This is a genomic window from Streptomyces sp. NPDC049954, from assembly GCF_040656295.1.
GTDB lineage: Bacteria > Actinomycetota > Actinomycetes > Streptomycetales > Streptomycetaceae > Streptomyces.
In genome coordinates this window covers 377,323-433,896 of the sequence record NZ_JBFALS010000006.1, presented here as the reverse complement: position 1 = coordinate 433,896, position 56,574 = coordinate 377,323, and the positions used below count along the sequence as shown (strand labels likewise).

Sequence of the window (56,574 nt, the reverse complement as noted above, 5' to 3'; positions counted from 1 at the left end):
TATCCGCATTCCGTACGCCCTCGTATAACGAACACGTATACGGACACCATGCCCGGTTACGCCCCCGGCGACGCGTGTCACGGGTCACGACGTCGGGGACGGCCGGAAGACGGCGTACAACGATCTCGCGGGCGGCGAGCGGCCGGGGGGCGGCGCGGTCTCAGGGGCGGGGCACGTTGCGGAGGTTGGAGCGGGCCATCTGGAGCATGCGGCCGACCCCGCCGTCGAGGACGACCTTGCTCGCGGACAGGGCGAAGCCGGTGACCATGTCGGCGCTGATCTTCGGCGGGATGGACAGCGCGTTGGGGTCGGTGACGACGTCGACCAGGGCGGGCCCCTTGTGCTTGAAGGCGTCCTTGAGGGCGCTCTCCAGCTGTTTCGGCTTCTCGACCCGCACCCCGTAGGCGCCGGCCGCGCGGGCCACCGCCGCGAAGTCCGGGTTCTTGTTGGTGGTGCCGAAGGCGGGCAGTCCGCCGACCATCATCTCCAGTTCGACCATGCCGAGCGAGGAGTTGTTGAACAGGACCACCTTGATCGGCAGGTCGTACTGCACGAGGGTCAGGAAGTCGCCCATGAGCATGGAGAACCCGCCGTCCCCGGACATCGACACGACCTGCCGGCCGGGGTCGCTGAACTGGGCGCCGATCGCCTGCGGCAGCGCGTTGGCCATCGACCCGTGCCGGAAGGAACCGATGATCCGCCGACGGCCGTTGGGCGTGATGTAGCGCGCCGCCCACACGTTGCACATACCGGTGTCGACGGTGAAGACGGCGTCCTCGTCCGCGATCTCGTCCAGGACGGCGGCGACGTACTCGGGGTGGATCGGTACGTGTTTCTCAACCTTGCGGGTGTACGCCTTGACGACCCCTTCGAGCGCGTCGGCGTGCTTCTTGAGCATCTTGTCGAGGAACTTGCGGTTGGCCTTGGGCTTGACCCGGGGGATGAGGGCGCGCAGCGTCTCGCGCGCGTCGCCCCAGACGGCGAGGTCCAGCTTGCAGCGCCGGCCGAGGTGTTCGGGCCGGATGTCGACCTGCACGATCTTGGTGTCCCGGTCCGGGAGGAACGGGGTGTACGGGAAGTCGGTGCCCAGCAGGATCAGCAGATCGCACTCGTTGGTCGCCTCGTAGCAGGCGCCGTAGCCGAGCAGTCCGCTCATGCCGACGTCGTACGGGTTGTCGTACTGGATCCACTCCTTGCCGCGCAGCGCGTGGCCCACCGGCGACTTGATCTTCTCGGCCAGTTCCATGACCTCGGTGTGCGCGCCCGCCGTACCCGCTCCGCAGAACAGGGTGACGCGGCCCGACTCGTCGATGAGCTTCACGAGGCGCTCGATCTCGTCGTCACCGGGGCGCGCCGTGGGCCGCGAGGTGATCGTGGCCTGCTCGGTGGCCTGCTCCGGGGCGTCGAGCGCGGCCACGTCGCCGGGCAGGGTCACGACGCCCACGCCGCCCTGGCCCACGGCGTGCTGGATCGCGGACTGGAGCACCCGGGGCATCTGCTGGGGGTTGGAGATCATCTCGCTGTAGTGGCTGCACTCGGCGAAGAGCCGCTCGGGGTGCGTCTCCTGGAAGTAGCCGAGGCCGATCTCGCTGGACGGGATGTGCGAGGCGAGCGCGAGGACCGGGGCCATCGAGCGGTGCGCGTCGTACAGGCCGTTGATGAGGTGCAGGTTGCCCGGCCCGCAGGAGCCGGCGCACGCCGCGAGAGAGCCCGTGATCTGGGCCTCGGCCCCCGCCGCGAAGGCCGCGGTCTCCTCGTGCCGGACATGGATCCAGTCGATCGCGGAGTTCCGGCGGATCGCGTCCACGACCGGATTCAGGCTGTCCCCGACCACCCCGTAGAGACGTTTGACACCCGCGCGAACGAGGATGTCCACGAATTGTTCGGAGACGTTCTGCTTGGCCATGACTCACGCACCCCTTCTGTGCTCCGTGGGTCCATGAAGTCACAGTGACCGCGTACCCGCCTGCCAAACGGATCGCTCACCGTTCCCATACGGCGGCGAGGGTGCGGTCGTCCGCGTAGCCCTTGACGCGGGTCTGGCTGTCGGCCAGGAAGGCGGCGAGGCCCGGCGCCTCGGTCTCCGTCCAGCGGGTGGTGAGCCGCCGGGCGAGTTCGGGGCTGCCCCGCAGCGGCTCGGCGAGGCCCGCCGTGCACAGCAGCAGGACATCACCCGGCCGGGCGATCGAGGCCCGGAAGCGGAAGGTCTCGCGGCGCGGCGCGGGCGCCGGTTCGTAGGGGCTGGGCGGGGTCGCGATCCCCAGGTCCATCGTGAGCCGGTCGGGTGCCGGTCCGGGCGGCGCGGGACTGCCGTAGCTCATGAGCGGCTCGCCCGCCGTGTCGCCCGCCCGCGGTTCGAGGTCCTGGCACTCTCCCCCGCGCAGCCGGAAGAGCCCGCCCGGGCCGACGCCGAAGAACACGCGGGTGCGGCACAGCGGGTCGGCGGGCAGCAGGAGGCAGCGCAGGCTCGCGGTGTACTCCTCGGGTTCGACGCCCAGTTCCGCGGCCCGGGCGCGCAGCCTGCCCAGGCTGCGGTCGGTGAGGCGGTGCAGCCCCGACTTGAGGTCCCCGCGGCGGCCCGCCCGGATGTCCTCGCCGAGCCGGAGGTGGCTGCGGCCCACGGCGGAGCCGATCCAGCGGCAGGCCTCGGCCGCGGCCAGGTGCGCGCCCGCGCCGCCGCGCGCCCCGGTGGCCGTGGCGACCAGGAGGAGCGCGGACTCCCCGCCGCCGAAGCGCGCCACGAGCAGGGCGTCCCTGCGGGGTTCGCCCCGGTGGCGGGCGGAGTCCCCGCGCAGCGAGACGGCGCGCAGGGTGCCGCTGCCGTGCCGGGCGCCTTCGAGGACGGTGTCGGGGACGAGTTCGTCCAGCGCGTCGGCGTCCGCGTCGGGCAGCGCCGTGGGCTCCGCCTCGTAGGTGGGCGGCCGGTCGCCCACGTACGCGACGGTCGGCGGGCCGACGAGGGGAAGGTCGGCCGGGGTGCGTGGAGCGGGTGGAGCGGACTGACTCGGCACCGAGGGCTCGCGCGGTGCGGCGGGCTCGCGCGCCTCGGCGGGTTCCGGGCCTGTCGCGGCTTCGGCCGGGTCCTGTGCCCGGTCTTGCGGGAGGGGCGCGGGCGCCTCGTGGGCCTCCCCCGGCTCCTGAGGGCCCGCCGCGTGGCGGGGGCCGTGACCGCGCCGCCAGGGCCATGGACCACTCGCGCCGAAGCTGTCGGGGCGCGTGGCGTCGTGCGGGGCGTCGTGCGGGGCGGAGGGGCCGGTGACGGGGTCCGGAGGCTCCGGTGTGACGGGCGGGGGCGGGGTGGCTGTCGGCGGCGGTACGGCGGGGCCGGGCCGGAGAGCCTCCGGCTGCGCCTGGGCGCCCTCGGTGTCCGGCAGGGACGTGTCCCCGGGCGGCGCCGGATCGGTGCGCTCCGCTCGCGGCGGCCGGGGGTCCCGCGCCACGCCCGGCCACTCGCCGGCCCCCTGGCTCCCCGGGCGCGGCCCGAACCAGCCGGCGGACCCGGTGCCGTGCGTGGTCGGTCGCCGCGTCACGGACTGGTCGGGCACCGGGGGTTCCACGGGCGGCGGCGGGACGGGAGGCCCTGCGGACGAGGGCTCTGCGGCCGGCGGTTCGCCGGGCGGCGGCTCGGCCGGTGCGGGACCGGACAGCGGGCGGGCCCCGGTCACGTAGGGGCGGCCAAGCCGCTCACCGGTCGGCCAAGGGGCGGCGCTCCCCGGACGTACCGGAGCGGAGGGGGGAGGCGGTGCGGAGCCCTCGGGTGCGGAGCCCTCGGGTGCGGGAAAGGTCGTCGGGGAGGACGCCTTCGGGGCGGGGGCCCAGGGTGGTGGGGGCGCCCACCGGTCCGGCCGGTCGCCGGGCGGCACGGGCGGGTCCTCGCCGCTTTCGCGTGCCTCACGATCCGCGCGGGCGGGGAGGTCCGCGGGGGTGGGCGGGTCCGCGGGGGTGGGCGGTGCGTCGCGACCGGACAGTCGGCCGTCACGGGCCCATGGGTCGTCGGAGGCCGGTGTTTCGTCGCGGAGCGGTGCGTCGTCGCGGAACGGTGCCTCGCCACGCACGGGCGGCTCCTGACGGCCCAGCGGCTCCGGACGCTCCGGCGGCCCCTGACGATCCGCCGGCTCCTCACGCTCCAGCGGCCCCTGACGACCCGGTGGCTCCGCCCGGGTGGTCGGGCCAGGTTCCCCGCCGTCCGGGACGTCCGGCTCCGGACGGTCGGTGGCGCTCGGCTCCTCGCCGCCCCCGGGCTCGCCTTCGGTGCCGGGACCCGCCTCGCGGTCCGGGGCCTCGTCCTCGCCGACGGTCCGCACCGCCGAGTCGAAACGGTCGTCGAGGGTGTCGGCGGCCCGCACCGGTCCGGTGTCGGGCGCCGCTTCGTCGTACAACCGCCGCCACCAGTCGTCCTCGTGGCCGGTGCGCCTGTCCCCCTGCTGGCTCATGCCCTTATTGTCCACCGCGAGACCCCGCCGAAAACGGGCCGAGAGGAAGTTACCGACGGGTCCATGGCCTGAACCACGAACGCCGGACGGCCCCACCCCCCACGGGAGGACCGTCCGGCGACGTGAGGTGACCCGGTCCGAAGCCGTCCCCGGCGAGGCCGGCTGGGCGACTTGGTGAAGCGGAACAGGGTCACGCGGGATGTCCGGCCGGGTGGAACGACGGCGCGCACCCCCCACGGATGCCCACCGCCCCAACCTTTGGCCAAGACCTCACCCCACGATGGCAGATGAACCGCTGTGACGACGATGATAGAAAGTGGCGGGTTTACGCCGTGGCTCTTTTCCGCCAGCCCTTTCCGGGTGGTGGACGCGGACGGCCCGCCGGGGACGGGACTAGGGCCTGTCTTCAGACTGGCGTCGTTGCCCGAAGGGCGGCCGCGCGGCAGGCGGCAGTTTGAAGACAGGCCCGAGGGGGAGGGTGCTGGACATGCTGGCCGCGATCGGCCTCGACGAGGCGCACGAGACGGCGTACCGGACACTGGTCGCGGTGGGGGCCGCGGAAGTGGGTGATCTGGCCCGCAGGCTGTCGCTCGGCGAGGCGGACACCGAGCGGACCCTGCGCCTGCTGGAGAGACACGGGCTGGCCGCGCAGTCCTCGGCCGGTCCCGAACGCTGGGTCGCGGCTCCGCCGGGGGTCGCGCTGGGGGCCCTGCTGACGCAGCGCCGGCACGAGCTGGAGCAGGCGGAGCTGTCGGCCGCGCTGCTGGCCGAGGAGTACCGGGCGCAGGCCGGGCAGACCGCCGCGCACGACCTGGTCGAGGTCGTCACCGGGACGACGGCGGTGGCGCAGCGCTTCCTCCAGTTGCAGCTCGGGGCCACCGACACGGTGTGCGCCCTGGTGACGGGCGCGCCGATGGCGGTGTCCGGGACGGACAACGAGGCGGAGGAACAGGCGGTGGGACGCGGGGTCCGCTTCCGCGTGGTGGTCGAGCGCGAGGTGCTGACCCTGCCTTCCGGCCTGGTCGAACTGGGCGCGGCGATGGGCCGCGAGGAGCAGGTACGGGTGGTGGACCGGGTGCCGACGAAACTGGTGATCGCCGACGGCGCCACCGCGATGGTCCCGCTGACCTCGCGCATCCTGGAGCCCGCCGCCCTCGTCGTGCACGCGAGCGGACTGCTCGAATCGCTGACCGGCCTGTTCGAGGCGGTGTGGCGCGAGGCGCTGCCGCTGCGGCTGGGGGACGGCGGGGCCGTCGACGAGGTCGCGGCTCCCGCCCCGGACCGGATGGACCTGCAGATCCTGTCCCTGCTGCTCGTGGGCATGACGGACGCGAGCGTCGCGAAACAGCTGGACCTGGGGCTGCGCACCGTGCAGCGCCGGGTGAAGGGCCTCATGGAACTGACCGGCGTCACCACGCGCCTCCAGCTCGGCTGGCACGCCTACGAGCGGGGCTGGGTGGCGCGCTGAACCGGAAACCCGGCGGCGGTCGCGCGGTCGGGCACCACGACGGACGGGACCTGCCCCCGCCCTCCCTTCCCGTCCCCCATGGACCCCCTTGACCTGCGGGGCGGCCCGGCCTCCCGCAGGCTGGGTCCATGGGCGTGTGGGAACTCCTGCTGGTCGGGCTGGTACTACTGCTCGGCCTGTGCGGGGTGCTGGTCCCGGGCGTCCCCGGCTCGTGGTTCGTCTGGGCCGCGATCCTCTGGTGGGCCCTCCAGGACCCGGAGCCGCTGTCCTGGGCCGTCCTGGTCGGCGCGAGCATCGTCCTGCTGCTGAGCAACCTGGTGCGCTGGCAGTTGCCGGCCCGGCGGGTGCGGGGCTCGGGCGTGAACCGGCGGATGGTCGTGTGGGCGGGGGCGGGCGCGGTCCTCGGCTTCGTCGTGATCCCGGTCCTGGGCGCGATCCCCGGGTTCGTCGCCGGGATGTACCTGTCGGAACGCCGGCGACTGGGCCGCCACGGGGAGGCGGCGGCCTCGACCCGTACGGTGATGCGGACGATGGGCGAGAGCGTGCTGGTGGAGCTGTTCAGCTGCCTGCTGATCACGGGGGCGTGGGTGGGCGCGGAGATCTGGGGCTGAGCCTGCGGACGTACCGCCGTCTCCTCCCGCGGTCCTCGGCCGCAGGACCCGTGCGGGTGGGCCGGGCCCGTGGAAGGCTTGCGGACATGACGAAGTTCAGCGAGGCCGAACGCGCGTATCTCGCGTCCCAGCGGCTGGGCCGCATGGCGACGACCGACCCGCAGGGCATGCCGCAGGCCAATCCGGTGGGTTTCTTCCCGCAGGAGGACGGCACGATCCTGATCGGCGGCTACGCGATGGGCCGCTCCAAGAAGTGGCGCAATCTGCGGGCGAACCCGAAGATCGCGCTGGTCGTCGACGACATCCTGAGCGAGGTGCCCTGGCAGGTGCGGGGCGTGGAGATCCGGGGCCACGCGGAGCTGCTGACGGGCCCGCACGACCTGGGCGCGCACCTGAGCGAGGAACTGATCCGCGTCCACCCGGAGTGGGTGCACAGCTGGGGCCTGGAGGAGGAGAGCCCGTAGCCCGTAGTCCGACGTCGTGGGCGGGGAGAGCCGGTGGCGGGCAGGAGCGGGCGGAGGCGGGGCCCGCCGGGCCCGGCTCCCGCCCGTCCCCCGGCCCGGCCCGGCTCGCACGGCCGGGCCGGGGGACGGGCCGCGAGGCTACCGGCCGCGGCGGCGCGGTACGGGGGCCGCGCCGCGCTTGATCTCCTGCGCGGCCCGTCCTTCCGCGCCGCGCCGCTTCCACTCCTTGCGCATCTCGCCGCGCATCCGGGCGTCGGTCTTGGCGACGATGCGGTCGTTCTCGCGCAGCAGCTTGCGGTAGCTGTCCAGCCTGCGCGGTGCCAGGGCGCCCTCCTCGACGGCCCGCCGCACGGCGCAGCCCGGTTCACACTCGTGCGCGCAGTCGTGGAACCGGCAGTCCGCGGCGAGTTCCTCGATCTCGGCGAAGACCTGGCCGACACCGCGCCCCGCGTCCCACAGGCCGACACCGCGCAACCCCGGGGTGTCGATGAGGACGCCGCCCCCGGGCAGCGGGAGCAGGTTGCGGGTGGTCGTGGTGTGCCGGCCCTTTCCGTCCAGGTCGCGGATGGCCTGGACCTCCATGTGGTGCGTACCGGTCAGGGCGTTGGCGAGGGTGGACTTGCCGGCCCCCGACCGGCCGAGCAGCACGCTGGTGCCGTCGCGGACGACGGCGCCCAGTTCCTCGGTGCCCTCGCCGAGTTCGGCGCTGACGACGTGCACCGCGACGCCCGGCGCGCTCGCCGCGACGTCCGCCACGAGGTGGGAGCGGGTCGCCGGGTCGGGGACGAGGTCGGCCTTGGTGAGGACGACGAGGGGGCGCGCGCCCGACTCCCAGGCCAGCGCCAGGAAGCGTTCGATGCGGGCGAGTTCGAGCTCGTCCGCAAGGGAGACCGCCACCAGGACGTGGTCGACGTTGGCGGCGAGGATCTGCCCTTCGGAGCGTTTCGAGGAGGTGGACCGCAGGAAGGCCGTGCGGCGCGGCAGATACGCCTGGACGAACCGGAGGTCCGTACCCTCCGGGTCGAGGGCGGCCCAGTCACCGGTGCAGATCACCTTCATCGGATCGCGCGGCACGACGAAAGCGGTGTCGGCGCGCACGGTGCCCCGCGCGGTCACGACATCGCACTGACCGCGGTCGACGCGCACCACGCGCCCGGGGACCAGTCCCCGTTCGGCGTACGGGGCGAACTCGGCCGCCCAGCGCGCGTCCCAGCCGTAGGGGGCGAGCGCCCGCGCCCCGGCCCCGGAGGGGGCAGGGAGGGACGGGAACGGGGACGTGGCGGAAGTAGAGGGTGAAGAGGTGGACGGAGAGGACGGGAAAGACAAGGGGAACCCTTCGAGGGGCAGCCCCGGCAGGTGACTTACCGGCCGCCGAGCGGCCGGGGAGGGGCCGGTTTCCGGCCGGTCACCGGGGGACCGCGGGAGAGCACTGGACGAACGACTGAGTGCGGGCAACGCCCACCGCGAAGACGACAGCCATGGGGTACACCTCCCGGGTCCTTCCCTCGCGACGGCCACAGCGGGCCGTGCGGGTCCGCGCCGTGCGGAACCCGACGGACTGTAGCGCGCGGCCCCGGACGCGCACCACGGTTTTTCCGGGCCCCCGGCCCGGGACGGGGCCGCCTCGCCGGGCCTGCGTCCACGGGTGCCCCGGCCGGCTGCCCTCGGCCGGTGTCCGCGACGTCTCCGACCGGGTGTCTCCGACGTGCCCGTGCGTGCCGTTCGGCGCATGCTGGCCCCACACCCACTGCGGGCGGGGGACGGCGCCGTCCCCCGCCGGTGACGGAGGACCGACATGACACGACCCGCCGGTGCGGCCGAGGGCGCCGCCGGGACGGACGGCGTGGCCGCGGCCCTGCTGGACGGCCAGGGGCGGATCGTGTGGTGGTCGCGGGCGGCCACGGAGCTGCTGGGCTGGACGGGCGAGGAGGTGGCCGGGAAGCCCGCGCGCCACTACATCGCCGACGCCGCGCCGCCCGACCGGCGGCAGGGACCGCCGGGCGGGGGCAGGACGCTGCGGCTGCGGCACCGTTCGGGCCATGTCGTGGACGCGGAGATGCGCCTGGTGCGCCCGGACTCCGCCCCGGGGGTGCTGGTGCTCGCGATGGCCTCGGGCGGGAGCGGCGGCGGGCTCGACCAGGACCGGAACCTGGGGCGGGCGATGCTGACGCAGGAGGGTGTCGCCTTCGCCCAGTTCGGGATGGACCTGCGGCCGGTGCGCACCAACGAGCCCTTCGAGGAGCTGCGCCCGGAGTCGGCCGAGGACGAGTGGCTGAGCGACCTGGTGAACGTCCAGGACGGGACGAGCGCCCGCGACCTCCTCTCCCAGGTCGCCGAGACCGGCGCCATGGTGGTCGGCGCGGAGTACCGGCCGGTGTCCGACGACGCGCCGGTCACCCTGGCGCTGACCTGTTTCCGGGTGGAGGATCCCCTCGGCATGCCGGTGGCCCTCGCGGTCGTCGCGAGCGAGGTCACCGCACGGCGCCGCAGCCGCCGTCGGCTGACCGAGGCGTACCGCAGGGCCATCGACATCGGCGGTTCCCTCGACATGGCGCAGGTCGCGCAGGACCTGGTCGAGGTGCTCGTGCCCGCGCTCGGCGACATGGCCACCGTGGACTTCCCCGACGACGTCCTCCAGGGCCGCGATCCGCCGCTCGGCGAGGCCAGTACGCGCACTACGGCGGTCCGCAGGACCGCCGCGAAGTCCGCGCACGGCCCCTGGCCCCCGCAACTGCTCCAGCCCGGTGAGCTGCTGCCCCGGGTGGCCGAGTCCCGGGAGACCGCCCCGCGCACCGTCGGCGGCGTCGTCGTCTCGGACGGGGAGCTGTCCCGGGACATCCTCGGCCGCGACCCCGAGCTGATGACCCGGCTCGTGCCGGAGGGCCTGCGCCAGTCGCTGGGCTGTCCGCTGTACCGGCGCGGCCGCCTCTTCGGGTACGCGAACGTGTACCGCACCCAGGAGTCCACCCCGTACGACGAGGCGGACACGAAACTGATGCGGGACCTGTGCGCCCGCACCGCGCTGGCCATCGACAACGCGTTCCGCTTCAACCGGGAGCACCGCACCGCCGTCGTCCTGCAGCGCAGTCTGCTGCCGCCGGCCGCGACGGACAGCGCGGCGGCGGAGACGGCGGGCGCGTACGTGCCGGCCGGCGGCAGCGTCAGCGTGGGCGGCGACTGGTTCGACGCCGTGCCGATGTCCTCGCTGCGGATCGGCCTGGTGGTCGGCGACGTCGTGGGGCACGGTCTGCCCGCCTCCGCGAGCATGGCCCGCCTGCGTACGGCGGTGCAGACCCTCGCCGATCTCGACCTGCCGCCCGACGAACTCCTCACCCGCCTGGACGATCTGGTGCTGCGGATGAAGGGGGAGGCCGAGGACCCCGACGGGGTCGGCGCGTCCTGCCTGTTCGCCGTGTACGACCCGGTCACCCGGGTGTGCGAGATGGCCAGCGCGGGGCATCCGCCGCCCGCCGTGGTGTTCCCGGACGGTAGCGTGGAGTTCGCCCCGCTCGTCCCCGGACCGCCGCTCGGGGTCGGCGACAACCCCTTCGAGGTGTGCTCGCTCAGCCTGCCGCCGGGCAGCGTCCTCGCCCTGTACACGGACGGGCTCGTGGGCGAGCACCACGACCCGGAGCAGGGCATGGAGCTGCTGCGGGAGAACCTGCGCGAACTGTGCGGGAGCGACCGGTCCCTGGAGCGGATCGGCGCCGACCTGATCGCGCGCCGGCCCAGCGCGCAGAGCACGCCGGACGACGTCACGCTGCTGCTCGCGCGGACCCGGGCGGTGCCGGAGGGGAACATGGCGAGCTGGGAGTACCCGGCCGATCCGGCGGCGGTGCAGCGGGCGCGCGCGGACGCGGACGCGCAGCTCGCCGAGTGGGGCCTGGAGGACCTGCGGTTCTCCACCGAGCTGCTGGTGAGCGAACTGGTCACCAACGCGGTCCGCTACGCGGGCAGCGGCCCCCTGACGCTGCGGCTGATCCGCAACCGGGGCCTGGTGTGCGAGGTGTCCGACCCGAGCAACACCCAGCCGAGGCTGCGCCGCGCGCGCAGTACGGACGAGGGGGGCCGCGGTCTCTTCCTGGTCGCCCAGCTCAGCGAACGCTGGGGCTGCCGCTACCGGACCCGCGGGAAGACCATCTGGACGGAACAGGCCATCGACGACGCCGCCGGGGCGTGACCCGCGCCCACCTCGGCCGCCCTGCGCGGGCCGCCCCTCAGACCTCGCGCAGGCTGGGCCCGGGGCGTTCCCCGTCACGCGCCCCGGCGCCGAGCAGACCGGTCGCGGTGATCGGTGACTCCTGCGCGATACGGGGCAGTTCGCGCCGTGCGACGGCGAGGACGACGAGCGGCAGCGCCCCGCGCACCGCCTGGACCGACCGCAGCCAGCCCGGGACGTAGACCGCGCCCCGGCGGCGTTCGATCGTGCGCACCATGCGGTCGGCCACCTCGCTCGCGGGGAACACCTTGCGGGCGGGGGCCGGTTCGTGGGCGCGCAACTCCCGCAGGACCGCGAACTGTTCGCTGTCCTGCGTCATGTCGGTGTCCATCCAGTTGAGGTAGGCGATACCGACGCCGACCCCCTCGTGGGCGACCTCGGCGCGCAGGGAGTGCGCGAACGCCTCGACGCCCGCCTTGGAGGCGCAGTACGCGCTCATCATCGGGGAGGTGCCCATCGAGGCGAGCGAGGCGATCTGGAGGAAGTAGCCCCGCGAGGCCAGCAGGTCGGGCAGGAAGGCGCGGGCGGTGTTGGCGCTGCCCACGAGGTTCACGTCGATCACCCGGCGCCAGGTCACCGGGTCGGAGTGCAGGAAGGGGCCGCCCTCGGCGACCCCGGCGTTCGCGATCACGACGGAGGGCGGCCCGAACCGTTCCCGGATGTGCCGGGACACGTCCGCCAGGGCGGCGTGGTCGGTGACGTCCGCCTCCCAGCACTCGGCCTCGGCGGGCAGGGAGGCGGCGACCTCGCCGAGGGCGTCGGTGTTGCGCCCGACCAGGGCCAGGCGCGCCCCGCACCCGGCGAGGCGCTCCGCGAGCGCCCGGCCGAGGCCGCGGGCGGCTCCGGTCACCACGACGGTACGGCCCTGCAGGGGACTGGTGCCGGACTTCACGGGGCCTCCGGGGCTGACGGGACCGCCGTACCGCGCGCGGGGCCGGAGTGGGGCGGCGACTGCTCGGACTGCGGACAGGCTCACCGTAGGCCGGGACGCGGGGCGCGGCAGCCCGGGAGGGACCGGACCGGTCACGGGCGGCGGCCGTTCGGGCGGCGGGCTCACCCGGGCGGGCCCGCCGCCCTCACCGGCCTGGCCCCCGCACGGCCCGGCTGCCGTGTCGGTGCCCGCCCGCGCCTCGGGGTCTGGGGCACAGTGCGGGGAGCCGGTCCCCGCCGCCGGTGACAGGCGGTCTCCCCCAGGGTCCTCAAGGGCCCGTTTCCCCAAGGAGCGCGGAGTTGAGAACTCACGGAACCCCCGGTGCGCGCGGACTGCGGCGCACCGTGCTCGTGGGCGCGCAGGTGCTGCTGCTCGCCGGCTGCGCCGGTACCCGTGCCGCTCCCGAGCACGCCTCCCCCACGCCGGAGCGGCCCTCGTCGGCCGCGGCGTCCGGTGCGCGGGGCGCACCCGGCGCCCCCGGGGAGCGGGCGGTCCCGGCCGCGGGGCCGGAGGCGACGGCGGCGCGCATCCCGTCGCTAGGGCCCCGGACGCGTGCGCGGCTGCCGTCGGACACGCGGCAGGCGCTCGTGGTGACCGGCCGCTCCGTCGACTCCAACCGGGCGAGCGCGGTGCTGTACGAACGCGTCGCGGCGAAGGGCTGGCTGCCGGTCGCGGGCCCCTGGCCGGCGCGCAACGCCCTGCTCGGGTGGACGACACACCACCGCGCCGACGACCTGCGGTCCCCCTCGGGCGTCTACACCCTCACCGACGCGGGCGGCCGGGACCCCGACCCGGGCACCCGGCTGCCGTACGACCGCGACCCGGTGTACGGGGACTCGGGCACCGGCTTCGAGGGGGAGCCGCTGGACGGTTCCTTCGACCACGTCGTGGCGATCGACTACAACCGGGTACCGGGGAGCCCGCCGCAGGACCGGCGCAGGCCGATGGGCGCGGACCGGGGCGGCGGGATCTGGCTGCACGTGGACCACGGGGGCCCCACGCAGGGCTGTGTGGCCCTGCCGAAGCCCCGGCTGCGCACCCTGATGCGGCGGCTGAACCCGGCCCTGCACCCGGTCGTGGTGATGGGGGCCGGGCCGGTGCTCGCGAAGTGAGGGCGCCCGCCGGCACCCGCGGGGTCACGCGGCGCCTCGTCCGGCGGCGGGCGTGCGGCCGTCCGTGAAGCGCAGGGACTGACCGGGGCGGGCCTGGGCCGCGCGGTCGACGTCCTCACGGGTGACGACGGCGATCACCGGGTAGCCGCCGGTCACGGGGTGGTCGGCGAGGAACAGGGTGGGCTGTCCGGACGGCGGCACCTGGAGGGCGCCGGGCACCATGCCCTCACTGGGCAGCTCCTCGGTCCCAACGCGTGCGAGGGCCGGGCCGTCCTCCAGGCGCATGCCGACCCGGTCGCTGTCCGCGCTGACCCGCCAGGCGCCCGTCAGCAGCGCGGTGAGCGCGGCGTCGGTGAACCAGTCGGCGCGCGGCCCGCGCCGTACGCGCAGCGTCAGTTCGCCCTCGGCGGGCGCGGCGACGGGCGCGAGGTCGACGCACGGGAACGCGGCGGGCGCCGCCCCCACCGGCAGCCACGTCCCGGGGGCCAGCGGCGCGGGGCCGACCCCGGACAGGAGGTCGGTCGCGCGCGAGCCGAGGACGGGTGGCGGGGTCAGTCCGCCCCGGACGGCGAGGTAGGTGCGCAGCCCGGACGCCGGGAGCCCGAGCCGCAGTTCGGCGCCCGCCGGGAGCGGGAGCGGGCAGTTGAGGGCGGCGGGGCGCCCCTGGACGGTGACCGGGCAGGGGGCTCCGGTGAGCGCGACGAGGAGGTCGCGCCGGGCGCGTACGGCGAGGCCGCCGAGGGTGATCTCGACGCACGCGGCGTCCTGCGGGTTGGCGAGCAGCCGGTTGGCGAGCGTCAGGGAGCGGCGGTCGGCGGCGCCGGAGCGGCCGACGCCGATGTGGGCGAGGCCGGGCCTGCCGAGGTCCTGGAGCGTCGCGAGCGGGCCGGTCGCGAGGATCTCCAGAGCGCCCGCGCCCGCCTCGTGGGTCGCGGTCATCCGGCCTCCTCGAAGCGGACGCGGACGCCGGGGCGCAGGAGGGCGGGCGGGTCGCGGTCGACCTGCCACACGGGCAGGCCGGTGCGGCCGATGAGCTGCCAGCCGCCGGGCGAGGAGCGCGGGTAGATCCCGCTGAACTCCCCCGCGAGCCCGACCGATCCGGCGGGCACCCGGGTTCGGGACTCGGTGCGGCGCGGGACGGTCAGCTCGGGCGGTCCGCCCACGAGGTAGCCGAAGCCGGGCGCGAACCCGCCGAAGGCGACGGTCCATTCGGCCCCGGTGTGCAGCCGTACGACCTCGCGCGGGCCGATCCCGGCGAGTGCGGCGACCTCGGCGAGGTCGGCGCCGTCGTAGACGACCGGTACGCGGACGAGTTCTCCGGCTCCGCGCCCGCCCGCCTCGGGCCGTACGGCGCGCACCGCGCGTTCGACGGCGGCGACGTCCGCCCCGGGGGCGAGGTGCAGGAGCAGGGTGCGGGCGGCGGGCACGAGGTCGCTCACTCCCGCCGGCGGATCGGCCCGCAGCGCGGCGTACAGGGCCTGCACGGCGTCGAGGCCCGGCAGTTCGAGCAGCAGTGCGTGGTCCGCGCAGGGCAGGACACGCGGGACAGGGGCGGTGGACGCCGAGGGCGACGGCGGCACGGCGGGCATCGGGGGCATGGGGGCAGCGTCCTTTCCGGCGGGAGTTCGGGCGGCGCGCGGGTCCTTACGGCCGTGTGCGCCGGGTTCTTGCGGCAGGTGGTGCGTGGTGCGTGCCGGGCCTTACGGCAGGTTCGCGGGGGTCCGCTCGCGCGGCGGCCCGCCGGTGAAGGGGCGCAGCGCGATGCCCTCGGCGCGCAGCCGGTCCCGTACCGTCCCGGCGATCCGGACCGCGCCGGGGCTGTCCCCGTGCACGCACAGGGAGTCGGCCTCGACGAGGAGTGCGGAGCCGTCGACGGCGGTGACGGGCTCCCCGCGCGCGATACGTACGCAGCGCTCGGCGATCTCTTCCGGATCGTGCAGGACCGCTCCGGGCTCGCGCCGGGAGACGAGCGTGCCCTCGGGGGTGTAGGCGCGGTCGGCGAAGGCCTCGCGGTGCACGCGCAGTCCCGCCTCCCCGGCCCGGCGCAGCCACTGCGAGCCGGGCAGGCCGAGCACCGCGCAGTCCGGGTCCCAGGTGCGGACCGCCTCGACGACGGCGGCGGCCTGGGCCTCGTGGTGCACGATCGCGTTGTACAGCGCGCCGTGCGGTTTGACGTAGCGCACCCGGGTGCCGGAGATCCGGGCCAGTCCGTCGAGTGCCGCGATCTGGTAGAGGACGTCGTCGGTGAGTTCGGCGGGCGGTACGTCGATGAAGCGGCGGCCGAAGCCGGCGAGGTCGCGGTAGCCGACCTGCGCGCCGACCGTCACCCCGTGCCGGGCGGCGTCCGCGCAGGCCCGGCGGATCACCGTGGCGTCGCCCGCGTGGTAGCCGCACGCGATGTTGGCGCTCGTGACGATCGCGAGCAGCGCGGCGTCGTCGCCGAGCTCCCAGCGCCCGAAGCTCTCCGCGAGGTCCGAGTTGAGGTCCATGGCCGGCTCCGTCATAGGTGTCCTCCCGCGTCCGGTGCGGCCGTTCCGGTCCGCCGGCTCCAGGGGCCGGTGTACGGCGCTCGGTGGCCGCGGGGCCACGGTAGCCGCACGCCCGGTCGCGGCGGCGCCACCGGGCCCGCGCGGGGCGCCGGGGTCCCGTAGCGGCGTACGCCCCGGCCGGGCGGGTGCGGGCCCGATGAGATGATCCACCGCATGAGCAGCGACAGTGACAGCGGGAGCGGCGCTCCCCGCAGCGTGGCCGGACCCGTGCGCAACTGGGCCGGGAACATCACCTTCACCCCTTCCGTCCTGCACCGGCCGGCCTCGGTGGACGAGCTGAGCGGGCTCGTCGCGGACGCCCGGCGGGTGCGGGTGCTGGGCAGCGGGCACTCCTTCAACCGGATCGCCGACCCGGACGACCGCGACGGTCTCCTCGTGTCGCTCGCCGGTCTCCCCTCGCTGATCGAGGTGGACGAGGCGGCGCGGACGGTACGGGTGGGCGGCGGCGTCCGCTACGCCGAGCTGGCCCGGGTCGTGCACACGCACGGGCTGGCGCTGCCCAACATGGCCTCGCTGCCGCACATCTCGGTGGCCGGTTCGGTCGCCACCGGGACGCACGGCTCGGGGAACGGGCTCGGCTCGCTCGCGACGCAGGTGCGCGGCGTCGAGCTGGTCACGGCCTCGGGCGAGGCGCTGTCCCTGTCGCGGGACAAGGACGGGGAGCGTTTCGAGGGAGCGGTCGTCTCGCTCGGGGCGCTCGGTGTCGTCACCGCGCTCACCCTGGATCTGGTGCCCGCCTTCGAGGTGCGGCAGGACGTGTTCTCCGGACTGGAACTCGGCGTGCTGGACGAGGAGTTCGACGCGATCACCGGCGCGGGCTACAGCGTGAGCCTGTTCACCGGCTGGCAGCACGCCGGCTTCGACCAGGTGTGGCTGAAGCGGACGGAGACCGGTGCGCCGCACTTCCCGTGGGCACGCCCCGCCGAGGTCGCGATGCATCCGGTGCCCGGGATGCCGGCGGAGAACTGCACCCCGCAGTTCGGGGCGCCCGGACCGTGGTGCGAGCGACTGCCGCACTTCCGGCCCGAGTTCACGCCGAGCAACGGCGCCGAACTCCAGTCCGAGTACCTGGTGCCGCGTTCGGCCGCGCTCGGGGCGCTGCACGCGGTGGCCGCGATACGCGAGGCCCTGGTGCCCGTCCTCCAGGTGTGCGAGGTGCGCACCATGGCCGCCGACCGGCTGTGGCTGAGCCCCGCGTACGGGAGGGACACCGTGGGTCTGCACTTCACGTGGCTGCCGGACGGCGCGGCGCTCGCCCCCGTCCTCGGACGGCTGGAGGAGGCGCTCGCCCCGTTCGCGGCCCGGCCGCACTGGGGCAAGGTGAGCACGATCGCCCCCTCGGCGCTGGGTGCGCTGTGGCCCCGGATGCCCGACTTCGCCGCCCTGGCCGCGGAGCTGGACCCGGAGGGCTGCTTCTCCAACGCCTTCGTACGGGAGGCGCTCGGGGCCTGAGCACGGGGCCTCGCGGTGCTCAGCCGGAGGCGCCGACCTCGTTGAGCGGGGCGCCGTCGCCGACGGGCGGCAGGTCCCCGCGCTCCACGGGCGCCGGGAAGGCCGTGGCGGTGGGCAGGGTCCGGTCGAGTTCGGCCGGGTCCGCGCGGTGCGCGGCGCGGACGGCGTCCCGCAGCAGTGCGCGGGAGACGGCCGGGCCGGGCGCGGCCAGGGTGATGCGCAGGGCGCCCTGCTGCCGTACGTAGGCGTGCTGCTCGCCCGCCGTCAGGTACCACAGGCCGCCGCTCTCGGGGGCGCAGTGGACGGCGCCCGGCCCGTCCCCGAGGGACACGGCGGAGCAGGTGCTCGCGGTGAGCGGGGCGCTGTCGTCGACGGTCAGCCGGACGATCGCGCCGTGCGCGTCGGTGGCGGAGCTCTGGAAGCCGTCCTCGTCCACGGGGCCCACGGACTGCACGGCGAGCCGGAACCCCGGCACCTCGGCGACGTAGACCTTCTCCAGGGGCACCTGCGCGGTCGCGGCCCGGGCCGCGAGGACGGCCGGATCGGGGGCCGCGGCGGCAGTCGGCGAGACGGTGGACGAGGCGGTGGGCGAGGCACCCGCGTCGGCCCCACCGGCCCCACTCGCCCCACCGGCCCGCTCCACCTCCACCCGGCCGCTTCCGTGGGCCTGCTCGCTCCCGCAGGCGGTGAGCAGGAGCAGGGCGGCGGGCAGCAGGACGGCGGCGGTCGCACGGACGGCGGGCGGGGCGGGTCTTCTCATGAGCCCATCATGCGTGCTCGACCGCCAGGGGCCTACGCAGGGTGCGTAGTTGGGCCGGGGTGAGCCCGGTGAGGGCCTTCACCTCGCGGCCGAGGTGGGGCTGGTCGGCGTAGCCGGAGCGGACGGCGGTCTCGGCGAGGGGCAGCCCCGCGTCTAGCGCCACGGCAGGCATCGTTCGCCCGTCAAGGAGCGGCGTCCGGTGCGTGCTCTCGGCGTGCCGGCCGGAAGCCCTCGTACTGGACGTACTTGGGCTTTCGGCCGGTGCGGCGAGAGGGCGTGCCGGGCGTCGCGACGGGGCGAACGTTGCCTGCCGTGGCGCTGGGAGGGGCAGGGCGCGTTGCAGGCGCAGGACGCGGGTGAGGGTGCGCGGCCCGTAGCCGAAGGCGGCGACGGCCCTGCGGTGCAGGAGCCGCGCCCCGGCCCCGGTCCGTTCGGCGATCCGGTCGAGCGGCCTGCCCGCCCGCGCCCCGGCCACGAGCGCCGCCACCAGCGGGTCGGCCGCTCCCGTGGCACCCGCCAGTTCCAGCCCGGCCGCCTCCAGCCCGGCGGCCGGCTCCCCGGCGCGCGCCACCCGGTCCCGCAGCCGTACGGCCCGGTGGGCGGGCCACAGCTCGGCGAGCGGCACCCGCCGCCCCAGCAGTTCGCGTGCGGGCACCCCGAGCAGGGCGGGCGCGGCCCCCGGCGCGAACCGCAGACCGGCCCAGCGCACGGCCGCCCCGGCGGTCTCGGCGGGCTGGTGGGCCCGCACGTCGGGTCCGGCGACGAGCAGCCCGGTGTCCTCGCTCCACAGCAGATCCATGCAGCCGTCCGGCAGCACCGGGCAGCCGGGGACGGACGGCGGCACCCCACCGGCCTCCCGCGTCCACAGGACGGCCCCGGGCAGCGCGGAGGGGCGTTCGCGGTAGGTCATACGGGGCCACCCCCGGGCCCGGGGGTACTCACTGCGTCCATGCGGCCATGGTGGCATCCGGGCACGGTCGCGCCGCCGGACGGCGGGGACCCCGAGTGGTCGCCCTACTCCCCCGGTGGCCGCTTCGCGTGTTTCGGGGCGTGTTTGACGTGGGTGCGCAGGCGGGAGCCGACGTCCTCCGGGGGCAGGAAGCGGGACCAGCGCTCGGGGTACTCGGAGGGCATGTCGGGGTCCGCGGAGTCCTCCGGGCGGGCGGCCCGGACGGCGGCGGCCCGCGCGATCACCTCGGCTGCCTCGGCCTCCCGGGCCCGTTCGTTGGCGGCGCGGCCCGCGGCGGTCGCCACGGAGGGCCACACGCGGTCGATGGCCGCGTTGACGGCGGCGCCGACGAGGACGGCGAAGGCGGAGACGCCGATCCACAGGAGGACCGCGACGGGCGCGGCGAGCGAACCGTAGATGGTGGGGCCCTCGATGGTCGAGGTGAGGTAGATGCGCAACAGGGCGCTGCACACGACCCACATCGCGAGGGCGACGAAGGAACCGGGGACGTCCTCGATCCACGGGGAGCGCACCGGCACGGACACGTGGTACAGCGTCGTCAGGAAGATGACGGACAGGACGATGACGACGGGCCAGTACAGGATCTGGACGGCCGTCTCGCTCCACGGCAGGACGTCCACCACCGTGTCGGGGCCCGCGACCAGCAGCGGCAGCGCGACCGAGCCGATCGCGAGGCCCACGACGAACAGGCCGAAGGAGAGCAGTCGCGTGCTGACGATGCCGCGCACCCCGTCGAGGCCGTACATCACGGTGATCGTGTCGATGAAGACGCTCACGGCGCGCGAACCGGACCACAGCGCGAAGACGAAGCCGAGGGAGATGATGTCGATCCGGCCCCGGGTGACGTCCTCGAAGATGGGCTCGGCGATCTCGCGCACCCCCTGGTCGGACAGGACGGTGCGGGAGGCGTCGAGGATGTTGCGCTCGACGCTCGCGATGGTGTCCGCGCCGGTCCACGCGTCGACGTAACCGAGCAGTCCCAGCAGGCACAGCAGCAGCGGCGGAACGGACAGCAGGGTGAAGAACGCGGCCTCGGCTGCGAGGCCGAGGATGCGGTACTCCATGCAGGAGTTGACGGTGTCCTTGATCAGCAGCCAGGCGGTCCTGCGCTTGGAGACGTTGCGGTAGAGCGCACGGACGCGCCTGAGCCGCCCGGGACGTCGCCGCGCAGCTGTTTCTTTTGCCTGGTGCACCTCCTTACCGTATCCGTATGGCAGCCAGCACCCACACAGTGACCAACCAGCCTCCGCCCCTGGTCGGGTACGACGTCTACGGCTCCGACCGGGCCCTCACCGAGGCCGTCGAACGGCACCTGGACGCGGCCTTGCTCGACGAGGCCCGAACCGAGCTGACGGAGCTGGGCCGCTCGGCCGGCTCGGCCCAGGCGCAGGAGTGGGGGGCGCAGGCGAACGAGAACCCGCCGACGCTGCGCACCCACGACCGCTACGGCCACCGGATCGACGAGGTGGACTTCCATCCCGCGTGGCACCGGCTGCTCGGCCACGCCGTGTCCGCCGGGCTCACGAACGCCTGGAACCGGCCGGGCGGGCACGTGCGCCGGGCCGCCGGCTTCCTCGTGTGGACCCAGGCGGAGGCGGGGCACGGCTGCCCGCTGTCGATGACGCACGCGGCCGTCCCCGCGCTGCGCGCGGAACCGGCGCTGGCCGGGCAGTGGGAGCCGCTGCTGACCTCCCGGGTGTACGAGGAGGGGCTGCGGCCGGCCGCGCGGAAGGCCGGGGCGCTGTTCGGGATGGGCATGACGGAGAAGCAGGGCGGCAGCGACGTCCGCGCCAACACGACGCTCGCCCGCGGGCTGCCGGGCGAGGGCGAGTACGCGCTGACCGGCCACAAGTGGTTCTGCTCCGCCCCGATGTCGGACGGCTTCCTGGTGCTCGGGCAGGCGCCGGACGGTCTCACCTGCTTCCTCGTGCCCCGGGTCCTGCCGGACGGGGAGCGCAACGTGTTCGCGATCCAGCGGCTCAAGGACAAGCTCGGCAACAAGTCGAACGCGTCGGGCGAGGTCGAGTTCGACGGGACGTGGGCGCGGCGGGTCGGCGAGGAGGGGCGCGGGGTGCGCACGATCATCGAGATGGTCGCCGCGACCCGGCTGGACTGCGTCCTGGGCTCGGCGGCGGTCATGCGGCAGGCCGTCGCGCAGGCCGTGCACCACGCCGCGCACCGGGAGGCGTTCGGCGGCCCGCTCGTGGACAAGCCTCTGATGCGCAATGTTCTGGCCGACCTCGCCCTGGAGTCGGAGGCGGCCACGACGCTCGGGCTGCGGCTCGCGGCGGCCTACGACGCGGCCGCGGCCGGTGACGAGCGGGAGCGGGCGCTGCTGCGGCTCGCGGTGCCCGCCGCCAAGTACTGGGTGACCAAACGCTGCACGCCGCTCGTGGCGGAGGCGCTGGAGTGCCTGGGCGGCAACGGCTACGTCGAGGAGTCCGGCATGCCGAGGCTGCTGCGTGAAGCGCCGCTGAACTCGCTGTGGGAGGGCTCGGGCAACGTGCAGGCGCTCGACGTGCTGCGGGCCCTGAACCGGGAGCCGCGGGCGCTCGACGCCTTCCTCACGGAGGTCGGCCGGGCCCGGGGCGCCGACCACCGGCTGGACGCGGCCGTCAAGGAGCTGCTGCACGAACTGTCGGACCTGGACGGGATCGAGGCGCGGGCGCGGCGGCTCGTGGAGCGCATGGCGCTCGTGCTCCAGGGCTCGCTGCTGGTGCGCCACGCGCCCCCGGAGGTCGCCGACGCCTTCTGCGGCTCGCGCCTGGGCGGGGACTGGGGCCGGGCCTTCGGGACGCTCGCGCATCCGCTGCCGACCGGGGCGATCGTGGAACGCGCCCGGGTCGAACTCCCGTCCTGAACAAGGGTGTCCGTGCCAGGTCTCCGCGCCAGTCCTCGGTACGAGGTGTGCGTACCGGGCCGAGGCGGGGCGGGAAGGGGGGGCGGGGGTGATGCTGCGCCGACACGGCACCACCCCCGCTCACAGCGCCCCGCGAGGGGCACGCGGCGCCGTCGAGCGGCGCCGCGCCCAGCATCGGGTGCCGCGGGCCCCGGTCGCGAGAGTTGCAAGGGGTTGCAATCGAATGGCCGATTCCCGGCGGCGAGGGGGCCCGCACCGCGAGGATGGGGGGTGCCCCTCGCGCCGGCGGTCACGTCGGCACCACCTCCGTCGGTCCCGCGCCGGCGGCACGAGTTTCGGGAGCCTCCCGTGCGGATCACGCAGGCCGGGCCGGACGGCCCGCCCCGTCCGGTCATCGACGCGTCGTGGCGCCGGGTGCGGCGCGGCGGACTCGATCCGCACCAGGACCTGGAGGGCGCCCCGCTGACGGCGGACGCGCTGGAGTGGCGCAGACGCGGCTCGCGGATGCGGGAGGCGCTCCCGGTGCTGGGCCGCGGCCTGGCCTCCGCCGTGTCCGAGACGGCGGGGCAGGTCATGGTGGTGACGGACGCCGAGGGCCGCGTGCTGTGGCGTTCCGGCAGCCACCGGGCGCTGCGGCTCGCGCAGGGCATCCACCTCGCGGAGGGCACCGTGTGGGCGGAGGAGGCGACCGGGACCAACGCGATCGGCACGGCGCTCGCGACGGGTTCCGCCGTCCAGGTGCACGCCCGCGAGCACTACGTGCGGCGCCTGCACCGCTGGACGTGCGCCGCGTCCCCGGTGCACGACCCGCGGGACGGGAAGCTGCTGGGCGTGGTCGACCTGAGCGGCCCCCAGTCGACCTTCCACCCGGCGGCGCTCGCGCTGGTGGACTCGGTGGCCCGGCTCGCGGAGTCCACGCTGCGGGTGCACCACCTGGAGGCCGTCGAGCGGCTGCGTTCGGTCGCGGCGCCCGTCCTGTGGTCGGTGGGCGGCCGGGCGGTCGCGGTCGACCCGGACGGCTGGGTGGCCGGGGTCACCGGGCTCGCCCCGTGCGACCGGCTGCAACTGCCCGGCGCCCTGACCGCCGGGGCCCCGCCGGGCCGCGTCCGGGTGCCCTCGCTGGGCCTGTGCGCGGTGGAACCGCTCCCGGGCGGCTGGCTGTTGCGGGCCGTCGCGGAGGACGAGGGGGTGGGGGACGAGGCGCCGGGGCGGGTCGTCCTCGACCTGAGCGCGGCCCGTCGCGCGACGGTGACGGTGTCGGGACCCGCGGGTTCCTGGACCCGGGACCTGAGCCCGCGCCACGCCGAACTCCTGTACGCGCTCGCGGTGCGCCGGGAGGGGCGCTCGGCGGCGCAGCTCGCGGTGGACCTGTTCGGCGATGCCAGCAGGACGGTGACGGTGCGCGCGGAGCTGTCCCGGGTGCGGCGGACCCTGCGCGGGGTGCTCGACCACCGCCCGTACCGCTTCCGGGAGGGCTACGAGGTGGAGGTGCTCGCCCCGCGCGAACCGGCGGCCCTGCTGCCGCACTCGGCGGCCCCGCTGGTACGGCGGGCGCGCGGGGAGGAACCGGGGGCGCGGTGAGGGCGGCGGGACCCTCGTGGTTCGCTGACGTCATGAGCAGCATCACTGTGACCACGTGGTCCCTGGAGCAGACCTCGCCGGGCGACCTGCGCCCGGCCGGGGGCGCCCCCGACACGGTGCGGGTGGCCCGTGCCGAGGTCCCCTCCCCCGAGTTCAGCCGTTTCCTCTACACGGCGGTGGGCCAGGACGTGACCTGGACCGACCGGCTGTCGTGGAGCCACCGCGAGTGGCGGGAGGTGCTGGAGCGGCCGGGCACCGAGACCTGGGTGGCGTACGAGAACGGCACGCCCGCCGGCTTCGCGGAACTGGCCGGCCAGGACGAGGGCGCCGTGGAGATCGTCTACTTCGGGCTGCTCCCGGCCTTCCGGGGGCGCGGTATCGGCGGTCACCTCCTGTCGTACGCGACCGCGCGCGCGTGGGACCTCGCGTTGCGGCATCCCGAGCGCGACGTGAGCAAGCGGGTGTGGCTGCACACGTGCAGCAAGGACGGTCCGCACGCCCTGGAGAACTACCGGCGCCGGGGCTTCACGGTGTTCGAGACCCGCACCGAGGAGGAGCCGTTGCTCGCGACGCCGGGCCCCTGGCCGGGCGCCGGGCTCTGAGCGCGGCGGACGTGGGCGGGGCGGGCAGGCGCGCGGAGGCGGGGCGAGGGCGGCGGTGAGTGCGGCGGTGAGTGCGGCGGTGACGGCTCCCGCACGAAGGCGCCCGGTCTCCCCTCCGCTCCCGCCCGCGTCCCTCCCGCGCCCGCGCACCGTCGCTTCCGCCCCTCCGCCCCCACCCATGCGTCTCGCTATTCGGGACACGTTCGTCCACATTCCGGATAATGGTGGACTGGCCCGAGATCCTCGTGCCACGCTTCCGTCATGTCTTCAGCTGGAATCGCCTTGGTGAGTCGGCGGCACGTCGATCTCGGCCGCATGTCCAGCGCCATCTGTCGGGCGCGCTGACGGTCCCGGTTCCGCCGCGAGAACCGCCCGCCCCCTGTCTCCACCCGCCGCTTCCTGAGCCGCCCCTCCCCGCCATCGCCTGCGCAGCGCCGCGCACGCATGCCCGTACGCGCAAGGCCGGAGCCGCCCGCCTGCCGTCTCGAAGGACGTATCGCCATGGCCGACGCCCCCACGCCCCCCGCACCCGCACCGCGACGCAAGACCGGCCGTCACCGCGGCGAAGGACAGTGGGCCGTAGGACACTTCACCCCGCTCAACGGCAACGAGCAGTTCAAGAAGGACGACGACGGTCTCAACGTACGGACACGTATTGAGACGATCTACTCCAAGGCGGGTTTCGACTCGATCGACCCGAACGACCTGCGCGGCCGGATGCGCTGGTGGGGGCTGTACACGCAGCGCCGGCCCGGGATCGACGGCGGCAAAACGGCCGTACTGGAGCCGGAGGAGCTGGACGACGAGTACTTCATGCTCCGGGTGCGGATCGACGGCGGGCGGCTGACGACCGAGCAGTTGCGGGTGATCGGCGAGGTCTCGCAGGAGTTCGCGCGCGGCACGGCGGACCTGACGGACCGCCAGAACGTCCAGTACCACTGGATCAGGATCGAGGACGTCCCGGAGATCTGGCGGCGGCTGGAGGCCGTGGGCCTGTCCACGACCGAGGCGTGCGGGGACACCCCGCGCGTCGTGCTCGGCTCCCCGGTCGCGGGCATCGCCGAGGACGAGATCATCGACGGCACCCCGGCGATCGAGGAGATCCACCGCCGGGTCGTCGGCAACCCGGAGTTCTCGAACCTGCCGCGCAAGTTCAAGACGGCCGTGTCGGGCTCCCCGCTGCTGGACGTCGCGCACGAGATCAACGACATCGCCTTCGTCGGCGTCGACCACCCCGAGCACGGACCGGGTTTCGACCTGTGGGTGGGCGGCGGGCTGTCGACCAACCCGAAGATCGGCGTGCGGCTGGGCGCCTGGGTGCCGCTGGAGGAGGTCCCCGACGTCCACGTCGGTGTCCTGTCGATCTTCCGTGACTACGGCTACCGGCGGCTGCGCACCCGGGCCCGGCTGAAGTTCCTGGTCGCCGACTGGGGCGCGGAGAAGTTCCGGCAGGTGCTGGAGGACGAGTACCTGCACCGCAAGCTCGTGGACGGCCCGGCCCCGGCCGACCCGGTCGAGCGCTGGCGCGACCACGTCGGGGTGCACCGGCAGAAGGACGGCCTGTTCTACGTGGGCTTCGCCCCGCGGGTGGGCCGGGTCGACGGCACCGTCCTCACCAAGATCGCCGACCTCGCGGCGGAGCACGGCTCGGGGCGGCTGCGCACGACCGTCGAGCAGAAGATGCTGGTGCTCGACGTCGCCGAGGACCGGGTCGACTCGCTCGTGGCGGGCCTGGAGGCGCTGGACCTCGTCGTCCACCCCTCACCGTTCCGGCGCGGCACGATGGCCTGCACGGGCATCGAGTTCTGCAAGCTCGCGATCGTCGAGACGAAGGCGCGCGGCGCCTCGCTCATCGACGAACTGGAGCGCAGGCTGCCGGAGTTCGACGAGCCGGTCACCATCAACCTCAACGGCTGCCCGAACGCCTGCGCCCGTATCCAGGTCGCCGACATCGGCCTCAAGGGCCAGCTCGTCATGGACGAGAACGGCCGGCAGGTCGAGGGCTTCCAGGTCCACCTGGGCGGCGCGCTCGGCCTCCAGGCCGGTTTCGGCCGCAAGGTGCGCGGGCTGAAGGTCACCTCGGAACAACTCCCGGACTACGTCGAGCGCGTGCTGCGCCGTTTCCAGGAGGACCGCGAGGAGGGCGAGCGTTTCGCGACCTGGGCGGCCCGCGCGGACGCGGAGGCCCTGTCGTGAGTGAGCGCGCGGCGCCCTTCTACTGCCCCTACTGCGGGGACGAGGACCTGCGGCCCGGCGAGCAGGGGCACGGCTGCTGGGAATGCGCGGCCTGCAACCGGGCCTTCCAACTGAAGTTCCTCGGGCTGCTCGCCCGGGGACTTCAGCGCCACGACGGCGAAGGGGATCAGCTCTCATGACGACCATCACCCCGATATCCCAGGACGCGCAGCCGTCCGAACTGGCCGCGCTCGCCGAGCGGGCGGGCCGCGAGCTGGAGGAGGCCCCGGCCCTGGAGATCCTCCAGTGGGCGGCCGGCACCTTCGGCAGCCGCTTCTGCGTGACCTCCTCGATGGAGGACGCCGTGGTCGCGCACCTCGCCTCGCGGGCCAGGCCCGGCGTGGACGTGGTGTTCCTGGACACCGGCTACCACTTCCCGGAGACCATCGGCACCCGCGACGCGGTCGCCGCCGTGATGGACGTGCACGTCATCACGCTCACCCCGCGCCAGTCGGTCGCCGAGCAGGACGCCGAGTTGGGCCCGAAGCTGCACGACCGCGACCCGGACCGGTGCTGCGCCCTGCGCAAGGTCGCCCCGCTTCAGGAGGGCCTCGCCGGCTACGCGGCCTGGGCGACGGGCCTGCGCCGCGACGAGTCGCCGACCCGGGCGAACACCCCGGTCGTGAGCTGGGACGAGAAGCGGCAGAAGGTCAAGGTGTCGCCGATCGCCCGCTGGACGCAGCAGGACGTCGACGCGTACGTCACCGAACACGGCGTGCTCACCAACCCGTTGCTCATGGACGGCTACGGCTCGGTGGGCTGCGCCCCGTGCACCCGGCGGCTGCTGGAGGGCGAGGACGCCCGGGCCGGCCGCTGGTCGGGCAGCGCGAAGACCGAGTGCGGTCTGCACGGCTGATGACGAGGACCATCCCGCACCGGGCGTTCCCGGGGCAGAGCGAGGAGAAAGACGTGACCGGAGCCACCGTCTGGCTCACGGGTCTGCCGAGCGCCGGCAAGACCACCATCGCCCACGAACTCGCGGGCCGGCTGCGCGCCGAGGGGCGCCGGGTGGAGGTCCTGGACGGCGACGAGATCCGCACCTTCCTCTCGGCCGGGCTCGGTTTCGGCCGCGGCGACCGCGACACCAACGTGCAGCGCATCGGTTTCGTCGCCGAACTGCTCGCCTCCAACGGCGTGTTGACACTGGTGCCGGTCATCGCCCCGTACGCGGACAGCCGGGAGGCGGTGCGCAAGCGGCACCAGGCGGAGTCCACCGGCTACGTCGAGGTGCATGTCGCGACCCCGGTCGAGGTGTGCGCGGTACGCGACGTGAAGGGCCTGTACGCGAAGCAGGCGGCGGGTGAACTGTCCGGGCTGACCGGGGTGGACGACCCCTACGAGGAGCCGGCCTCGCCCGACCTGCGTATCGAGTCGCAGGGGCAGACACCGGCCGAATCCGCTTCGGCGCTGTACGCGCTGCTCAAGGAGAGGGGTCTCGTATGACCACGGCAACCGCGACGCAGGGCGGCACCGACAGCCCGTTCGCGCTCAGCCACCTGGACGCGCTGGAGTCGGAGGCGGTGCACATCTTCCGCGAGGTGGCGGGGGAGTTCGAGCGACCGGTGATCCTGTTCTCCGGCGGCAAGGACTCGATCGTCATGCTGCACCTCGCGCTCAAGGCCTTCGCCCCGGCGCCGGTGCCCTTCTCCCTGCTGCACGTCGACACGGGGCACAACTTCCCCGAGGTGCTGGAGTACCGGGACCGCACGGTCGCCGCGCACGGACTGCGGCTGCACGTCGCCTCGGTGCAGGACTACATCGACGACGGGCGGCTGCGCGAGCGGCCCGACGGCACCCGCAACCCGCTCCAGACGGTGCCGCTGACCGAGGCGATCCAGCAGAACCGTTTCGACGCGGTGTTCGGCGGCGGCCGGCGCGACGAGGAGAAGGCGCGCGCCAAGGAGCGGGTGTTCTCGCTGCGCGACGAGTTCTCCCAGTGGGACCCGCGCCGCCAGCGCCCCGAGCTGTGGCAGCTCTACAACGGGCGGCACGCGCCCGGCGAGCACGTGCGGGTGTTCCCGCTGTCGAACTGGACCGAGCTGGACGTGTGGCAGTACATCGCCCGCGAGCACATCGAACTGCCCGCCATCTACTTCGCGCACGAGCGCGAGGTGTTCCCGCGCAGCGGGATGTGGCTGACCGCCGGGGACTGGGGCGGCCCCAAGGAGGGGGAGCCGGCCGAGCGGCGCCTCGTGCGCTACCGCACCGTCGGCGACATGTCCTGCACCGGCGCCGTCGACTCGGACGCACGGACGCTGGAGGCCGTGATCGCGGAGATCGCCGCCTCCCGGCTGACCGAGCGCGGTGCGACCCGGGCCGACGACAAGATGTCCGAGGCCGCCATGGAGGACCGCAAGCGCGAGGGGTACTTCTAAGATGACCAGCAGCACCGCACCGGCCTCCGCCGCCGAGGCCCTCGACGCGAGCGCCACGACCCTGCTGCGCTTCGCGACGGCCGGCTCCGTGGACGACGGCAAGTCGACGCTCGTCGGCCGCCTCCTGCACGACTCGAAGTCGGTCCTCACCGACCAGCTGGAGGCCGTGGAGCGCGCCTCGCTCGGGCGCGGGCAGTCCACCCCGGACCTCGCGCTGCTCACCGACGGACTGCGCGCCGAACGTGAGCAGGGCATCACGATCGACGTGGCCTACCGCTACTTCGCCACCCCCCGGCGGCGGTTCATCCTGGCCGACACCCCCGGGCACGTGCAGTACACGCGCAACATGGTGACGGGTGCCTCGACCGCCGAACTCGCCGTGGTCCTCGTCGACGCGCGCAACGGGGTCGTGGAGCAGACCCGCAGGCACGCGGCGGTCGCCGCGCTGCTGCGCGTCCCGCACGTCGTCCTCGCCGTCAACAAGATGGACCTCGTGGAGTACGCGGAGCCGGTGTTCGCCGCGATAGCCGAGGAGTTCACGGCGTACGCGACGAAGCTGGGCGTCCCCGAGGTGACGGCCATCCCGATCTCGGCGCTCGCCGGGGACAACGTCGTGGAGCCCTCCGCGCGCATGGACTGGTACGGCGGGCCGACCGTGCTCGAACACCTGGAGACGGTGCCCGTCAGCCACGACCTGACCGGCTGCCCGGGGCGTTTCCCGGTGCAGTACGTGATCCGGCCGCAGACCGCCGAGCACCCCGACTACCGCGGGTACGCCGGCCAGGTGGCCTCCGGGGCGCTGCGCGTGGGCCAGCGGGTCACCGTACTGCCCTCGGGGCGGACCTCGACGATCAGCGGGATCGACGCCCTGGGGCACGAGACCGACATCGCGTGGGCCCCGCAGTCGGTGACGGTGCGCCTCGCCGACGACCTCGACGTCTCGCGCGGCGACCTCATCGCCCCGGCGGACGACGCCCCCGAGGTCACCCAGGACGTGACGGCGACGGTGTGCCACGTCGCGGACCGGCCGCTGACGGTGGGCCACCGGGTCCTGCTCAAGCACACGACGCGCACCGTCAAGGCGATCGTCAAGGAGATCCCGTCCCGGCTCACGCTGGACGACCTCTCGCAGCACCCCCTGCCCGGGCAGCTCTGCGCCAACGACATCGGCCGGGTCGTGGTGCGCACCGCCGAGCCCCTCGCCCTCGACACGTACGCCGACTCGCGGCGCACCGGTTCCTTCCTGCTGATCGACCCGGCGGACGGGACGACGCTGGCGGCGGGCATGGCCGGGGAGTCCTTCGCGCGCTCCGCCGCCGAGGCCCTCGCCCCCGAGGACGAGGGGTGGGACTTCTGATGACCGCCACGTGGGCGCCCCGGCGCTCCGGGTGGGCCGCACCGCCGGCCACCCGGGACATGTACGCCGGTTTCGCCAAGGAGGGCGGCCGGGTCGGCAGCGGCGCACTGGGCGCCGGGACCGGGGGTGTCGCGCGATGTGTGTGACCCACGGCCCGCGCCGTTTCGCGCACCACCGGCCGCTCTCGCAGCGGCACCCGCTCCGCCCGCACCACTCGATCCGCCGAAGACCAGCCGACCTCCCCGGCACCTCCTGAACCCTCCCCGTCTCCAGGGGAGTCGCGAGGTCCGGGCCAACGAGAGGACCCCCTCCCGTGCCTGCCATCCGCCTGCGCCGCACGCTCGCCGCAGCCGCCGCTCTGCCCCTGCTCGCCGTCGCCCTGACAGCCTGCGGCTACGGCTCCAAGTCCGACGAGGGCGACGACTCCGGCTCGAAGGCGCCCGCCGCGGCCGATGCGAAGAAGCTCTCCACCGACACCGTGAAGCTCGGCTACTTCCCGAACCTCACGCACGCGACCGCGCTGGTCGGCATCGAGAAGGGGCTGTTCCAGAAGGAGTTGGGCGGCACCTCGATCAAGCCGTCGACGTTCAACGCGGGCCCCTCCGAGATCGAGGCGCTGAACTCCGGCTCGATCGACATCGGTTTCATCGGCCCCTCCCCGTCCATCAACGGCTACGCCTCCTCGCAGGGCAAGAGCCTGCGCATCATCGGGGGTTCGGCCTCCGGCGGCGTCAAGCTCGTGGTGAACCCGAAGAAGATCAAGAAGCTCGACGACCTCAAGGGCAAACGGATCGCGACCCCGCAGCTCGGCAACACGCAGGACGTGGCCTTCCTCAACTGGATAGCGCAGAAGGGCTGGAAGGTCGACGCGCAGAGCGGCAAGGGCGACGTCTCGGTGGTGCGCTCCGACAACAAGGTGACGCCGGACGCCTACAAGTCCGGTTCCATCGACGGGGCCTGGGTTCCGGAGCCGACCGCATCGAAGCTCGTTTCCGAGGGCGCGAAGGAGCTGCTGGACGAGCGGGACCTGTGGCCGGACAAGAAGTTCGTGATCACCAACATCATCGTGTCGCAGAAGTTCCTGAAGGCCCACCCGGACGTCGTCGAGGCGGTGCTGCGCGGTTCGGTGAAGACCAACGCGTGGATCAACGCCCACAGCGGGGAGGCCAAGGAGGCCGCCAACCAGGCGCTGGAGAAGCTGAGCGGCAAGCCGCTGCCCGCCGAGCAGCTCGACCCGGCGTGGAAGTCCATCCAGATCCTGGACGACCCGCTGGCCGCGACGCTGCAGAGCGAGGCCGACCACGCGGTCAAGGCCGGGCTGCTGAAGAAGCCCGACCTCGACGGGATCTACGACCTGCGTCCGCTCAACAAGGTGCTGAAGGCCGAGGGCGAGCCGGCGGTGGACGACGCCGGACTCGGCGTGAAGTAACCGACGCCCTTCTCAGAGCAGTTCGCCGACCACTCCCCCAGCCCAGAGCCCCCAGGAGGTGACGGACCTGTGGCGACCACCTTCGCCAAGGCCGAGGACGACAGTGCCCGGACGGAACACGCGGCCCGTATCGCGCACGTGTCGAAGTCCTTCCCGACCCCCGGCGGGCAGCAACTCGTGCTGGACGACATCACCCTGGATGTCGCGCCCGGCGAGTTCGTGACCCTCCTGGGGGCCTCGGGCTGCGGGAAGTCGACGCTGCTCAACCTCGTCGCGGGCCTGGACCGGCCCTCGGCGGGGACCATCGCGACACCGGGCGGCCGGCCCGCCCTGATGTTCCAGGAACACGCCCTGTTCCCGTGGCTCACGGCGGGCAAGAACATCGAACTGGCCCTGAAACTGCGCGGGGTGCCGCGCCCCGAGCGGCGGCCGCGTGCCGAGGAGCTGCTGGCCACGGTGCGGCTCCAGGGCGCGTACGGGAAGCGGGTGCACGAGCTGTCGGGCGGGATGCGGCAGCGCGTGGCGCTGGCCCGCGCCCTCGCCCAGGACAGCCAACTCCTCTTGATGGACGAGCCGTTCGCGGCGCTGGACGCGATCACCCGGGACCTGCTGCACGACGAGCTGACCCGGGTGTGGCGCGAGACGAACCTGTCGGTGCTGTTCGTGACGCACAACGTGCGCGAGGCCGTGCGGCTGGCCGAGCGCGTCGTCCTGCTGTCCTCCCGGCCGGGCCGGGTGGCGCACGAGTGGACGGTGGACATCCCGCAGCCGCGCCGTATCGAGGACACGGCCGTCGCCGAGTTGTCCGTCGAGATCACCGAGCAACTGCGTGGGGAGATCCGCCGCCATGGCCAGCACTGAGATCAAGGACGCCGAGCGGGCGAGGGAGTCCGAGGAGGCGGGCGACCTCGCGGGGCTCGACGCGCTGGACACGGTGCAGTCCAGCCGCCGCACCACGCTGCGCGACACCCTGGTGCACAAGGTGCTGCCGCCCGCGGTGTCGGTCCTCCTGGTCCTCGTCGTGTGGCAGGTCCTGGTGTGGGCGGAGGTCACCGACTCCTACAAACTGCCCTCCCCCTCGGCGGTGTGGGACGAGGTGGTCACCGCCTGGACCGAGGGGACGCTGCTCGGCTACATCTGGACCAGCGTCTCGCGGGGCCTGCTCGGCTTCGCGCTGGCCCTGGTGATCGGCACCCCGCTCGGGCTGCTCGTGTCGCGGGTGCGGTTCGTGCGCGCGGCGATCGGGCCGATCCTGTCCGGGCTCCAGTCGCTGCCCTCGGTGGCCTGGGTGCCGCCCGCGGTGCTGTGGCTGGGCCTGAAGCCCTCGATGATGTTCGCGGTGATCCTGCTGGGCGCGGTGCCCTCGATCGCCAACGGGCTGGTCGCGGGCGTCGACCAGGTGCCGCCGCTGTATCTGCGGGCGGGCCGGACGCTGGGCGCGACCGGGCTGCGCGGTACGTGGCACATCGTGATGCCGGCCGCGCTGCCGGGCTACATCGCGGGGCTCAAGCAGGGCTGGGCCTTCTCCTGGCGTTCGCTGATGGCGGCTGAGATCATCGCCTCCTCGCCCGACCTCGGGATCGGCCTCGGCCAGCTCCTGGAGAACGGCCGCACCAACAGCAGTATGTCCATGGTCTTCCTCGCGATCCTGCTGATCCTGATCGTGGGGATCGCCATCGACCTGCTCATCTTCAGCCCGCTGGAGCGGCACGTGCTGCGTTCGCGCGGGCTCCTCGTCAGGAACTGAGCCGCCCATGACCGTCCGCCCCGCCCCGCACCACCGCCCCGCCCTGCTCGTCGTCGCCCACGGAAGCCGCGATCCGCGCCACTCCCGGACGGTGCGCGCGCTGGTGCGGCGGGCCGGGCGGCTGCGGCCGGGGCTGCGTGTGGCCACCGCCTTCCTCGACTTCGACACCCCTTCGGTGCCGCAGGCCCTGGAGCGGCTCGCGGCGCAGGGCGTCCACGAGGTCGTGGCCCTCCCGCTGCTGCTGACCCGCGCCTTCCACGCCAAGTCGGACATCCCGGCCGTACTGGAGGAGTCCCGCCGCCGCGTGCCGGGCCTCCGGGTGCGTCAGGCGGACGTGCTGGGGCCCTCTCCGCTGCTGACGGCGGCCCTGGAACGGCGCCTGGCGCAGGCCGGATCGCTCCCCCGGGAACGGTCCGTGACCGGCGTCGTCCTGGCCTCGGCGGGCTCCTCCGACCCGGAGGCGATCGCGGTGATCGCAGACATCGCGCGGGAGTGGCGGCACACCGGTTGGTGCGCCGTGCGGCCCGCGTTCGCCTCCGCCTCCCTGCCGCGCGCCGAGGACGCGGTACGGGAACTGCGCGCGGCCGGCTGCGCGCGCGTCGCGGTCGCCCCGTACGTCGTGGCCCCCGGCTTCCTCCCGGACCGGATCGCGCGCGGGGCCCGTGAGGCGGGCGCCGACGTCCTCGCGGGGGTGCTCGGCCCGGCGCCGGAACTGGCCGCGCTGCTGGTACGGCGCTACGAGACGGCGGCGCGCGAGGTACCGCACCAGCCCCTCCCCGCCCTCGCCGGGGCTTGATCCCGCCCTGCCCCCAGTCGAACAGGGGTACTACCCTTTCGCGAATGACGCCTGAACTGCGCACGGAACGCCTGCTGCTGACCCCCTACAGCCGCGCCGACGAGGCCGACTTCGTGGCGCTGTTCCAGACGGCGACCGTGGGGCGCTGGTTCGGCGACGGGATGCGCACCGAGCAGGAGGACCGCGCGGTCTTCGCCCGGATCTTCGCCCTCGTGTACGCCGAGGAGCGTTTCCCGGTGTGGGCGGTGCGCCGCGCGGGCCGCTACGTCGGCCACGCCGAGATCAAGCCGTCCCCCGAACCCTGGCTGGACGGCCACGAGATCGTCTACGGCCTCGAACCGGCCCACCAGCGCCGGGGCCTGGGCACCGAGGTGGCGCGGGCCCTGACGGCGTACGGCCACCAGACCCTGGGCCTGCCCGAGGTGCACGCCACGGTCGACGCCGAGAACGCGGCCTCCCTGGCCCTCCTCAAACGCCTCGGCTACGTCCACGTCCGCGACGTCACGGAGGAGGACGGCCGCGTCACGTGCCTGCTGACGTCGAGGGCGGCGGACCCCGGCCGGCCGGCGCCCGAGGCCGGGGAGGAACCCGGCCCCGATGACCGGGAGCACGTCGCGAAGGAGTCGTGAAGCACGGAGGGCAACGGCAGGACGGCCACCGGGCGCCGGGTGAAGTCAGCGGTGTCGAGAATCATCCTCGGCTCTCGCCGACGGGCCCGGCCCGGAAGCGGATGACCCGCTTGCCGGAAGCCGGGTTCCCACGCCTTGACGCCTGGCGATGATGTGTCAGGCCCCGCACCTCTTCAGGCAACCAACAACGACGACCTCGGTGATGTGCCGGCGGGTTGGGCCGGCACATCACCGCGCGGCTTCATCCGGCGTTTGCCAGCAAGGGAGCCTTGTCGAGGAACACGGGGAGCGTCTTGTGACCGTTCATGATGAACGTGCCCTGTGGATTCAGTTCCGAGGGCTCCACGGCCAGTCGGATGTCAGGGAACCGCTCGAAGACCGCCGGAAGGGCGATCCTGGCCTCAAGACGGGCCAGCGGCGCGCCGAAGCAATGGTGAGTGCCATGGCCTCGTCCCTTTCAACATCGTGCTGCCGACCTGCTCGGCGATCATTCACCACGGCGGCCACGGCACGCTGGCGGCCTCGCTGGTAGCGGGCATCCCGCAGCTGGTCGTGCCCAACGTCTACTGGAACGAGAAGTGGTGGGCTTCGGTCGCGTTGGCCAACGGGTTGCAGGAACAGGGGGCCGGAGCCTACGTCGCCGACGCCGATCAGCTCACGGCCGACCTGCTGAGAGAGCACCTCGTGAAGGCGCTGACCGATCCCGGCTTCGCCAAGAACGCCGCCCGGTTGCGCGACGAGCACCTACGGAGCCCGACCCCCAACGACACCGTCTCGGTGTTCGAGAAGCTGGTGGCACAGCGGGGGTGACGACCTGGTGGGCGAGGGAGACGGTCTGCGGCGGGCGGGGCCCGCTCGCCACCGCGCACCGGGTCGTGACCCGAACGGTGGTCTCGTGATCCCGGTGGCACGTGGATGTCGATCCTCGGCCATCGGATCCGACCTTGGCGTGAGGGGCCCGGCCAGTGGCCCCCGACGAGGCGAGGAGTTGATTGAGCATGGGCCGGCCCGTGGTGCATTTCGAAATCATCGGGACCGATCTGAACGCGCTGCGCGACTACTACGGTGGTCTCTTCGACTGGGAGTTCAACACCGGTGACGCGGTCAGCGAGAAGGTCTCGCAGCCGGGGAAGTACCACTTCGTGGACGGCAGCACGACCGGTGACGGGGACGGCATCAACGGTGGCGTCTGCGGCGGCGACGGCTTCGAGCAGAGGGTGCTGTTCTACGTGGGGGTGCCCGATGTCGAGGAGGCGCTCCGCAAGGCGGAGTCCCTGGGCGGCAAGCGGCTGCTCGGCCCCGAGCCGAGGTCGGGAGACTTCACCGTCGGGCAGTTCGCCGACCCCCAGGGCAACGTGATCGGCGTGGCCGGCCCGTCAGCCTGAGCCGGGCGGACCAGAGGGAGACGCCGTCGACGGCTCGGTATGGTGAACCGAAGAAGGGGGCGTGATGAAGTACCTACTCTTGATCTGCAGCAACCCGGAGAACTGGGAGCACCCGCTGTTCCTGCGCAATCCGGAATTCCTGGAGATGTCGGAGACCGACCGGAAAATGCTGACCCAGCAGTCCGACGCCCTGCACCGGGAGATCACCGAGTCCGGTGAGTTGCTGGTGGCCGCAGCGCTCGCGGACCCGGCGCGCGCCCGCACCGTCCGGGTACGCGAGGGCGTCCCCACCACCACGGACGGCCCCTACGCGGAGATCAAGGAACAGTTCGCCGGCTACCTCGTCGTGGACTGCGAGAGCGAGGAACGGGTGATCGAGATCGCCTCGCGCATCCCCGACGCCCGGTTCGGCAGCGTGGAGATCCATCCGATCATGAACACGTCCGGCCAGGAGATGTGAGCGACAGCGACCGCATCGAGGGCCTGCTGCGCCGACTGGCGCCGCAGGCCCTCGCCGCCCTGGTTCGGCACTACCGCAACTTCGAGACGGCTGAGGACGCCGTCCAGGAAGCCCTGCTCGGTGCCGCGACGCAGTGGCCAGAACAGGGCGTGCCGAACAGTCCGCTGGGGTGGCTTATCAGGGTCGCATCCCGCAGGATGATCGACCTGCTGCGCAGTGACCAGGCCAGCCGGCAACGTGAGGAGCGAGCCCACGCCCGGACCTCTCCGGACGAGATGTTCGTGCCTGCAGCCGACGAGCAGCCGCACGACGCGGACGACACGCTGGTCCTGCTGCTGCTCTGCTGTCATCCGAGCCTCACCCCGCCCTCGCAGACCGCGCTCACGCTGCGTGCCGTCGGCGGCCTGACCACGGCCGAGATCGCGCGGGCCTTCCTGACTCCCGAGGCGACCATGGCCCAGCGCATCAGCCGTGCGCGGCAGCGCATCCGGGCGGCAGGCGCCATGTTCGAGATGCCGCCCGAACCCGAACGGACGGATCGGCTGCGCGTCGTACTGCACGTGTTGTACCTGATCTTCAACGAGGGGTACACCGCGACCTCGGGACCGGACCTGCAACGCGCCGACTTGACCAGGGAGGCGGTCAGGCTGACCCGCATGGCGCACCGGGCACTTCCCGAGGACGGCGAGCTCGCCGGTCTTCTGGCGCTGATGCTGCTGACCGATGCCCGGCGCCCGGCCCGTGTCCGGCCCGACGGCAGCCTGATTCCGCTGGCCGAACAGGATCGCGACCGGTGGAACCGGAAGTCCATCGAGGAGGGCCTGGCCCTCGTCACCCGTACCCTCTCGCGCGCCCAAGTGGGTCCTTACCAGTTGCAGGCGGCCATCGCCGCGGTGCACAGCGAGGCGGCACGGGCCGAGGACACCGACTGGCCCCAGATCATGCGGCTCTACCGCCTGCTGGAAGCAGCGTCTCCGAGTCCCATGGTCATCCTCGGCCACGCCGTCGCGGTCGCGATGGTGGACGGCCCTCACACCGGTCTCCGGATGCTCGAACCAATGACCGGTGACAGGCGACTGTCGAGCCACCACCGCCTGCACGCCGTACGCGCGCACCTGCTGGAGATGGAGGGCGATGACACGGCTGCCCTCGACTCCTACCGGCTGGCCGCCCGCCTGACGACCAGCCTTCCCGAACAGCACTATCTGCGCAGTTGTGCGGCCCGGCTCCTTGGGAAGGCCGGTGGCGAGGGCACCGCGGCCACTCGGCCGGCCTGATCGACAAGGCGTGCCGGAAGACGTCCTGCGGGTCGTAACGCTGCTGATCCGTTGCAGGCGGGGGTAGTTACCCTTGTAATACAAGGTTTCCCATGACACACCCGAGGTGTTCCACCGGGGATCGGCCAGATCCACATCGGGGTAGTTGATGTGACTTCCCGTAGTGACGGGGCCAGGCACCGGTACCCCTCCCGTGTCAGCGAAGACGTCCCGGTACATCTCCCTGATCCAGCCGAGGTTGCGCGCGTCTTCGGCGGCGTCGGACCATCCTCCGGCGGAGAAATAGGCGCGCAGGACCGTGTCACGGGCCGCGGTGGCCGTCTCGTCCGAAGCGACCGCGTTGACCTGGCCACCGAAGGTGGTGAGGCTCATGCTCGCGTTCGGGTTGGCGTAGTCAGCCCGGGTGAACTGCCTATACGGTGCGGCGATGTGGGCGTCCGTGAAGCCTTTGCGCAGATCGGCGAACTTGATCTTCTCGCGGCTGGACGGCTCGCCCACCCAGTTGCCGTCGTCGAGAAACGGCTGGGCCTGGCTGGTGTCCTGGACGGGACGCACGCCGACACCCGAGATCATCTGCTCCGCGAGAGCGGCCATGAGTCTCTCCCCGTCCGGGACGTCGTCGCCGCCCCCCATGAAGAAACTGATCTGACCGGCTGACTTGTGCGGCACTATCAGGGAGCCCCATATTTGGCTGTTCGGGGAATCGGGCAAGCTGTTGCGCTCGGCCCAGTCCCCCAGTGCTCGCAACAGCTTCGCTGTCGCCCCGCTACCCCGCCCTCCCTCCTCCGGGGCCGCCTCCAGCAGGTGCTGTGCGCGGGCCCGGCGCATGGTCCAGGGCGGCGGCCCGGCCCCACCGGGCCCCGGTACGCCCGGGCGATGCCGAGCAGAGCTGGGCCCGCCGGTGGTTCAGCAGTCGGGCTGGTCCGTCCGCGAGCCAGGCGCGCGGTTCCCGCGGACCGCTGCTCCGCAGGACTGCCCGGACCCGGCGACCCTCGCCCCGAAGGCCTGAGCGGCCGGACGGTCAGGCCGCCCGCGCGATCCGCTCCCGTACCTCCTGGGCGCTCAGTGCCCCGGGCTGCCTGCCGGTGCGCGCGCTCTCGTTGGCGAGGGCGGTCAGGGTCGCGTTGACGGGGGTGGGGACGCCGTGCAGACGGCCGAGGAGGACAATCTCGCCGTTCAGGTAGTCGGCCTCGATGGTGCCGGTGCCCCTCACGAGGCTCTGCCACGAGGAGCCGCCGCCGCGCGGGGCGCCGGGCAGGGCGCGCTGTTCGACGCGGTCGCCGCGCACCGCGCGCATCTCCTCGTCGGACGCGAAGTCGAGGCCGGCGGCGGCCAGGACACGGGCGCCCTCCTCGCGGGCGGCGTCCACCAGGGCGAGTTGGTCCTCGCCGGCGATGGGCCCGGTCACCGCTTCCAGGGCGTTGGCGAGGTTGCCGAGCAGTTTCGCGTACTTCCAGCGCATCACGTCCTCGGGCAGCGGCGCGTCGAAGTGGGCGTCCCCCAGGTCGGCGGCGACGGCCTCCAGGGCCGGGTCCTTGCCGCCGGCCGGGTACGTGCCCAGGTGCAGGACGCCGGTGAGGGGGGCACCGCCCGCCGAGACGAGACCCGGCTCCAGGTAGGTGGAGGGCAGCCACACGCACACGCCGAGGACCCGCCGGAAGCGGCGCAGCGCCAGCCGTTCGTTCGCCACCCCGTTCTGCGCGCACAGCAGCGGCAGCCGCTCCCCCGCGGTGCCACCGCCGGCCACCGGCCGGTGCGCCCAGTCGTCGAGGGCCGCGGTGCTGTCCTGTGTCTTGACGGCGAGGACCAGGACGTCGTCGGCGCGCAGTTCGCCGAGCGCGCCGGGGCCGTCCACCGCGGGCAGCCGGTGGGTGTGGTCGCCGTCCGGCGTGACGAGCCGCAGTCCCGGTGCCCGCAGGGCCGCGAGGTGGGCGCCGCGGGCGACGAGCACGACCTCCCGGCCCGCCTGGGCCAGCCGTCCGCCGATCGTGCCGCCGACGGCACCTGCTCCGATGATGATGTAGCGCATGATCAGAGCCTGTCACGCCGGGGGTCTCCCGCACCAGGGGGTACTGCCGGGCTGGTCAGAGCGGCGGCGGGGGCTTCTGCGGGCGCGGCGTTCCTCGTACGGTGTGCCCTTCGGACCCTTCTTCGATCAAGGTGGCTCACGATGGCCCTTTTCGACCTGCCGCTCGACCGGTTGCGCACGTACCGCAGCTCCGCCGTGGAACCGGAGGACTTCGACCGGTTCTGGACGGGGACGCTCGACGAGGCGCGGCGGCACCCGCTGGACGCCGTCTTCACGCCGGTGGACACCGGGCTGCGCACCGTCGAGGTCCATGACGTCACCTTCGCGGGTTTCGGCGGACATCCGGTCAAGGGCTGGTTCGTGACCCCGGCCGGTGCGCGCGAGCCGCTGCCGCTCGTGGTCGAGTTCGTCGGCTACGGCGGCGGGCGCGGGCTCGCGCACACGCATCTGCTCATGGCCTCGGCGGGTTTCGCGCACTTCGTGATGGACACCCGGGGCCAGGGCGCGGGCTGGGGCGGCGGTGACACCCCCGACCCGGTGGGCAGCGGCCCCTCCCTGCCCGGCTTCATGACGCGCGGGGTGGAGGACCCCGACACGTACTACTACCGGCGGGTGTTCACGGACGCGGTACGTGCCGTGGAGGCGGCCCGCTCCCATCCTCTGAGCGACGCGGCGCGGACGGCGGCCGTCGGCGGCAGCCAGGGCGGCGGGATCACGCTCGCGGTCGGCGGGCTCGTCCCCGACCTCGTGGCCCTCGCGCCGGATGTGCCGTTCCTGTGCGACTTCCCGCGTGCGACGACGCTCACCGACCGCACGCCGTACCGCGAGATCGGTGACTACCTGAAGATCTTCCGGGGCCGCGCCGACCAGGTGCGGCGCACCCTGAACTACTTCGACGGCGTGCACTTCGCAGCGCGCGGCCGGGCGCCCGCGCTGTTCTCGACGGCGCTGGAGGACCAGACCTGCCCGCCCTCAACGGTCTTCGCCGCCTTCAACGCGTACGGACACACGCAGAAGGCCATAGAGGTCTACGAGTTCAACGGTCACGAGGGCGGTGGCGCCCAGCACGAGGCGGCCCGGCTCGCGTGGCTGCGCGGGCGGCTGCTGGACTGAGGCCGCCGGGCCGCCCCTGCCCACTCAGCCCTGTTCACCCTCCCGCGCCATGGCGAGCAGCTTGAGCACGGTGTTCCAGGTGCGGGTGGTGGCGACGAGTCCACGAGTCCTTGCGGGCCGGGCGAGTTCGGCCGCGAGCCGGGAGCGGCCCAGGCCCTCCGGCGTACGCAGGTAGAGGACCCGGTCGCCGAGCCGGAAGTCGTCGGGGCCCAGGGCCGCCGCGTCGATCCCCGCGAAGCGCTCGGCGTCCACCGGTCCGTCGTAGAAGGTGAGATGCAGCCGGGAGCCCTCGAAGCCGCCCTGCGGGTACGGGTTGGCCTCGACGACCGCGCGCAGGTACGGCGCGGTGCGCACCAGGACCGGGACGGTGAGGCCGAAGCGGTCGGCGAGGGCGGTGGACAGCTCCTCGGCGACCGCCTCGGCCGTCCGCTCCCCGGCGGCGGTGAACACGGCGTTGCCGCTGTTGAGATGGGTGCGTACGGCGCGGTGGCCGAGTGCGGTGATCGTCTCCCGCAACCCGGCCATCGGCACCTTGTTGCGCGGGCCGAGGTTGATGCCGCGCAGGAGCGCCACGTACGTCGTCATGCGCCCACGATAGGACCGGCCGGTGCCGTGCGGGCGCAGGCGGTCGCGCCGGGTCTCAGGGGGCCGGGGTCGACTCCGGCTGCCGGTCCGGCTGCGCGACGGGACCGAGGGGCACCGCGGTCCCCTCGGGCTCGGCGGCGCGCGGGACCGGCAGCGGTATGGAGGCGAGGGTGCGGCCGAAGTCCCGGGTGGACAACAGCAGTTTGTAGATGATGGCGAGCTCGAAGAGGAGCAGCAGCACCCCGGAGACGAGCGTCGCGCCCCACACCACGTCGAAGAGCGGGCCGACGATGAAGACGCCCATCTGGAACTCGATGCCGCTGACCAGGTGGGCCCGGATACGGCGGCGCAGCAGGAAGGAGCGCAGCCGCAGATAGAGCGGGAAGCGCTGCCGGAACTCCTGCTGGAGATCGATGACCTGCTTCTTGCGCGCGGGCCGTGCGACTCCCTCGACGCCCTCGGCCCCCTCGATCCCGGCGGCAGGCGCCGAATCCGCCGTCACCGCCGAGTCCGGTGCCTGCTGTGCCTCCTGTGCCTCGTACCGGCTCTCCGCACCCCCGGCCTCGTACGCGTCCCTCGCCTCGTCCGCGTCGTCCGTGTCGTCCTGCAGGTCGTACGGACTCTCCGCGTCCCGCGCTCCGGTGTCGGCGGCCGACTCGGTGACCGCGGCGCCGTCCTCGGCCCGCGCGGCCTGCCTGAGGTCCTGTTCGATGTCGGCCTCGGGGTTCGCGCGGAGCATGTCCTCCATGAACGCGACCTGTTCGGTGTTCTCGGCCCTGCGGGCGGCGCGGATGCGGGACTTGATCTGCTTGCGCATCGTCAGCCGGGTCTTGAATATCTCCAGCGCGTTGATGTAGCGCAGCCCGTCGCAGAAGACCACGACGGCCGCCAGCCAGATGTACCGCGTCTCGCCGGTGCGGTGGTACTGCCCGGCCATCAGCGCGACCGCGCAGGCCGCGACCCGGACGCGGTCGAAGATGTAGTCGAGCCAGGCCCCGAAGACCGAGCCCCGGCCGGTGAGCCGGGCGACCTTCCCGTCCATGCAGTCCAGGATGAAGCTGAGGTGGTAGATCACGGCGCCGAGCGCGATCCACCGCCAGTCGCCGAGGGCGAAGCAGGCCGCCGCGCCGAGGCCGAGGACGAGGGCGGCCCACGTGATCTGGTTGGGCGAGATACGGGTGTGGCGCGCGGTGAACCGGACCAGTGGGGTCGCCACCGGGTCGACCAGCAGCACCGTCCACCACGCGTCACGTTTCTTCTGCGTGATGCGCCGCACCTCCCGCAGCGGCGGTACGTCCTCCCGGCGGAACGGGCGAGGGTTCTGCGCCCCGGCCGGTTGCCCGACCGGCCGTGAAGATTCCGCCACGAGGTGTGCGGATTCCCCGGCGGGATGTGCGGATTCACCACTTCCTCTTGCGAATTCACGTGGCCCGTCCGGGAATTCCTGCCGATTGCCCATCATTTCCCCTGCTGTTGTCCGGAGTTCACCTCACGGTAGGAATGCGTTCATCCGGACCGCAAGATGTTCCCCGTACAACCTTCGGAGCGGGCAACCGGTCTTCTCCGTACCACCGTCCGTAGTGGCAGTGGGTTTTTCTCGTTGTCCGCGCGTTATCCGCCGGGCACCTCTCCGTTATTCGCCGGAGCGGTTGTAGCGCTGGAGGTAGCCGGCGAACCGGTCCAGGTCGTCCGCGTCCCAGCCGGCCAGCCGCTCGTGGAACACGAGTCGGCGGGCGTCACTGACCTGCGTGAGCACATTCGCCCCATGAGGGGTCAGATGGAGCACGTGCACGCGCGCGTCCACCGGGTCCACGCGCCTCTCGACCAGTCCGGATTTCTCCAGGACCGAGACCTGCCGACTGATGGTCGACTTGTCGAGCATGTAATGCGTGGCGAGATCCGTCGCCCGGCAGCCCGGCTGGTATTCGAGATGACTGAGCAGCGTGAAGGAGACGAAGGACAATTCCGGGTGCATATGAGCCGCGAGCGCGCGGGCCCGCCGGGCGAATGCCGTCATCTCGCGCTGGATGATCTCCAGCGCCTCGTTCCTGTCCTGCGTCACGCGGTCCGTCCTCTCGCCATTTGGTTGTACAGTACAACGTAACCTCACAGTTGCATTTAGCAACCATCCCGCTTCGCCGCCCCGCCCGGGCGGCCCGCACAGGAGTCCCTGATGAGTTCAGCCGGATCGCCGGCCACCGAGGGGGCCTTCGACTTCGCCGCCGTGCGGCACGTCCTGCTCGTGGCGGTGAGCATCGGCTCGTACGCCTCCGTCGCGGTGCTCGGCGGGGCGGGCGCCGCGCTGCGCATGCGCGGCCGGGCCGCCCCTCGTGGCCGGCACCTCGTTCGCGGTGAGCCTCATCGGCGCGGCCCTGGCCGGTCCGCTCTTCCACCTCGTCTCCCACGGGCTGTGGGGGTGTGGGGCCTGGCCTGGCTCTACTCCGCGGGCATCCTGTTCCTCGGCGTGGGGCTGCACACCTTCCTCAAGCGGTGGACGACGCTGACCCTGATGGTCCTGTTCGTCATGCCGAACTTCAGCAGCTCGGGCGGCCTGTTCCGGCCCGAGGCGCTGAACGGCTTCTTCGGCGCCCTGCACTCCTTCTGGAACGGCGCGGGCTTCGTCGAGGGCGTCCGTGGCCTCGTCTACTTCGACCACCACGGTCTGGGCGGGCACCTCGTGACCCTGTTCGGGTGGCTCGCGGCCGGTCTGCTCGCGACGGGCGCGGCCGCCTGGTGGGAGCGCCGGCAGCGGGCGCTCGCCCGGGAGAAGGAGGCGCCGGCCGCCCGTGCCGCCGCGCGCGAGGAGCGCGAGGAGAAGATGGAGGAGTCGGTCGGCGTGTGAACCCTGGGCCGGACGCCGCGGCGTACCGCCCTCGCTCCCGCCCGGGACCCGCGCAGTGGGAGACTGTTGCCCGGTACACCAGGCACGGAGGCGGGCACCGGAGCGGCCGGGCCCGGTTGTGGAGGCGGACGATGGACGAGTCGCGGGCACGAGAGGTACTGGCCTCGGCGGGTCTGCCCCCGAAGGCGGAGCTGGTGGCGCTCGGCGAGAACGCCGTGTTCAGCGCCGACGAGCTGGTCGTCAAGGTGGGGCGCGCCCCCGAACTGCTGGAGCGGGCCCGGCTGTCCCTGCGCATCGCGGGCTGGCTGGAGGAGTCCGGCGTCCCCGCGGTGCGCGCCGCCCACCGGGAACCGCTGCTCGTCGAGGGCCACCCGGTGACCCTGTGGCACCGGTTGCCGCAGGCCAGCCGTCCGGCGGGACCGGAGGACCTGGCCGGTCTGCTGCGACAGGTGCACGCCCTGCCCGCCCCCTCCTTCCCGCTGCCCCGCCGCGAACTGCTCGGCGGGGTGGAGCGCTGGCTGCGGCTGGCCGGGGACGCGATCGATCCGGAGGACGCCGCCTTTCTGCGGGCCCGCAGGGACGGCTTCGAACCGGCCGCCGCCGCGCTGACCCCGCATCTGCCGCCCGGCCCGATCCACGGTGACGCGCTGCCCCGCAACGTGCTCGTGGGCCCCGGGGGCGCGGTCCTCTCCGATCTGGAGACCTTCTCCTTCGACCTGCGCGAGCACGACCTCGTGGTCATGGACCTCTCCCGCGACCGCTACGGCCTGCCCGAGGAGACGTACGAGAACTTCGTGGCCTCCTACGGCTGGGACGTGCGGACGTGGGAGGGGCGCGCCGTGCTGCGCGGGGCGCGGGAGACCGCGAGCTGCGCGTGGGTCGCGCAGCACGCCCCCAGCAATCCGGCGGCGCTCCAGGAGTTCCGCCGCCGGGTCGCCTCCCTCAGGGACGGCGACACGGCGGTGCGCTGGCTGCCCTTCTGAGGGCCCCCGGTCCCGCGCGGTCAGTCGCGCGGGGCCAGGGAGCGCTGGAGCACGAGGGCGGACACCCCGAGGGCGGCCGCGTCACGCGGGTTGGTCGAGAAGCGGACCTCCACCCCGTGGGTGCCCCGGGCGAAGAACCGCCGGCCGAGGGTCTCCCGGATCGCCTCGATGTAGACGGCGCCGGCGATGGCGAACCCCGGGCCGCCCAGCACGATGAGGTCGAGGTCGGTCAGGTTGACGAGGGTCAGGACGCTCTCGGCGACATAGCGCGCGGACTGCTCGACGAGGGCGCGGGCGGCGGGTTCCCCGCGCACGGCCGCCCGGGCGAGGCTGTCGAAGGCGGCGGTCACGTCGCCCTCGGGCACGTCGGCGAGCAGGCCCTGTGCGCGGGCGCCCGCGACGACGGCCGGGGGCGCCGCGTACAGCTCCAGGCAACCGCGGTTTCCGCAGGGGCACTCGGCGCCGTGCACGTCGAGGGAGACATGGCCGATCTCCCCCGCGTTGGCGGCCGAACCGCGGAAGCTCGTGCCGTTGATGACGATTCCGGCGCCGATGCCCCGGCCCATGTACAGGCAGGCGAAGGAGCGGGGCTCCTCCACGCGGGCGCCCCAGAACTCGCCGACGGCGGCGGCGGTGGCGTCCTTGTCGAGCACCACGGGCAGCCCGGTGCGCTCGGAGAGTTCGTCCCGCACGGGCAGCGACCCCGATCCGGCAACGGAGCGCGAGCCGATCAGCGCCCCGGCCGCGTGGTCGAGCGGGCCCGCCGCCGCGACACCGATGCCGACGACGCTGTCGCGCGAGACGTCCAGCAGGTCGAGCAGGACGTCGATCTCGCGGACCACGCGGTCCACGAGCCGCCCGGGTTCCTCGCCGGGCAGTAACGGCCTGCGCTGGCGGCCGATCATGCCGCCCGCCATGTTGGTCACGACGTAGACGACCGAGCCGGCCTCCAGGTGGACCCCGACCGCGCAGCGGGCGCCGGGCGCGATCTCCAGGAGGGTGCGGCGCTTCCCGCCGGTCGACACCGCGGTGCCCACCTCCTGCACGAGCCCGTCCTCCAGGAGGCTGCGCACGATCATGGACACGGAGGCCTGGGTGAGGCCCGAGAGCTCGGCGATCTCCACCCGGCTCACCGGGCCCTGCGAACGGACGATGTCGAGCAGCCGGCCATGACTGGGGGCCGAGCGTCTTCCTCCGCGTACCGGACCGACCACGGGCAACCTCCGGCTGAGCTGTAGTGATTGACACCCATTGACAAGCACGGGATGAGGGTCAACACTCTAGCAGCCTCACTTAATTAACTGATTGAACTCTCCTGCGTCGTGCCCCCGAAACACAGATCAGTTACGGAGAACCCAGTGAAGTCATACCGGGGAAGTACTCTCAGCGCCCTCGCCGGCGCTGCCGCCCTCGCTCTGACGGTGAGCGGGTGCAGTGGCTCCTCGTCCTCGGGCGCCGGCGGTGACGGCCCGATCCTGACCGCCTACAACGGGGCCAGCGGCGCCTTCGTCAAGAACTTCAACCCCCTTTCGCCGACCGTGCGGTCCGGGGTGCGAGGGATGATCTACGAGCCGCTGTTCTTCTTCAACAACCAGGCCCCGCTGGACACCGAGCCGACTCCGCTGCTGGGCCAGGACTACTCCTTCGACAAGACCGGCAAGGTCCTGAGCGTCACGCTGCGCAAGGGCGTCAAGTGGAGCGACGGCAAGCCGTTCACCGCCTCCGACGTGGCGTTCACGATGAACCTGATCCGGGCCACCCCGAGCGTCGACGTCAGCGGCAACACCCCGAAGGCCAGGGCCACGGACGCCACCCACGTCGTGCTGACCTTCGACCGGCCCTCGTTCACCACGGGGCCGCAGGTCCTCGGGCAGACGTACATCGTGCCCGAGCACACCTGGAAGTCGGTCAAGAACCCGGCCACGTTCGTCAACGCCCAGCCGGTGGGCACCGGGCCGCTGGTGATGAGCAGCTTCTCCAGCCAGTCGTACCTGATGAAGAAGAACCCCCGGTTCCGGGGCGCGAGCAAGCTCCAGGTCGGCGGGGTGCGCTTCACCTCGCTCTCGGGCAACGAGTCGGCGACCAACGACGTCCTGGCGAACAAGCTCGACTGGGCCGGGATCTTCGTCCCGGACGTGCGCAAGGTGCTGCGCGACCACAAGAACGTCAAGTTCACGCCGTACGGCAGCCAGCAGATCGTGCTGAACACCTGCTCCAACCCGGATCTCGGGTGTACCGGCCCGCAGACCGACCCGGTCGTGCGCAAGGCGATCTCGGCGGCGATCAACCGCGAGCAGGTCAACAAGCTCGCGTACTACGGCAACGCGGCCGCCATCTCCCCGACCTTCGCCGTTCCGGGCCGCGACGACGCCTTCATCGCCCCGGACCAGAAGGGCACCCTGCCGATGTCCGCGCAGGTGCCGAAGGCCGAGAAGCTCCTGACGGACGACGGCTGGGCCAAGGGCTCGGACGGGATCTTCAAGAAGGACGGCAAGCGCCTGTCGATGGACGTCCTGGTCACCAGCGGCTACACCGACTACATCGCGACGCTCCAGGCGCTGACCTCGCAGCTCAAGAAGGCCGGGATCGAGATCGACGTGCGGCAGGTGGCCAACCAGGAGAACAACAACGCCGCGAGCCTCGGCAAGTTCCAGCTCCAGATCAACGGCCTGTTCCAGGGCCCGGCCGCCGACCCGTACTACGTCTACGACAAGTACTTCAGCTCGCACACCACGGCGAAGGTCGGCAAGGCGACGAGCCCGTACGACAACGTCTCCCGCTTCTCGGACGAGCAGGTCGACGCGGCGCTGAAGGAGGCCGCCGCCACCGACGACAACGCGAAGAAGGCCGCCGCCTACGCGAAGATCCAGAAGCGGATCGTCGACGACCTTCCCTACATACCGATCATCAACAACAAGACCTTCGTGCTCTACAACAACCAGCAGGTCACCGGCTTCCCGACCGAGGACGACCTGTACGCCCAGCCCGCGCCGAACCTTGAGCCCGACAACGGCATCGTCCTTGAGCACCTGAAGGCCAAGTGATGGTCGCCGCCCTTCGCACCGCACTCCGGGAGGCGTCGTGCACCTCCTGAGAAAGCTCGGGTTCTACGTCGTGGCCCTGTGGGCCGCCGTCACCCTGAACTTCGTGATCCCGAGGCTCCTGCCGGGCAACCCGGTCGACACCCTGCTCGGCAAGCTCTCGCAGCAGGGACCGGTCGCCCCCGCGACCCGCAAGGCGCTGGAGTCGCTGTTCGGCACCGACTCGGACGCCGGGCTGTGGCACAGTTACGTCTCCTACCTGGACACCCTGGCCCACGGCGACCTCGGCGTCTCGGTGACCTACTTCCCCACCCCCGTGTCGACCGTCATCGCCCAGGACCTGCCGTGGACGCTGGGCCTGGTCGGGCTCTCCACGATCATCGCCGCCGTGCTCGGCGTGGTGCTCGGCATGTTCGCCGGCTGGCGGCGCGGCACCCGCATCGACTCGCTGATCCCCGCGACGACGCTGCTGCAGTCCGTGCCCTACTTCTGGCTCGCCCTGATCCTGGTGTATGTCTTCGCCTCGACGCTCGGCTGGTTCCCGCTGAGCGGCGGCTACGACATCAACCGCACGAGCCCCGGGTTCAGCCCGCAGTTCCTCGGTGACGTCCTCTACTACGGGGCGCTCCCCGCCCTCACCATCGTCGTCAGCTCCGTGGCCGGCTGGCTGCTGGGGATGCGCAACATGATGGTCTCGACGCTGTCCGAGGACTACGTGGCGACGGCCGAGGCCAAGGGGCTCAGCCCGATGCGCGTCATGGTGACCTACGCAGCGCGCAACGCCGTTCTGCCCTCGGTGACCGGCTTCGCGATCTCGCTGGGCTTCGTGGTGGCCGGTTCGATCGTCACCGAGAAGGTGTTCTCGTACCCCGGGATCGGCAACGCCCTGCTGGACGCCGTGTCGAACAACGACTACGCGCTCATGCAGGGGCTGTTCCTGGTCATCACGATCGCCGTCCTGGCCGCGAACCTGGTCGTCGACCTGTTCTACGGCTTCATCGACCCCCGTACCCGGGCGAAGGGGTGAGCTGACGCCATGACCGACCTCCTCTCGGAAAGCTCGACGGTCCCGGCCGACGAGGCCGCGCTGTCCGCGCCCCGCAAGGGCCGCCGCCGCCTCAGCCGCAAGCTGACCGTGGGCCTCACCCTCGTCGGGCTCATCGTCCTGTTCGGCGTGATCGCCCCCTTCCTCGTGCAGGACCCGCGCGCCGTGTCCGATCTCGGGCTCGCCGGGCCCAGTTCCGCGCACTGGCTGGGCACCACCCAGACCGGCCAGGACGTCCTGGCCCAACTCGCCTACGGCACCAGGGGATCGCTCCTGGTCGGGGCGATAGTCGGGGTGCTGACCACCGTGCTGTCCGCGTTCTTCGGCATCGTCGGCCCCTACCTCGGCGGCTTCGTCGACGAGCTGTTCTCGCTGATCAGCAACGTCATGCTGATCCTGCCCGGGCTGCCCCTGATGATCGTGATCAGCGGTTACGTCCACCACAAGAGCATCATGCTGACCGCACTCGTGCTGGCCCTGACCGGCTGGGCGGCCGGCGCCCGGGTGCTGCGCGGGCAGACCCTGTCCGTACGCGGCCGCGACTACGTGCTCGCCTCCCGGATCTCCGGGGAGAAGACCTGGCGCGTGATCTGCGTCGAGATCCTGCCCAACCTGCTGCCGGTGCTCTCCTCGGGCTTCGTGTTCTCCATCATCTTCGCGATCCTCGGCGAGGCCGGGCTGTCCTTCATCGGTGTCGGCGCGACCGGCTCGATCACCTGGGGCACCATGCTCGGCAACGCCCAGAACGGGCAGGCCCTGCTGCTCGGCGGCTGGTGGTGGTTCGTCCCGCCGGGGCTGCTGATCGCCCTGCTGGGCTGCGGGCTCTCCCTCATCAACTTCAGCAACGACGAGGTCATCAACCCCCGGCTGCGCGCCCCGCGCGCCAGGGCCATCCGGAAGGCGGCGTCATGAGCGAGGAGCGCGCGGCGCGCGACGTGCTGACGGTGCGCAACCTGTGCGTCGACTACGTCGGCGAGGAGACCGTGCACGCGGTCGACGACGTGAGCCTGTACGTGCGCAGCGGTGAGATCCTCGGCCTCGCCGGGGAGAGCGGCTGCGGGAAGTCGACGCTCGCCTACGGCATCAACCAACTGCTGCGGCCACCCGCCCTGATCACCTCCGGCGAGGTCGTCTTCCACGACCGCTCCGGCACGGACGTCGACGTCCTCGCCCTGAGCGGCAAGGCGCTGCGGCGCCACCGCTGGGACAAGGTGTCGATGGTGTTCCAGGGGTCGATGAACTCCTTGAACCCGGTCATCTCGATCCGCGCCCAGCTCGCGGACGTCTTCCGCACGCACCGCCCCGACATGTCGAAGGCCGACCGCCGCGAGCGCTCCGAGCACCTGCTCGAACTCGTCGGGGTCGACCCGAACCGGCTGCACAGCTTCGCCCACGAGCTGTCCGGCGGCATGCGTCAGCGCGTCATGATCGCCATGGCGCTGGCCCTGGACCCGCAGCTCATGATCATGGACGAGCCGACCACCGCGCTCGACGTGGTGGTGCAGCGCGACATCCTCGGCGAGATCATGCGGCTGCGCGCGGAGCTGGGCTTCGCGGTCGTCTTCATCACGCACGACCTGCCGCTCCTGCTGGAGATCAGCGACCGCATCGCGATCATGCGCGGCGGCCGGGTGCTGGAGACCGGGACGGCCGAGGACGTCTTCTTCGCCGCCGAACACCCCTACACCCGGCAGCTGCTGGAGGCGTTCCCGAGCCTCACCGGCGAACGCGGCGCCTTCCTGCGCACCGGGGACGCGCCGTCGAAGGAGGTGGTCTGAGTGGCCACACTTGAGGTCAGGAACCTGTCCAAGGACTTCCGGCTCCGCAAGGGCCTGCGCTCCTCGGTCCTGCACGCGGCCCGCGAGGTGTCCTTCACCCTGGAGCCCGGCCGCACGGTCGCGCTCGTCGGGCAGAGCGGCAGCGGCAAGTCGACCGTGGCCCGCATGATCGCGCAGCTGGAGCGCCCGACCGGCGGGGAGATCCTGCTCGACGGGGCGCCCGCGGCGGGACGCGGCAAGGGGCTGCGCGCCTACCGCGACGAGGTGCAGATGGTCTTCCAGGACCCCTTCGCCTCCCTCAACCCCTTCCACAGCATCGAGCACCACCTCGCCCGGCCGCTGATCCTGCACGGCAAGGCGCACGGCCGCGCCCAGGTCAGACAGCGGGCCAAGGAGTTGCTCGAACGCGTCAACCTGGCCCCGGCCGGTGACTTCATCGACCGCAGGCCGCACGAGCTGTCCGGCGGACAGCGCCAGCGGGTGGCCATCGCCCGCGCCTTGGCCCCGGAGCCGAGCGTGCTGATCGCCGACGAGCCCGTCTCGATGCTGGACGTCTCGGTGCGGCTCGGCGTGCTCAACCTGCTCGCCCGGCTCCAGCACGAGGAGAACCTCGCCGTTCTCTACATCACCCACGATCTCGCGACGGCCCGCCACTTCTCCGACGAGATCCTGGTCATGTACCGGGGCGAGGTCGTCGAACGTGGCCCCGCGGACGACGTGATCCTGCGTCCGCAGGCCGAGTTCACCAAGCTCCTGGCCGGTGCCGCCCCGGAGCCCGCACGCAATGAGCGGTTCACCTCGGTCGCGGCGCGCTACGCCGCGCGCGCGAGTGAGCCCCCCACGAAGAAAGAGTCCGAATGAAGCGCACTGAACTGACCGCCGGCTGGTCGCTCCGCCCCGTGGGCGGCCCCGTCCCCGCCGAGGTCCCTTCCGTCGTCCCGGCGACCGTGCCCGGCACGGTGCACACCGACCTGATGGCGGCCGGTGTCATCCCCGACCCCTACCTCGACCGCAACGAGGAGGCGCTGGCCTGGATCGGTGAGTCGGACTTCGTCTACGAGACGACGTTCGAGGCGGCCGCGGGGGACGAGGAGCGGATCGACCTGGTCGCCCAGGGGCTCGACACGGTCGCGACGGTCACACTCAACGGCACGGTCGTGGGCCGGACGAAGAACCAGCACCGCGGCTACCGCTTCGACGTGCGCGAGGCGCTGCGCGAGGGCGAGAACCGGCTGAGCGTCCGCTTCGACTCGGCCCTGGCCTTCGCGCGCGCCGCCGAGAAGCGCATCGGCGCCCGCCCGTACGTCGGCAACTCCCTTCCGTACAACGCCGTGCGCAAGATGGCCTGCAACTTCGGCTGGGACTGGGGACCGGTCCTGGTGACCGCAGGGATCTGGCAGCCGATCGCGCTGGAGCGCTGGTCGGCCGCCCGGATCGCCTCGGTCGTCCCGCAGGTCACGGTCGACGCGGACGGCACCGGACGGGTCGCCGTACGGGTGACGCTGGAGCGCACCTCCACGAGCCGGGTCGAGGTCACGGCGCGTCTCACCGGCCCGGGCGGCACGGACCTGACGGCCGTCGTCCCCGCCGGTGAGACCACCGTCGACCTCGACCTGTCAGTTCCCGACGCGGCCCTGTGGTGGCCGGTCGGGCACGGCGAGCAGCCGCTGTACGACCTGCGCGTCTCGGTCGCCGACGGTACGGCCGCCCTCGACGAGTGGCACCGCTCCATCGGCTTCCGCACCGTCGAACTCCTTATGGAGCCCGACGAGTTCGGCACGAGCTTCCGCTTCCGGGTCAACGGCGAGATCCTGTGGATCAAGGGCGCCAACTGGATTCCGGACGACTGCTTCCTGCCGCGGATCACGGCGCGGGACTACGCGGACGGCGTGCGGGACACCGTCGAGGCGGGCATGAACATGCTCCGTATCTGGGGCGGCGGCATCTACGAGAGCGATCTGCTGTACGAGGAGTGCGACCGGGCCGGGGTCATGGTCTGGCAGGACTTCCTGTTCGCCTGCGCCTCCTACTCCGAGGAGCCGGAGCTGTGGGACGAGGTCGAGGCCGAGGTCCGCGAGAACGTCGCCCGCCTCGCCCCGCACCCCTCCCTCGTCATGTGGAACGGCAGCAACGAGAACATCGAGGGCTACTACGAGTGGGGCTGGAAGGACGCGCTCGGTGAGGGCGTGAGCTGGGGCCGGGGCTACTACGACGAACTGCTCCCCTCGGTCCTCGCCGAGATCGACCCCACCCGGCCGTACGCGCCCTCCAGCCCCTACAGCCCGACGGACTACGCCAACCCGCGCGACCCCGACCACGGCAGCGTGCACAGCTGGGAGGTGTGGAACCGGCAGGACTACACCGAGTACGGCAAGGACATCCCGCGGTTCGTCGCCGAGTTCGGGTTCCAGGGCCCGCCGGCCATGTCGACGCTGACCGCGGCGGTGCACGACGAGCCGCTCGCCCCGGACTCCCCCGGCGTCCTCGCCCACCAGAAGGCCGAGGACGGCAACGGGAAGCTGGCGCGCGGCTACGCCCCGCACCTGCCCGAGCCGGTCTCCTTCGACGACTGGCACTTCACGACCCAGCTCAACCAGGCGCTCGCCATCCGTTACGGCGTGGAGCACTTCCGCTCGCACGCCCCGCGCACCAGCGGAAGCATCATCTGGCAGCTCAACGACTGCTGGCCGGTGACGAGTTGGGCGGCGGTGGACAGTGCGCGCAGGCGCAAGCCGCTGTGGTACGCGCTGCGCGCCCTCAACGCGGAGCGGCTGCTGACCGTCCAGCCCCGCGAGGAGGGGACCGCGCTGGTCGTCAGCAACGACAGCGCCGGGACCTGGACCGAGAACCTCACCGCCGTCCGGATGAGCTTCGACGGGCGTGAGCTGGCCCGGCAGGTGATCCCGGTCGAGGTGCCCGCGCGCACGAACGTCACGGTGGTCCTCGACACCTCTCTCGTCACTCCGCGCGACCCGAGGGGCGAGGTGGTGTTCGTCGAGTCCGCGCAGGCCCGCCCGGCGACCTGGTACTTCGCCGAGGACCGTGAACTCGGCCTGCCCGCGCTCGACGTGGACTGCGAGGTCACCCGCGAGGACACCGGGCACGCGGTCCGGATCACCGCGCGCTCCTTCGTCAAGGACCTGGTGCTGAACGCCGACCGGCTCGACGCCGGCGCCCAGGTGGACGACGCGCTCCTGACCCTGCGCCCCGGCGACACCCACGTCCTGCACGTGACCTCGGACGCCGCCCTCGACCCCGCCCTCCTGACCAGCCACCCGGTGCTGACCTCGGTCAACACGCTGCTGGCGCACTCCCGCACGAACCCGAACGAAGGAACCACCCGATGACCACCGTGAACATCCGCGACTTCGGCGCCGTCGGCGACGGAATCGTCAACGACGCCGCCGCCGTCCAGCGGGCCGTCGACGCGTGCAGCGAACAGGGCGGCGGACGCGTCCTCGTCCCGAGCGGCAGCGTGTTCAAGATCGGCTCGGTGATGCTCAAGGACAACGTCGAACTCCACCTGGAGCGCGGCGCGGTCCTCGACGGCAGCGAGGACCCGGCCGACTACACCGAGCGCTTCCGGGTCTCCGCGCTCTCCAGCGGGGAGATGCGGGACGACAGCGACGACGCGATGATCCTGATCGGCGCGAAGGACGCGAAGAACATCGCGATCACCGGCGCCGGTGAGATCCGCGGCGGCGGACGCCACTTCATCCAGTCCGACACCGGCTACATCTACCGCTGCCCCAACGCACGGCCGTTCACGGTGTTCTTCATCCACTGCCAGGACGTCACCCTGCGGGACACCACCTACAGCGACGCCGGCCTGTGGTGCATCCGGCTGACCGGTGTGGACCGGGCGCTGATCCACGGGGTGCGGGTGGACACCGACCTCAAGTACCCGAACGCGGACGGGATCGACCTGGACCGCTGCCGCCAGGTGCGGATCAGCGACTGCGAGATCTCCAGCGGGGACGACGCCATCTCGCTCAAGACCTGCGAGGAGTTCCCCGAGTACGGTCCCACCGAGGACATCGTCATCACCAACTGCACGCTGCAGTCGACGTCGAGCGCGATCGTGGTGGGGGTCGACGCGGTCGCCGACATCCGCAACGTGGTCGTGTCGAACTGCGTGATCCGCTCCTCGCACCGGGGGCTCTCGGTCAACCTCGGACAGGAGGGCGACTTCGAGAACATCCTGTTCAGCGACTGCGTCGTGGAGACGCGGCACTTCGCGGACGACTGGTGGGGGCACGGAGAGCCCATCTACGTCACGGCCTTCCCCTGGCACGACAAGGTCGGCAAGATGCGCAACGTCCGGTTCCGCAACATCCTCGCCCGCTCGGAGAACGGCGTGTACATCGCCGGGTACGAGGCCGGGCTGGTCAAGGGCGTCGTCCTCGACGGGGTACGCGTCGAACTCGACCGCTGGACCTCGTGGCCCGGCGGCGAGTACGACCGCAGGCCCTTCGAGAGCGGCGAGGAGATCTACCAGCACCCCACGAGCGGCTTCCACATCGACACCGCCGAGGACATCACCCTGCGCGACTGCGAGGTGGTGTGGGGCTCGCGGCCCGACAACTTCGCGCACGCCGTCGAGGCGGTCGACGTGTCCGGGCTCCGCATCGAGGGCCTGCGCGGGGAGGCCGCGCACCCGGAGCGGGACGAGGCCGTGAAACAGTACGAGCGTGCCAACTGACGACAGGTGTGTGCGATGACCGGTGCCCGGGGACCGTGGAACGTCGGTCTCACCGTGGTCCGTGAGGACCAGCGGCTGGGGCCCGAGCCGTTCTACCAGGAGATGATCGCCGGCCTGGAGGGCGTTCTCGGCCCCAGGGACGCCACCCTCCTGCTCCAGATCGTCACCTCCAGGAAGGACGAGGAGGCGACCTGTGCGCGCTGGGCCGGGCGGGGCGCGGTGGACGCCGTCCTGCTCGTGGACCTGGAGACCGACGACGCCCGGGTGGAGCTGGTGCGGCGGCTGGGTCTGCCGGCGGTGGTGGTCGGTGATCCGAGCACGGCCGCCGGGCTCCCGGCGGTGTGGACCGACGACGCCGCCGCGATGCGGCACGCCGTCGGGGTACTCGCCGGCCTCGGGCACACGGTCATCGGCCGGGTGAGCGGTCCCAGCCCGCTCGCCCACAGCCGTATCCGCACCGAGGCGTTCCGGGAGGCCGTCCGCGAGGGCGGCCTGCGGGCCGCGGAGACCGAGGCCGAGTACAGCGAGGAGGCGGGCCGCCTGGCCACCCTGCGCCTCCTGTCGGCCCCGGACCGCCCCACGGCGGTGATCTACGACGACGACCTGATGGCCCTGGGCGGACTGTCGGCCGCCGCCGGGAAGGGACTCGCCGTCCCGGGCGACCTGTCCCTGCTGGCCTGGGACGACTCGGCCCTGTGCCAGCTGTCCTCGCCCTCCCTGAGCGTCATGGGCCACGACGTCCGGGCGATCGGCG

The 56,574-nt window shown here is 72.9% G+C and carries 51 protein-coding genes and 2 pseudogenes (1 of these 53 only partly in view); 37 read left to right on the top strand and 16 right to left on the bottom strand.

Translation table 11 applies throughout. The features are described 5' to 3' along the window. Window positions 1-160: 160 nt before the first annotated feature. Window positions 161-1,906, bottom strand: coding sequence for a pyruvate dehydrogenase (locus AB0J21_RS16375; RefSeq protein WP_363146624.1), 1,746 nt, complete (start codon window positions 1,904-1,906; stop codon window positions 161-163). 76 nt (window positions 1,907-1,982) lie between these two features. After that, window positions 1,983-4,433, bottom strand: a complete 2,451-nt coding sequence (locus AB0J21_RS16370) for a protein phosphatase 2C domain-containing protein (protein WP_363146622.1) — start codon at window positions 4,431-4,433, stop codon at window positions 1,983-1,985. A 487-nt stretch (window positions 4,434-4,920) separates the two neighbouring features. Here AB0J21_RS16370 and AB0J21_RS16365 point away from each other — a divergent pair, with 487 nt between their 5' ends. The 3 genes from AB0J21_RS16365 (at window position 4,921) to AB0J21_RS16355 (ending at window position 6,976) form a co-directional block, all read left to right on the top strand. After that, window positions 4,921-5,901 (top strand): helix-turn-helix transcriptional regulator, encoded by a 981-nt coding sequence (locus tag AB0J21_RS16365; RefSeq protein ID WP_363146620.1) that lies wholly within the window; start codon window positions 4,921-4,923, stop codon window positions 5,899-5,901. A 128-nt stretch (window positions 5,902-6,029) separates the two neighbouring features. Next, on the top strand, window positions 6,030-6,512 hold the full coding sequence (locus AB0J21_RS16360; protein WP_363146619.1) for a DUF456 domain-containing protein: 483 nt from the start codon (window positions 6,030-6,032) through the stop codon (window positions 6,510-6,512). Window positions 6,513-6,598: 86 nt separating this feature from the next. Then, the gene (locus AB0J21_RS16355; protein WP_363146618.1) at window positions 6,599-6,976 is read left to right on the top strand and encodes a PPOX class F420-dependent oxidoreductase; all 378 of its coding nucleotides are present in this window, start codon (window positions 6,599-6,601) and stop codon (window positions 6,974-6,976) included. A 138-nt stretch (window positions 6,977-7,114) separates the two neighbouring features. On the opposite strand, the gene rsgA is transcribed toward AB0J21_RS16355, so the two are convergent. Continuing rightward, window positions 7,115-8,302, bottom strand: a complete 1,188-nt coding sequence (gene rsgA / locus AB0J21_RS16350) for a ribosome small subunit-dependent GTPase A (protein WP_363146617.1) — start codon at window positions 8,300-8,302, stop codon at window positions 7,115-7,117. A 469-nt stretch (window positions 8,303-8,771) separates the two neighbouring features. Between rsgA and AB0J21_RS16345 the strand changes: the two genes are divergently transcribed. Next, complete coding sequence (locus tag AB0J21_RS16345; RefSeq protein ID WP_363146616.1) at window positions 8,772-11,156, top strand: SpoIIE family protein phosphatase; 2,385 nt, start codon at window positions 8,772-8,774, stop codon at window positions 11,154-11,156. Between the two features lie 37 nt (window positions 11,157-11,193). Here AB0J21_RS16345 and AB0J21_RS16340 read toward each other — a convergent pair whose 3' ends face one another. Then, entirely contained in the window at window positions 11,194-12,087 is an 894-nt protein-coding gene (locus AB0J21_RS16340; RefSeq protein WP_363146615.1) for an SDR family oxidoreductase, read from the bottom strand. A 338-nt stretch (window positions 12,088-12,425) separates the two neighbouring features. Here AB0J21_RS16340 and AB0J21_RS16335 point away from each other — a divergent pair, with 338 nt between their 5' ends. Beyond that, window positions 12,426-13,238, top strand: a complete 813-nt coding sequence (locus tag AB0J21_RS16335; protein WP_363146613.1) for a L,D-transpeptidase family protein — start codon at window positions 12,426-12,428, stop codon at window positions 13,236-13,238. Window positions 13,239-13,262: 24 nt separating this feature from the next. Here AB0J21_RS16335 and AB0J21_RS16330 read toward each other — a convergent pair whose 3' ends face one another. The 3 genes from AB0J21_RS16330 to AB0J21_RS16320 all read right to left on the bottom strand — a co-directional run bounded on the left by AB0J21_RS16330 (window position 13,263) and on the right by AB0J21_RS16320 (window position 15,742). Continuing rightward, the gene (locus AB0J21_RS16330; protein WP_363146612.1) at window positions 13,263-14,177 is read right to left on the bottom strand and encodes a biotin-dependent carboxyltransferase family protein; all 915 of its coding nucleotides are present in this window, start codon (window positions 14,175-14,177) and stop codon (window positions 13,263-13,265) included. Beyond that, entirely contained in the window at window positions 14,174-14,827 is a 654-nt protein-coding gene (locus AB0J21_RS16325) for an allophanate hydrolase subunit 1 (protein WP_363146734.1), read from the bottom strand. The genes AB0J21_RS16330 and AB0J21_RS16325 overlap by 4 nt, the downstream gene beginning before the upstream one ends. A 111-nt stretch (window positions 14,828-14,938) precedes the next feature. After that, entirely contained in the window at window positions 14,939-15,742 is an 804-nt protein-coding gene (locus AB0J21_RS16320; RefSeq protein WP_363146611.1) for a 5-oxoprolinase subunit PxpA, read from the bottom strand. A 198-nt stretch (window positions 15,743-15,940) separates the two neighbouring features. Here AB0J21_RS16320 and AB0J21_RS16315 point away from each other — a divergent pair, with 198 nt between their 5' ends. Beyond that, window positions 15,941-17,239: an FAD-binding protein gene (locus AB0J21_RS16315; protein WP_363146610.1), complete on the top strand. Its 1,299-nt coding sequence runs from the start codon at window positions 15,941-15,943 to the stop codon at window positions 17,237-17,239. A gap of 19 nt (window positions 17,240-17,258) precedes the next feature. Here AB0J21_RS16315 and AB0J21_RS16310 read toward each other — a convergent pair whose 3' ends face one another. The 3 genes from AB0J21_RS16310 to AB0J21_RS16300 form a co-directional block, all read right to left on the bottom strand. Then, window positions 17,259-17,999, bottom strand: a complete 741-nt coding sequence (locus AB0J21_RS16310) for a hypothetical protein (RefSeq protein WP_363146609.1) — start codon at window positions 17,997-17,999, stop codon at window positions 17,259-17,261. A 7-nt stretch (window positions 18,000-18,006) separates the two neighbouring features. Then, window positions 18,007-18,909: a DUF6597 domain-containing transcriptional factor gene (locus tag AB0J21_RS16305; RefSeq protein ID WP_363146608.1), complete on the bottom strand. Its 903-nt coding sequence runs from the start codon at window positions 18,907-18,909 to the stop codon at window positions 18,007-18,009. 104 nt (window positions 18,910-19,013) lie between these two features. Continuing rightward, on the bottom strand, window positions 19,014-20,162 hold the full coding sequence (locus tag AB0J21_RS16300) for a YihY/virulence factor BrkB family protein (protein ID WP_363146607.1): 1,149 nt from the start codon (window positions 20,160-20,162) through the stop codon (window positions 19,014-19,016). Between the two features lie 17 nt (window positions 20,163-20,179). Here AB0J21_RS16300 and AB0J21_RS16295 point away from each other — a divergent pair, with 17 nt between their 5' ends. The 19 genes from AB0J21_RS16295 (at window position 20,180) to AB0J21_RS16205 (ending at window position 37,702) form a co-directional block, all read left to right on the top strand. Further along, on the top strand, window positions 20,180-21,829 hold the full coding sequence (locus AB0J21_RS16295; protein WP_363146606.1) for an acyl-CoA dehydrogenase family protein: 1,650 nt from the start codon (window positions 20,180-20,182) through the stop codon (window positions 21,827-21,829). Between the two features lie 348 nt (window positions 21,830-22,177). Continuing rightward, the gene (locus AB0J21_RS16290) at window positions 22,178-23,410 is read left to right on the top strand and encodes a GAF domain-containing protein (protein WP_363146605.1); all 1,233 of its coding nucleotides are present in this window, start codon (window positions 22,178-22,180) and stop codon (window positions 23,408-23,410) included. A 32-nt stretch (window positions 23,411-23,442) separates the two neighbouring features. After that, a complete protein-coding gene (locus AB0J21_RS16285) occupies window positions 23,443-24,012 on the top strand; it encodes a GNAT family N-acetyltransferase (RefSeq protein ID WP_363146604.1) in 570 nt (189 codons plus the stop codon). A 261-nt stretch (window positions 24,013-24,273) separates the two neighbouring features. Beyond that, entirely contained in the window at window positions 24,274-24,357 is an 84-nt protein-coding gene (locus tag AB0J21_RS16280; RefSeq protein ID WP_363146733.1) for a putative leader peptide, read from the top strand. Window positions 24,358-24,513: 156 nt separating this feature from the next. Next, complete coding sequence (locus tag AB0J21_RS16275) at window positions 24,514-26,208, top strand: nitrite/sulfite reductase (RefSeq protein ID WP_363146603.1); 1,695 nt, start codon at window positions 24,514-24,516, stop codon at window positions 26,206-26,208. Next, window positions 26,205-26,387, top strand: a complete 183-nt coding sequence (locus tag AB0J21_RS16270) for a hypothetical protein (protein WP_363146602.1) — start codon at window positions 26,205-26,207, stop codon at window positions 26,385-26,387. Before AB0J21_RS16275 ends, AB0J21_RS16270 begins: the two co-directional genes overlap by 4 nt. Further along, window positions 26,384-27,103: a phosphoadenylyl-sulfate reductase gene (locus AB0J21_RS16265; RefSeq protein ID WP_363146601.1), complete on the top strand. Its 720-nt coding sequence runs from the start codon at window positions 26,384-26,386 to the stop codon at window positions 27,101-27,103. The genes AB0J21_RS16270 and AB0J21_RS16265 overlap by 4 nt, the downstream gene beginning before the upstream one ends. Next, window positions 27,103-27,690 (top strand): adenylyl-sulfate kinase, encoded by a 588-nt coding sequence (gene cysC, locus AB0J21_RS16260; RefSeq protein WP_363146600.1) that lies wholly within the window; start codon window positions 27,103-27,105, stop codon window positions 27,688-27,690. Before AB0J21_RS16265 ends, cysC begins: the two co-directional genes overlap by 1 nt. Next, window positions 27,687-28,622: a sulfate adenylyltransferase subunit CysD gene (gene cysD, locus AB0J21_RS16255; RefSeq protein WP_363146599.1), complete on the top strand. Its 936-nt coding sequence runs from the start codon at window positions 27,687-27,689 to the stop codon at window positions 28,620-28,622. Before cysC ends, cysD begins: the two co-directional genes overlap by 4 nt. Before the next feature lies 1 nt (window position 28,623). After that, window positions 28,624-29,979, top strand: coding sequence for a GTP-binding protein (locus AB0J21_RS16250; RefSeq protein ID WP_363146598.1), 1,356 nt, complete (start codon window positions 28,624-28,626; stop codon window positions 29,977-29,979). A 313-nt stretch (window positions 29,980-30,292) separates the two neighbouring features. After that, window positions 30,293-31,408 carry an aliphatic sulfonate ABC transporter substrate-binding protein gene (locus AB0J21_RS16245; RefSeq protein ID WP_363146597.1) on the top strand — a complete coding sequence of 372 codons (1,116 nt, stop codon included), beginning with the start codon at window positions 30,293-30,295 and terminating at the stop codon, window positions 31,406-31,408. Window positions 31,409-31,477: 69 nt separating this feature from the next. Further along, the gene (locus tag AB0J21_RS16240) at window positions 31,478-32,269 is read left to right on the top strand and encodes an ABC transporter ATP-binding protein (protein ID WP_363146596.1); all 792 of its coding nucleotides are present in this window, start codon (window positions 31,478-31,480) and stop codon (window positions 32,267-32,269) included. Next, entirely contained in the window at window positions 32,256-33,155 is a 900-nt protein-coding gene (locus tag AB0J21_RS16235; protein ID WP_363146595.1) for an ABC transporter permease, read from the top strand. Before AB0J21_RS16240 ends, AB0J21_RS16235 begins: the two co-directional genes overlap by 14 nt. 7 nt (window positions 33,156-33,162) lie before the next feature. Next, complete coding sequence (locus tag AB0J21_RS16230) at window positions 33,163-33,951, top strand: sirohydrochlorin chelatase (RefSeq protein ID WP_363146594.1); 789 nt, start codon at window positions 33,163-33,165, stop codon at window positions 33,949-33,951. Window positions 33,952-33,995: 44 nt separating this feature from the next. After that, on the top strand, window positions 33,996-34,580 hold the full coding sequence (locus AB0J21_RS16225; RefSeq protein ID WP_363146592.1) for a GNAT family N-acetyltransferase: 585 nt from the start codon (window positions 33,996-33,998) through the stop codon (window positions 34,578-34,580). 465 nt (window positions 34,581-35,045) lie between these two features. Further along, entirely contained in the window at window positions 35,046-35,390 is a 345-nt protein-coding gene (locus tag AB0J21_RS16220; RefSeq protein WP_363146591.1) for a nucleotide disphospho-sugar-binding domain-containing protein, read from the top strand. A gap of 200 nt (window positions 35,391-35,590) precedes the next feature. Then, window positions 35,591-35,965, top strand: coding sequence for a VOC family protein (locus tag AB0J21_RS16215; protein WP_363146590.1), 375 nt, complete (start codon window positions 35,591-35,593; stop codon window positions 35,963-35,965). Between the two features lie 64 nt (window positions 35,966-36,029). Then, a complete protein-coding gene (locus AB0J21_RS16210) occupies window positions 36,030-36,425 on the top strand; it encodes a YciI family protein (protein WP_363146589.1) in 396 nt (131 codons plus the stop codon). Then, window positions 36,422-37,702, top strand: coding sequence for a sigma-70 family RNA polymerase sigma factor (locus AB0J21_RS16205; protein ID WP_363146588.1), 1,281 nt, complete (start codon window positions 36,422-36,424; stop codon window positions 37,700-37,702). Before AB0J21_RS16210 ends, AB0J21_RS16205 begins: the two co-directional genes overlap by 4 nt. Window positions 37,703-37,759: 57 nt before the next feature. Here AB0J21_RS16205 and AB0J21_RS16200 read toward each other — a convergent pair. Continuing rightward, window positions 37,760-37,921: pseudogene (locus AB0J21_RS16200) on the bottom strand (BBE domain-containing protein); the annotation flags it as partial. Between the two features lie 210 nt (window positions 37,922-38,131). On the opposite strand from AB0J21_RS16200, the gene AB0J21_RS16195 reads away from it, so the two are divergent. Further along, window positions 38,132-38,359 carry a hypothetical protein gene (locus AB0J21_RS16195; RefSeq protein ID WP_363146587.1) on the top strand — a complete coding sequence of 76 codons (228 nt, stop codon included), beginning with the start codon at window positions 38,132-38,134 and terminating at the stop codon, window positions 38,357-38,359. A 364-nt stretch (window positions 38,360-38,723) separates the two neighbouring features. On the opposite strand, the gene AB0J21_RS16190 is transcribed toward AB0J21_RS16195, so the two are convergent. Then, the gene (locus tag AB0J21_RS16190; protein WP_363146586.1) at window positions 38,724-39,731 is read right to left on the bottom strand and encodes a ketopantoate reductase family protein; all 1,008 of its coding nucleotides are present in this window, start codon (window positions 39,729-39,731) and stop codon (window positions 38,724-38,726) included. Between the two features lie 141 nt (window positions 39,732-39,872). On the opposite strand from AB0J21_RS16190, the gene AB0J21_RS16185 reads away from it, so the two are divergent. Beyond that, window positions 39,873-40,844: an acetylxylan esterase gene (locus AB0J21_RS16185; RefSeq protein ID WP_363146585.1), complete on the top strand. Its 972-nt coding sequence runs from the start codon at window positions 39,873-39,875 to the stop codon at window positions 40,842-40,844. A 24-nt stretch (window positions 40,845-40,868) separates the two neighbouring features. Here AB0J21_RS16185 and AB0J21_RS16180 read toward each other — a convergent pair whose 3' ends face one another. The 3 genes from AB0J21_RS16180 to AB0J21_RS16170 all read right to left on the bottom strand — a co-directional run bounded on the left by AB0J21_RS16180 (window position 40,869) and on the right by AB0J21_RS16170 (window position 43,446). Further along, complete coding sequence (locus AB0J21_RS16180; RefSeq protein ID WP_363146584.1) at window positions 40,869-41,429, bottom strand: DUF1697 domain-containing protein; 561 nt, start codon at window positions 41,427-41,429, stop codon at window positions 40,869-40,871. Window positions 41,430-41,484: 55 nt separating this feature from the next. Then, entirely contained in the window at window positions 41,485-42,705 is a 1,221-nt protein-coding gene (locus tag AB0J21_RS16175; RefSeq protein ID WP_363146732.1) for a CDP-alcohol phosphatidyltransferase family protein, read from the bottom strand. A 357-nt stretch (window positions 42,706-43,062) separates the two neighbouring features. Continuing rightward, window positions 43,063-43,446 carry a MarR family winged helix-turn-helix transcriptional regulator gene (locus tag AB0J21_RS16170; protein WP_363146731.1) on the bottom strand — a complete coding sequence of 128 codons (384 nt, stop codon included), beginning with the start codon at window positions 43,444-43,446 and terminating at the stop codon, window positions 43,063-43,065. Between the two features lie 219 nt (window positions 43,447-43,665). Between AB0J21_RS16170 and AB0J21_RS16165 the strand changes: the two are divergent. Then, window positions 43,666-44,271 (top strand): annotated as a pseudogene (locus tag AB0J21_RS16165) (hypothetical protein); the annotation flags it as partial. A gap of 131 nt (window positions 44,272-44,402) precedes the next feature. Further along, on the top strand, window positions 44,403-45,254 hold the full coding sequence (locus AB0J21_RS16160) for an aminoglycoside phosphotransferase family protein (protein WP_363146583.1): 852 nt from the start codon (window positions 44,403-44,405) through the stop codon (window positions 45,252-45,254). A gap of 20 nt (window positions 45,255-45,274) precedes the next feature. Here AB0J21_RS16160 and AB0J21_RS16155 read toward each other — a convergent pair whose 3' ends face one another. Then, complete coding sequence (locus AB0J21_RS16155; protein ID WP_363146582.1) at window positions 45,275-46,468, bottom strand: ROK family transcriptional regulator; 1,194 nt, start codon at window positions 46,466-46,468, stop codon at window positions 45,275-45,277. Between the two features lie 207 nt (window positions 46,469-46,675). Between AB0J21_RS16155 and AB0J21_RS16150 the strand changes: the two genes are divergently transcribed. The 8 genes in view from AB0J21_RS16150 to AB0J21_RS16115 are tightly spaced (at most 37 nt apart) and all read left to right on the top strand, a layout consistent with a single transcriptional unit that may run on beyond the window. Further along, window positions 46,676-48,298, top strand: coding sequence for an ABC transporter substrate-binding protein (locus tag AB0J21_RS16150; protein ID WP_363146581.1), 1,623 nt, complete (start codon window positions 46,676-46,678; stop codon window positions 48,296-48,298). Window positions 48,299-48,335: 37 nt separating this feature from the next. Further along, window positions 48,336-49,322: an ABC transporter permease gene (locus AB0J21_RS16145; protein WP_363146580.1), complete on the top strand. Its 987-nt coding sequence runs from the start codon at window positions 48,336-48,338 to the stop codon at window positions 49,320-49,322. A gap of 9 nt (window positions 49,323-49,331) precedes the next feature. Next, on the top strand, window positions 49,332-50,252 hold the full coding sequence (locus AB0J21_RS16140; protein WP_363146579.1) for an ABC transporter permease: 921 nt from the start codon (window positions 49,332-49,334) through the stop codon (window positions 50,250-50,252). After that, entirely contained in the window at window positions 50,249-51,118 is an 870-nt protein-coding gene (locus tag AB0J21_RS16135; protein ID WP_363146578.1) for an ABC transporter ATP-binding protein, read from the top strand. The genes AB0J21_RS16140 and AB0J21_RS16135 overlap by 4 nt, the downstream gene beginning before the upstream one ends. Beyond that, complete coding sequence (locus AB0J21_RS16130) at window positions 51,119-51,979, top strand: ATP-binding cassette domain-containing protein (RefSeq protein WP_363146577.1); 861 nt, start codon at window positions 51,119-51,121, stop codon at window positions 51,977-51,979. Then, window positions 51,976-54,465 carry a glycoside hydrolase family 2 protein gene (locus AB0J21_RS16125; protein ID WP_363146576.1) on the top strand — a complete coding sequence of 830 codons (2,490 nt, stop codon included), beginning with the start codon at window positions 51,976-51,978 and terminating at the stop codon, window positions 54,463-54,465. The genes AB0J21_RS16130 and AB0J21_RS16125 overlap by 4 nt, the downstream gene beginning before the upstream one ends. Beyond that, window positions 54,462-55,820 (top strand): glycosyl hydrolase family 28 protein, encoded by a 1,359-nt coding sequence (locus tag AB0J21_RS16120; RefSeq protein WP_363146575.1) that lies wholly within the window; start codon window positions 54,462-54,464, stop codon window positions 55,818-55,820. The genes AB0J21_RS16125 and AB0J21_RS16120 overlap by 4 nt, the downstream gene beginning before the upstream one ends. A 15-nt stretch (window positions 55,821-55,835) precedes the next feature. Next, window positions 55,836-56,574: the 5' portion of a substrate-binding domain-containing protein gene (locus AB0J21_RS16115; RefSeq protein ID WP_363146574.1), read on the top strand. It continues 137 nt past the right edge of the window; the window shows 739 of its 876 coding nt (coding positions 1-739); it begins with the start codon at window positions 55,836-55,838; its stop codon lies beyond the right edge, outside the window.

Coding starts and splice junctions, on each gene's coding strand:
- AB0J21_RS16375 (WP_363146624.1), bottom strand. CDS start 1,906: ATGGCCAAGCAGAACGTCTCCGAACAATTCGTGGACATCCTCGTTCGC.
- AB0J21_RS16370 (WP_363146622.1), bottom strand. CDS start 4,433: ATGAGCCAGCAGGGGGACAGGCGCACCGGCCACGAGGACGACTGGTGG.
- AB0J21_RS16365 (WP_363146620.1), top strand. CDS start 4,921: ATGCTGGCCGCGATCGGCCTCGACGAGGCGCACGAGACGGCGTACCGG.
- AB0J21_RS16360 (WP_363146619.1), top strand. CDS start 6,030: ATGGGCGTGTGGGAACTCCTGCTGGTCGGGCTGGTACTACTGCTCGGC.
- AB0J21_RS16355 (WP_363146618.1), top strand. CDS start 6,599: ATGACGAAGTTCAGCGAGGCCGAACGCGCGTATCTCGCGTCCCAGCGG.
- AB0J21_RS16345 (WP_363146616.1), top strand. CDS start 8,772: ATGACACGACCCGCCGGTGCGGCCGAGGGCGCCGCCGGGACGGACGGC.
- AB0J21_RS16330 (WP_363146612.1), bottom strand. CDS start 14,177: ATGACCGCGACCCACGAGGCGGGCGCGGGCGCTCTGGAGATCCTCGCG.
- AB0J21_RS16325 (WP_363146734.1), bottom strand. CDS start 14,827: ATGCCCGCCGTGCCGCCGTCGCCCTCGGCGTCCACCGCCCCTGTCCCG.
- AB0J21_RS16320 (WP_363146611.1), bottom strand. CDS start 15,742: ATGACGGAGCCGGCCATGGACCTCAACTCGGACCTCGCGGAGAGCTTC.
- AB0J21_RS16315 (WP_363146610.1), top strand. CDS start 15,941: ATGAGCAGCGACAGTGACAGCGGGAGCGGCGCTCCCCGCAGCGTGGCC.
- AB0J21_RS16310 (WP_363146609.1), bottom strand. CDS start 17,999: ATGAGAAGACCCGCCCCGCCCGCCGTCCGTGCGACCGCCGCCGTCCTG.
- AB0J21_RS16305 (WP_363146608.1), bottom strand. CDS start 18,909: ATGACCTACCGCGAACGCCCCTCCGCGCTGCCCGGGGCCGTCCTGTGG.
- AB0J21_RS16295 (WP_363146606.1), top strand. CDS start 20,180: ATGGCAGCCAGCACCCACACAGTGACCAACCAGCCTCCGCCCCTGGTC.
- AB0J21_RS16285 (WP_363146604.1), top strand. CDS start 23,443: ATGAGCAGCATCACTGTGACCACGTGGTCCCTGGAGCAGACCTCGCCG.
- AB0J21_RS16280 (WP_363146733.1), top strand. CDS start 24,274: ATGTCTTCAGCTGGAATCGCCTTGGTGAGTCGGCGGCACGTCGATCTC.
- AB0J21_RS16275 (WP_363146603.1), top strand. CDS start 24,514: ATGGCCGACGCCCCCACGCCCCCCGCACCCGCACCGCGACGCAAGACC.
- AB0J21_RS16265 (WP_363146601.1), top strand. CDS start 26,384: ATGACGACCATCACCCCGATATCCCAGGACGCGCAGCCGTCCGAACTG.
- cysC (WP_363146600.1), top strand. CDS start 27,103: ATGACGAGGACCATCCCGCACCGGGCGTTCCCGGGGCAGAGCGAGGAG.
- cysD (WP_363146599.1), top strand. CDS start 27,687: ATGACCACGGCAACCGCGACGCAGGGCGGCACCGACAGCCCGTTCGCG.
- AB0J21_RS16250 (WP_363146598.1), top strand. CDS start 28,624: ATGACCAGCAGCACCGCACCGGCCTCCGCCGCCGAGGCCCTCGACGCG.
- AB0J21_RS16235 (WP_363146595.1), top strand. CDS start 32,256: ATGGCCAGCACTGAGATCAAGGACGCCGAGCGGGCGAGGGAGTCCGAG.
- AB0J21_RS16230 (WP_363146594.1), top strand. CDS start 33,163: ATGACCGTCCGCCCCGCCCCGCACCACCGCCCCGCCCTGCTCGTCGTC.
- AB0J21_RS16225 (WP_363146592.1), top strand. CDS start 33,996: ATGACGCCTGAACTGCGCACGGAACGCCTGCTGCTGACCCCCTACAGC.
- AB0J21_RS16210 (WP_363146589.1), top strand. CDS start 36,030: ATGAAGTACCTACTCTTGATCTGCAGCAACCCGGAGAACTGGGAGCAC.
- AB0J21_RS16190 (WP_363146586.1), bottom strand. CDS start 39,731: ATGCGCTACATCATCATCGGAGCAGGTGCCGTCGGCGGCACGATCGGC.
- AB0J21_RS16185 (WP_363146585.1), top strand. CDS start 39,873: ATGGCCCTTTTCGACCTGCCGCTCGACCGGTTGCGCACGTACCGCAGC.
- AB0J21_RS16180 (WP_363146584.1), bottom strand. CDS start 41,429: ATGACGACGTACGTGGCGCTCCTGCGCGGCATCAACCTCGGCCCGCGC.
- AB0J21_RS16170 (WP_363146731.1), bottom strand. CDS start 43,446: ATGACGGCATTCGCCCGGCGGGCCCGCGCGCTCGCGGCTCATATGCAC.
- AB0J21_RS16160 (WP_363146583.1), top strand. CDS start 44,403: ATGGACGAGTCGCGGGCACGAGAGGTACTGGCCTCGGCGGGTCTGCCC.
- AB0J21_RS16140 (WP_363146579.1), top strand. CDS start 49,332: ATGACCGACCTCCTCTCGGAAAGCTCGACGGTCCCGGCCGACGAGGCC.
- AB0J21_RS16135 (WP_363146578.1), top strand. CDS start 50,249: ATGAGCGAGGAGCGCGCGGCGCGCGACGTGCTGACGGTGCGCAACCTG.
- AB0J21_RS16125 (WP_363146576.1), top strand. CDS start 51,976: ATGAAGCGCACTGAACTGACCGCCGGCTGGTCGCTCCGCCCCGTGGGC.
- AB0J21_RS16120 (WP_363146575.1), top strand. CDS start 54,462: ATGACCACCGTGAACATCCGCGACTTCGGCGCCGTCGGCGACGGAATC.